Source organism: Kitasatospora sp. NPDC041988, assembly GCF_055588525.1.
Genome location: NZ_JBVJCO010000037.1, coordinates 1 through 52827, shown reverse-complemented (window position 1 = coordinate 52827; position 52827 = coordinate 1). Strand labels below are relative to the sequence as shown.

Sequence of the window (52827 nt, the reverse complement as noted above, 5' to 3'; positions counted from 1 at the left end):
CCCTCCCAACCCCCTCCCGACCGAAAGTTGGGGGTGGAAAAGGGGGGGAAAGGGCCGACACCCGTTCTGGGGGGGGGGGCGGGAGCCCCCCCCCCCCCCCCCCCCACTCCCGGGCGGGAGGGTGGGGCAGATGGTCTCAAGTGGCACGGCGGGCCTCAAGCGCGTGGCCGGCCTCAGGGGGCGCGGCCGGCCTCGGCGGCACGCCAGCCCTCGGCGGCACGGCGGGCCCCACGCGCACGGCCCGCTCCGGCACGGGCGTATAGCGGTCTCGCCGCGGGTCGTACCGCCCCCGGGGGAGCCCGGGGGCTTTGGTGCCGTGCGACGGAGGCGGGCCGGTCCGGCCTCCGCCGCACGGCGGCTCGGGGGCCCGTGGCACGTCCGGTTCCGGGCGGACGGACCACGGGCGGTCCGACAGGGCGCCAGGATCGATGGCGCCCGCGCGCGGTGGGCTACTCCCCCATCACCGCGCGAGCGTCCACGAAGGCCGCGACGGCGCGCTCGACGTCCTCGGTGGAGTGCGCAGCGGAGAGCTGCACCCGGATCCGGGCCTGGCCGTGCGGCACCACCGGGAAGGAGAACCCGATCACGTACACGCCGCGCTCCAGCAGCAGCTCGGCGAGCCGGCCGGCCTTGGCCGCGTCGCCGATCATCACCGGGGCGATCGGGTGGTCGCCGGGCAGGATCTCGAAGCCGGCCTCGGTCATCTTCGACCGGAACAGCGCCGTGTTGGCGGCCAGCCGCTCGCGCAGCTCGGTCGACTGCTCGACCAGGTCGAGCACCTTCAGCGAGGCCGCGGCGATGACCGGGGCGAGCGAGTTGGAGAACAGGTACGGCCGCGAGCGCTGGCGCAGCAGGGCGACGATCTCGCGGCGGGCCGCGACGTAGCCGCCGGAGGCGCCACCGAGGGCCTTGCCGAGGGTGCCGGTGATGATGTCGACGCGGTCCATGACGCCGTGCAGTTCGGGGGTGCCGCGCCCGTTCGGGCCGACGAAGCCGACGGCGTGCGAGTCGTCGACCATGACCATCGCGTCGTAGCGGTCGGCGAGGTCGCAGATCTCGCGCAGCGGGGCGACGTAGCCGTCCATGGAGAAGACGCCGTCGGTGACGATGAGGCGGCGCCGGGCGTCCTGTGTCTCCTTGAGCTGCTGCTCGAGGTCGGCCAGGTCGCGGTTGGCGTAGCGGTGGCGGCGGGCCTTGCAGAGGCGGATGCCGTCGATGATGCTCGCGTGGTTGAGTGCGTCGGAGATGACCGCGTCGCGCTCGTCGAGCAGGGTCTCGAAGACGCCGCCGTTGGCGTCGAAGCAGGAGGAGTAGAGGATCGTGTCCTCCTGGCCGAGGAACGCGGAGAGGCGGTCCTCCAGCTCCTTGTGGACGTCCTGGGTGCCGCAGATGAAGCGGACCGAGGCCATGCCGTAGCCCCAGCGGTCGAGGGCGTCCTTGGCGGCGGTGAGCACCTCGGGGTGGTCGGCGAGGCCGAGGTAGTTGTTGGCGCAGAAGTTGAGCACCTCGCCGGGGCGTCCGCCGCCGGTGACGGTGACGGCGGCGCTCTGGGGGGTGCCGATCACCCGCTCGGGCTTGAAGAGGCCGGCCTCGCGGATCTCGTCGAGGGTGGCGGCGAGGTCGTCGCGCACGTTGTCGAACACAGCAGACTCCTAGTCAGCGGGGAGGCTCGGGCGGGCTCAGGCGGTCCAGTCAAGAATGATCTTGCCGCAGCGGCCGCTGGCCGCGTCGTCGAAGGCGGCCTCGAAGTCGGCGGCGGCGTAGCGGCCGGTGATGACGGGGCTGAGGTCGAGGCCGCCCTCCAGCAGGACGGACATCGCGTACCAGGTCTCGAACATCTCGCGGCCGTAGATGCCCTTGATGGTGATCATCGAGGTGACGACGGAGGCCCAGTCGATCGGGAACTGCTCGGCGGGCAGGCCGAGCATGGCGATCTTCCCGCCGTGCGTCATGTTGGCGATCATCGACTGGAGTGCCTCGGGGCGGCCGGACATCTCCAGGCCGACGTCGAAGCCCTCGCGCAGGCCGAGCTTCTGCTGGCCCTCCTCGATGGTGTGCTCGGCGACGTTCAGGGCGAGCGTGACGCCGACCTCGCGGGCCAGGTCGAGCCGGTACGGGGAGACGTCGGTGATCATCACGTTGCGGGCGCCGGCGTGCTTGGCGACGGCGGCGGCCATGATGCCGATCGGGCCGGCGCCGGTGATCAGGACGTCCTCGCCGACCAGCGGGAAGGAGAGGGCGGTGTGCACGGCGTTGCCGAACGGGTCGAAGATCGCGGCGACGTCGAGGTCGACGGGGACGCGGTGGACCCAGACGTTGGAGGCGGGCAGCGCGACGTACTCGGCGAAGGCGCCGTCGCGCCCGACACCGAGGCCGACGGTGTTGCGGCAGAGGTGGCGGCGGCCGGCCAGGCAGTTGCGGCACTTGCCGCAGACCAGGTGGCCCTCGCCGCTGACCAGGTCGCCGACCGCGATGTCGGCGACGGCCGCGCCGATCTCGGCGACCTCGCCGACGAACTCGTGGCCGAGGACGAGCGGGGTCTTGATGGTCTGCTGCGCCCAGCCGTCCCACTTGCGGATGTGCAGGTCGGTGCCGCAGATGCCGGTGCGCAGCACCTTGATCAGCACCTCGCCGGGGCCGATGGCAGGCTTCGGGACGTCCATCAGCCAGAGTCCGGGCTCTGCCTTCTGCTTGACGAGTGCCTTCACTGCGGCGGCTCCTGACGCACGAGGGGGCGGCCTGGTGTGGGCAGGCCGGCGGGGCCCGGCGGGGTGGCGAGTCCTGCCTCCTCGCACCGGGCACGGAGCAATCTGCCTGGTGGGAGGGGGTGCGGTCCATCGAGGAATTCTTAAGGGCCGCCACAGCTGGGCTAAACGATCGTGCCCGAGCAGCGGCGGGCGGGCTTCACGGCGTGCCGGTGGCCACCCTTTCGGCGCAGCGCGCGGCGCGCGCGGAGCGTGCCGAGCGTGCGACAGCCTGCGGGCGGCCGGCCTGCCCGGCGTGAGGCTCCCCGGCGGAGCTGGTGCCTTCCGGGTTCAGCTCCTCCTGCTGCTGATCGCGTGGGCGAGCGCCGCCCCGGCCGCCAGGACTCCGGCGGCTACGACGAGCAGGCCTCCGGTGGACACCAGCAGGTCGGCCGAGCGCGGGGTGGTGGTGAGCCGGGAGAGCAGCAGGTTCACCGGGGGCAGGCCCTTGGCCACCATCAGCGTCAGCAGCAGCACCAGGGCGAGCAGCAGCGCGTAGCCCTGCCGCCGGAAGACCAGGCGGGAGCAGACCAGGCCGACGGCGATGCCGGTGAGGGCGCAGGTGAGCTGGGCCTCGGTGCCGAGCAGCAGGTCGGCGCCGGTCGGCCGGTGGGTGCCGGTCAGCAGGGGGATGGCGAGGCCGAGGGCGGTCAGCGGCAGGCACCAGAGGACGGCGGTGCAGACCGAGCCGAGCAGGACGCGGCGTGGGTCTCCGGCGTTGACGGCGACGACGGCGTGGTGGGCCCGGTCCTCCAGTGAGATCTGGGCGATGGTGAGCCAGGTGGAGCAGAGCAGCATGACGCCGGCCGCCGAGCCGTAGGTGGCGGTCAGCGGGCCGTTGTCGCTGCTGGTGAGCACGGTGAGGAGGCCGAGGAAGAGCAGCACCGGCGCGAGGTAGCGCTGGGAGAGCAGCATGGTGGTGAACAGGTACCGGACCAGGGCGGTCACCGGGCCGCCTTCCTCGACGCGCCGCCTTCGGCGTGGGTGGGGCCGGCGGCCGAGACAAGGCCGTCGACGGACCAGTGGTGTCGGAGTGCGGTCAGCAGGAGGGCGTCCGAGTGCCGCCGTTCGACCCGGATCACCAGGCACTCGCCGCGGCGGGCGGCGTCCAGCACGCCGGGGAGGGCGTACCAGTCCGGTCCGGTCGGGGTGGCACCGGTGCCGGTGGCGGGGGCGCTGAGGACGATCTCGGCGACGGCGCGCTCGTGCGCGGCGGGCTCTTGCGCGGTGGGCCGGCCGCCGTCGCGGCGGGTCACCCGGCCCTCGGTGATCGCGTAGGCGTCGGTGGCGTGGCTTCTGGTGATCGCCTCGCGGTGGTCGGTGAAGACGACGGCTCCGCCCTCGGCGGCCACCTCGTCGATGAGTTCGCCGAGGACGCCGTGGGCGGAGGCGTCCAGGCCGGACCAGGGTTCGTCGAGGACGAGCAGTCCGGGCCGGACGAGCAGGGCCTGGGCGAGGGCGACCTTCTGGGCGTTGCCCTTGGAGAGGGTGCGCAGCGGGGCGTCCGGTCCGCCAGCCAGGGCGAGCCGGTCGATCAGCTGGTCGGCCCGGTCGCGGGCGGCGGTGGTGGGCAGGCCGCGGATGCGGGCCATGTGGGTCAGGTAGGAGCGGGCGGAGATGCGGTCGTTGGCGGTGAAGCGGTCCGGCACGTAGCCGGTCTCCCGGGGGCGGCCGGTGATGCGGCCGGAGGTGGGGCGGGAGAGTCCGGCCAGCATTCTCAGCAGGGTGGACTTGCCCGAGCCGTTGCCGCCGAGGACGGCGAGGACGTCACCGGCGGTGATGTGCAGGTCGACGTCGTGGAGGATCCACCGCCCTGCGCCGTAGCGTTTGCTCACTGCCTCGCATCGCAACAAGTCGGCTCCCATTGACGTCCGTTCACCTTCCGCACCCTACTGCGCCGCGGTGGGGGCGGGGTGTCGCGGTGCCGGGCGGGGCGGTGGCGGGGGCTGCGTCCGTTCGGGCCAGCGGGGCGGCGGCCCGGCGCGCGGGCCGGGCACGGCGCGCATACGGTGGCGATCGCTCCCCCACGGCCTCGTGGAGCGCTGCTCCGGGGCCGTCCGCCGCAGAGAGGCGCCTCGACCATGAGCCCGACCATGACGAAGACCGGACGACGGACGTTACCCACGCTGCGCCGCCGTTCCCCCGTGCGGGCGGCCACGACGGCGCTGGCCCTGGCCGCGCTGCTGGCCGCCGCCGGCTGCTCGGGCAAGGCGGCGTCCGGCCCGTCGGCCGCCGGGGCGGTGACCGCCGTGCCGGCCGCGCTGAGCCCTTCGGCGAGCGGCCCCTCCTCGGCCGGCGGTTCGGCGAGCGCGTCGGGTTCGGTGGGCACGTCGGGTTCGGCGGGCACGTCGGGCGGCGCCGTGGTGCGGCTCACGCCGGACGTCACCGCCCGGCTGGACGCCGCGGTGCAGCGGGTGCTGAGCCAGACCTCCGTCCCGGGGGTGATGGTGGGCCTGACCACCCCCGACGACAGCTACCTCAAGGCCTTCGGCGTCTCCGACAAGATCGCCGGCACTCCGATGGTGACCGGCCTGAACATGCGGATTGGCAGCGAGACGAAGACCTTCACGGTCACCGGGCTGCTGCGGCTGGTCGACCAGGGCAGAGCCGGCCTGGACGACCCGATCACCAAGTACATCCCGGACGTGCCCGGTGGCGACGCGATCACCCTGCGCCAGCTGGCCGACATGCGCAGCGGCCTGTTCTCGTACACCGCGGACCCGGAGTTCGTGCAGGCCTTCCTCAATGACCCGAACCGGGTCTTCACGCCGCAGCAGCTGCTGGCGTACGCGTTCAAGCACCCCGCGGACTTCGCGCCGGGCACCCGGTTCGAGTACTCCAACACCAACACGGTGCTGCTCGGCCTGGTGATCGAGAAGATCAGCGGGCAGCCGCTCGGCAGCTTCCTGAAGCAGCAGGTGTTCGACCCGGCCGGGCTGGGGCGGACGGTCTTCCCGACCGACGCGTCGTTCCCGCAGCCGCACGCCCGCGGGTACACCAACCAGACGCCCAATGGCGCGATCGCGGACGCCACCGACTGGGACCCGTCCTGGGCCTGGGCGGCGGGCGCGGCCATCTCGGACCTGGCCGACCTGCAGAAGTGGGCGAAGGTGCTGGCCACCGGCACGCTGCTCAATCCGGTGACCCAGGCCGAGCGGCTGCAGACCCCGCCCACCGGGGTGCCGGACCTCGGCTACGGGCTGGGGTTGTTCATCAACCACGGGTGGATCGGGCACAACGGCTCGCTGCCGGGCTACCAGAGCGTGACGGTCTACCTGCCGTCGGCGCAGGCGACGCTGGTGGTACTGCTGAACACCGATGTCCCGTACCGGGGTTCGGAGCCGTCGACACTCTTCGCGCAGGCGATCACCGAGATCGTCTCGCCGGGGAACGTCTACTCCTTCCCGGCGGCTCCGGAGAGCAGCTCGCCCTCGCCCGCGGTGGCCTGAGCGCGCAGCTCGGGGCAGAGAGCCTCCTCAACGGCAGTTTTGACGCCCGTCGGATCCGGGGTCGGATCCCGGGTACCCGCCCGGGTCAGATCCCGAGCACCCGGGAAAGGTCGTAGGAGACCGGCTCCTCCAGCTGCGCGTAGGTGCAGCTCTCCGGGGTGCGGTCCGGGCGCCAGCGGCGGAACTGGGCGGTGTGCCGGAAGCGCGTCCCCTCCATGTGGTCGTACGCCACCTCGACCACTCGCTCGGGGCGCAGCGCCACCCAGGAGAGGTCCTTGCCGCCGGTCCAGCGGCTGACCGCGCCGGGCAGTCGGGCGTCGGCGTGCGCGGCCTCGTCGGCCCAGCCGCCCCACGGGTGGGCGGAGGTGTCGTCCATCAGCAACGGGGCCAGTTCCTCGGCGAGTTCGCGCCGGCGGGCCATCGAGAAGGCGGCGCAGACGCCGACGTGCTGGAGCCGGCCCTCGGCGTCGTTGATGCCGAGCAGCAGTGAGCCGACCACCGGGCCGCTCTTGTGCTCGCGGTAGCCGGCGACCACGCAGTCGGCGGTACGCTCGTGCTTGATCTTGAACATGGTCCGCTCCCCCGGCCGGTACGGCTGGTCCAGCGGTTTGGCCACCACGCCGTCGAGTCCGGCCCCCTCGTACTCGGCGAACCAGCTCTGGGCGAGGTCGCGGTCGGTGGAGGCGGGCGCGGTGAAGACGGGGTCGGCGGCGTCGGCGAGGGCCGTCTCCAGGGCGGGGCGGCGCACGGAGAGCGGTTGGTCCAGCAGCGAGGCGTCGCCGAGGGCGAGCAGGTCGAAGGCGACGAAGGAGGCGGGGGTGCGCGCGGCCAGCATGGTGACCCGGCTGGCGGCCGGGTGGATCCGTTCGAGGAGTTCCTCGAAGCGCAGCCGTCCGTCGCGGGCGATCACCACCTCGCCGTCCAGGACGCAGCGCGGTGGCAGCTCGCGTTTCAGCGCCTCGACCACTTCGGGGAAGTACCTGGTCAGCGGCTTGCCGGTGCGGCTGCCGAGTTCGACCTCGTCGCCGTCGCGGAAGACGACGGTGCGGAAGCCGTCCCATTTGGCCTCGTACTGCATCCCGGGCGGGATCTTGGCCACCGACTTGGCGAGCATCGGCGCCACCGGCGGCATCACGGGCAGGTCCATGGCTCCGATCCTCGCGCCAACCGTTCCGGGGCGCGCGCCGGGCGGGGCGCGCTTAGCGTGGGACGCATGGGCTCAGCCGTGGAACTGGATGTCGCCGGCCGCAGCGTCCGGCTGTCGAACCCGGACAAGGTGTACTACCCGGAGCGCGGGTTCACGAAGTTGGACGTCGCGCAGTACTACCTGGCGGTGGCGGACGGGGTGCTGCGCGGGCTGCGGGACCGGCCGACCACCCTGCAGCGTTTCCCGGACGGGGTGGAGGGCGAGTTCTTCTACCAGAAGCGGGCGCCGAAGGGCCTGCCGGAGTGGCTGCCGACGGCGCGGATCAGCTTCCCGAGCGGGCGGTCGGCGGACGAGATCTGCCCGAGCGAGCCGGCGGCGGTGCTCTGGGCGGCCAACCTGGGCTGTCTGACCTTCCACCCGTGGCCGGTGCGGCGCGGCGACACCGACCATCTGGACGAGCTGCGGATCGACCTCGACCCGCAGCCCGGTACGGACTTCCACGACGCGGTGCGGGCGGCGCACGAGTTGCGGGCGGTGCTGGAGGAGTTCGGGCTGCGCGGCTGGCCGAAGACCTCGGGCGGGCGCGGCCTGCACGTGTATGTGCCGCTGGAGCCGCGGTGGACGTTCACCGACGGGCGGCATGCGGTGATCGCGCTGGGCCGGGTGCTGGAGCAGCGGCTGCCGGGCCGGGTGACGACGGCCTGGTGGAAGGAGGAGCGCGGCGAGCGGATCTTCGTGGACTACAACCAGATGGCCCGGGACCGGACGATCGCCTCCGCGTACTCGCTGCGCGCCCGGCCGCGGGCGACGGCGTCGGCGCCGCTGCGCTGGGAGGAGCTGGACGACGCCGCGCCGGAGGACTTCGACCTGCGGACGCTGCCACCGCGGTTCGCCGAACTCGGCGACCTTCAGGCGGAGATGGACGACCAGGCGTTCCGGCTGGACGGGCTGCTGGAGTTGTACGAGCGACAGCTACGGGACGAGGGCATGGGTGAGCTGCCGTATCCGCCGGACCATCCGAAGGCGGCGGGCGAGCCGACCAGGGTGCAGCCGAGCCGGGCGAAGAAGACATGATCACGAGGCTGGAAGTGATCACGTAGGCTGGCGCCGTCGGGAGACGGCGGGCACGGGAGGGGTTTCGGGGTGGGCGAGCGCGGGTTGCGGGAGATCCTGGCGGACGCGGCGGGCGGGGTGTTCCCGCCGTCGGACGGGTCGGTGACGGTGGTGCCGCAGCCGTCGCCGCGCGAGGCCGGGGTGGTGTCGTTCTCCGCGCACGCGGTGGTGTTCACCGACGAGGACCCGGCCTGGGTGCACGCCGTGCTGGCCGCCGTGCCGAGCGACCCGCTGGCGGCGCCGCTCTGCCCGCCGTTCCTGACGGCGTTCGCCGAGCGGACGGGGCGGGTGGTCAACAACATCGACCTGCTGACGGTGGCCGGCCGGCTGCCGGGTGAGCCGCCGCTGGCGCTGGAGCCGGTCGAGGACCGGGAGCACCCCCGGGTGGTGCGCGCGCTGCGCTACCGGGAGGACGTCCGGGTGTTCACCGTGGACGGCGGGGTGCTGGTCCTCGGCCGCGGGGTCGCAGGGCGCTGGGAGTGCTCGGTCGAGGTGGATCCGCAGGCGCGCGGCCGCGGCCTGGGGCGGGAGCTGGCGGTGAGCGCTCGGCACGTGCTGCCGGAGGGCGAGTGGATCTGGTCGCAGCAGGCGCCGGGCAACGCGACCAGCGTGCGCGCCTTCCAGGCGGCCGGGTACCGGCCGGTCGGCGCGGAGACGCTGCTGGTGGTGGGGCGGCCGTGAGCGACCTCCTGGCGGTGCCGGCGGAGGCGCGGGCCCGGCTGGCGGTGCGGTTCGGGCCGTCGGCGCAGGAGTGGTGCGAGGGGCTGCCGTCGCTGGTGGCGGAGCTGGCCGGGCGCTGGGGGCTGACCGTGCGGGCGGCGGGCGGGGGCGGGACGGCCCGGGTGTTCCGCTGCTCGCGGGCCGGCGGTGACAGCGCGGGCGGCGAAAGTGTCTGGCTGAAGCTGACGCCCGACCGCGAGGTGGCCCGGCAGGAGGCGGTGGCGCTGCGAGCCTGGAGCGGGCCGGCGTCGGTGGTGGGGCTGCTGGCCTACGAGCCGGCCGCGCATGCCCTGCTCCTGGAGGACGTGCGCCCGGGCGGGACACTGCGGCAGCAGGGCTGGCGGCCGGCCGAGGTGGCACCGCTGCTCGGCGCGCTGCGGTCGGTGCCGGTGGACGGGCTCGCGCTCGGCCCGCTGGCGGAACGGGTGGAGTTCCTCCTCGACCTCACCGAGCGGCGGGCGCCCGGCGCCGTGCCGCCGGCCTCGCGGGCGTTCGCGCGGGAGCTGGCCGAGGGCGGCCCGGTGGCGCTGGTCCACGGCGACTTGCATCCGGGCAACGTGCTGGCCGGCCCTGCCGGGCCGGTGGCGATCGACCCGCGGCCGTCCCTCGGCGATCCCGACTTCGACCTGGTGGACTGGGCGGTCGACGGTGTCACCGACCTGCCCGCGCTGAAGGGGCGGATCTCCGCGCTGGCGGCGCTCGTTCCGGGCTCGGACCCGGAGCGGGTGCTCGCCTGGTGCCGGGCCACCGCCGTGATCGTCGCCGCCCCGCGTGTGGCGGCCGGGCGGCGGGACGCGGGGACGGCGTTCCTGGCGGAGCTGGCCGGGCTCTGAGGCCCGGCGCCCGGTGTGCCCGCGAGGGGCACGGCACGCCGCGAGGGCCCCGGTCGGGGGCCGGAGCCCGGTGGGGGCTCAGCGAGCCGCGAGGGCGCCGAGGAAGAAGGCGAACGCCCCGACCAGGAGGATGGCGGCGGTGACCCCGAGGGCGGTCACCAGCCACGCCCACGGGAGCAGCGGGCGCAGCAGCCGGGCGGCCAGGCAGGCGCCGACGGCGACCGCCGCCAGGGCGAGCTGGAGCATGCTGAGCCAGAACAGCGCTCCCGCCGTGCCCGCCAGGCGGCACACGCCGTCGTCGCAGGAGACGCGGACCCGGGTGTGGGTGTCCACCTTCCAGTCGATGCGGGCGTGCTCGTTGGGGACGCCGCCGTCGTCGGGGTAGAACGTGCCCCGGCAGTCGCCGCTCTCGGCCGGGACGGCTTCGGCGGTGTCGGTGCGCAGGCACCGGTCGGCGACCAGCACGCCGGGGGTGCCGGAGAGCCCGGCCGCGTACCCGAGCCCTTCCCCCGCCACGGCCGTACCCCAGCCGCCGGCCCCGAGCAGCGCCAGCACCGCGGCGGCGATCGTGAGCGCCTTGACGAGCGCGCGCCGAATGTCCGGCTCCATCCCACCCCTGTCCGTCGCTCCCATTGCTGGGACGCGCGCCCGGGCCGCCCGGTTCGCCCGGTTCGGTGCCGGGGGCAGGTACCGTCCTCACGATGGTGCCGCCGCCGCAGGGCGGCGGGCGGTCAAGGCGTGCCGTCCGCGCCCTTGCCGGAGACGAGGAGGCAGAGGGAGGCGGCGCAGCAGCACACCGATGGTGGCGCGCGGTTGCGGTCAGGTGGTGCGGGCGCCCTCCGGTGCGAGGGAGGCGATGATCCTTACCGCGTCGGTGATCTGAGTGTCGGTCAGGTCGCCGCGGGCGGTCAGCCGGAGGCGGGAGATGCCGTCCGGGACGGAGGGCGGGCGGAAGCAGCCGACGGCGAGGCCGGCCCGGCGGCAGTCGGCGGCCCAGGCGACGGCGGCTTCCGGGCCGGGCGCGCGCACCGAGACGACGGCCGCGTCCGGGGTGGAGGCGTGCAGGCCTGCCGCGGTGAGCCGGCCGGCGAGGGTGCGGGCCACCTCGCGGGCCCGCTCGGCGCGGTGCGGCTCGGCGCGCAGCAGGCGCAGCGCGCCGAGGGCGGCGCCGGCGGCGGCGGGGGCGAGGCCGGTGTCGAAGATGAAGGTGCGGGCGGTCTCGGTGAGGTGGCGGATCACCCGGCGCGGGCCGAGGACGGCGCCGCCCTGGGAGCCGAGCGACTTGGAGAGGGTGACGGTGGCGACGGTGTCGGGCTCGCCGGCGAGGCCGGCGGCGGCCAGGGCGCCGCTGCCGCCGGGGCCGAGGACGCCGAGCCCGTGTGCGTCGTCCACCAGCAGTGCGGCGCCGGATGCGCGGGCGGCGAGGGAGAGTTCGGGCAGCGGGGCGGCGTTGCCGTCGACCGAGAAGACGGAGTCGGTGACCACCAGGGCCCGGCGGTGGGTGCGCCCGGCGAGCGCGGTGCGGACGGCGTCCGGGTCGCTGTGCGGGGCACGGTGGACGTCGCCGCGGGCGAGCCGGCAGCCGTCGATCAGTGAGGCGTGGTTGTAGGCGTCGGAGACGATCAGGGTGTCCGGGTCGGTGAGCGCGGTCAGCGCGGCCAGGTTGGCGGTGTATCCGGAGGAGAACACCAGGGCCGCCTCGACGCCGCAGAACTCGGCCAGCTCGGCTTCGAGTTCGGTGTGCAGGGCGGTGGTGCCGGTGACCAGCCGGGAGCCAGTGGCGCCGCCGCCCCAGCGCAGTGCGGCGTCGGCGGCGGCCCGGGTGACGGCCGGGTGACGGGTGAGGCCGAGGTAGTCGTTGCCGGCGAGGTCGAGGACCGGGTCCTCGGCGGGGCGACTGCGCAGTGTCCGGGTGAGGCCGGCGCGGGCGCGCAACTCGGCTGTCTCGTCGAGCCAGTCGAAGACGGCGCCCGGCGCGGGGGCGCCGTCCGGGGCTGCGAGGACGGGCGGTTCGGACACTGTGCGATGGGCCATGGTCGGCACTCTGGCACGCCGGGCGCGGGGCGGGCAATGTGCGACGCGGCACACGGTCACCACGTCATTCATGTGTGGTTAACCTTGGATTCATCTACGAATTGCTTCTGATTCATTTCCATTGCCAGCATTTCGTAAAGAATCTAAAGCCTTTGTCAAGAATTTTCAGTCATCTGTTCGATCGGCTACGCTCCCCCAGCGATCTGACATGGGGGGATTACACAGATGGCAGACCTGGAATTCGAGCGCCGGATGAATCCCTGGCTGTTCGACAGCTCGGGAAACCTGACCGCGGACGCGAAGAAGCAGTTCCCGGACCTGGCCGCGGCGGCCGCCGGCACCACGGCCCCGGTCACCGTGCCGGCGAGCGGCGGCGGCCAGACCGTCACGACCAACCCCGGCATGATCCGGCAGGCCGGGAACAATGCCGCCGCCCTCCAGGGCTCCGTGCGCACCGAATGCGGCCAGCCCTGGGAACACGTCAACAGCGCGGTCACCTCGCTGATGGGATTCAGCCTCTGCGCCGGGCTGAACAACGCGTGGAGCGTCTGGCAGGGCCAGACCCACACCCTGGAGCAGGCCCTCGGCACGATCAGCCAGAACCTGCACACCACCGCGCAGAACTACGAGGCGACCGAGGCCTCGATCCAGAGCCAGTTCGCGCAGAAGCACGACTGAGGACCCGGGGGAAGACCAGACCACCATGGTGACGTTCAGCCAGCTCCAGCACCTCGACCTCGCCTCGCTCAACGCGGCGGCGGGCGACTTCGAGGCCATGGTCCGCAAGTGGGACCTCTCGACCAAGATGCAGAACGAGGTCATCGGCCCCGTCCAGCAGTCCAACTGGCACGGCCCCAGCGCCGAGCCCGCGCTCGCCTCGCTCACCCGCACCCGCGACCAGATCCACGCCGCCTTCGAGGAGGCCTCCGCCATCGCGCGCACCCTGCGCGAGGCGCACGACGAGTTCGCGGCCGCCAAGAAGGACCTCCAGACCGCCGTCCAACACGCCACCGACAAGGGCCTCACCGTCGACGCCGAGGGCAGCGTGCACTGGCCGCCGGCCACCAACCCGGCCGACAAGAAGGACGCCGACTACGCCAAGGGCCAGCAGGCCAACGCCCAGGCCGCGGCCGAGGAGATCGGCAAGGCCCTCGACCGCGCCAACGAGGCCGACACCGCGGCCACCGCCGCACTGGCCGGCGACACCGGCACCGACAGCGGCACCTTCAACAGCAACCCGGTCGGCAGCCTCGCCGAGGCCGAGGCCAAGCAGGCCTCGCAGATCCTCGGCCTCGGCTCCAAGGCCACCGACGCCCAGCTCGCCCAGCTCCAGACGCTGCTCCAGCACCACTCCGGCGACCCGCGGTTCGCCGCCGCGTTCTACGGCGGGCAGGACCCGGCCACCTTCCTCGCGTCCTACGGCGCGATGGCGCAGAGCGGCGACTTCAGCGACAGCCCGGCCCGCAAGGCCGCCGTCAAGGGCATCCAGGACGGCCTCGGCCTCACCCTGGCCACCGCCACCGACAGCCACAAGCAGCCGCACGTCTCCGACGACTGGGAGCAGCGCCTGCGCAAGGCCGGCGGCGAGCAGATCCCGCTGGACCCGAGGGCCAACCCGAAGGCCAGCCCGTACGGGTACCAGATCCTCGGCAACATCCTGCGGCACGGCGACTACGACGCCCACTTCATCAACCCGATCGCCGAGCACGTCACCCAGCTGACCAACGAGAACCCGGGCCGCTGGGACGCGGTGGCGGCGATGCACGGCTCGCCGTTCCAGGAGTTCCAGTTCACCGGCGTCACGGACGAGAAGGGCGACGTCCACGGCTTCAACCCGATGTCCTCCGTCCTGGAGGCCCTCGGCCACAGCCCCGAGGCGGCCACCAAGTTCTTCACCGACCCGCCGACCACGTACAACCCGGACGGCTCGGTGAAGAGCCACGGCGGCGAGAACAAGTACTTCGACATGCTCACCGACAGCGGCGAGCGCTCACTGCTGCGCGACATGCCCTACCCGCCGCGCCCCAACCCGGGCACCGCGCAGTCCTTCGAGGTGGGCGCCCTCGGCCACGCCCTGGAGGCGGCCGCCACCGGGCGGGCCTACGACGACGAGAAGGGCGAACTCCCTCCGCACACCAAGGAGATGGGCGCCGTCATGCAGCAGAGCGTCCACAAGTTCGGCGACAAGGACGCGGCCGGCCTGCTGTACGGGGACGACGCGCTGTTCGGCGAACTCAACGGCAGCCTCGCCCACATGACCGGTGCCTACATGGGCGACGTCCAGCACTCCCTCGACGGCTCGAGCGTCAAACTGCCCGTCTCCGGCGTCCCCACCGAACTCGGCAAGGACGACGTGCAGCGGCTCGTCGTCACACTCGGCCGCAACCCCGACGCCTACGCCTCGATCGCCACCGCGCAGCAGGCCTACACCACCGCCGTGATCGACGACGTGATCGCCCACCGCGCCGACCACGGCGACCTGACCGCGGCCATCCAGAACGTCTCCCGGCCGGGCGGGGAGATCACCGGTCTGCTCACCAGTGCGATGGTCGACGAGGTCTACAACAAGCACGCCGCCGAGGACGCCGAGTACAACGAGGCCGTCGCCACGAAGCGGGAGTGGGCGGGGACGATCTGGGAGATGACCGGCGGCAAGGCCCTGGAGGAGCGCGCACCCGTCGCCGGCCCCATGGTCAACGAGGTCGTCAACCAGATCATGGACGGCGTCGCCGACAGCTACCACGTGGACTCCCACAACCAGGCGACCAACGAGGCGCTGGAGGCGTACAACAAGGCCGTCACCGGCGCCCAGGGCTCCGTCGAGCAGGCCATTCGCGACGCGGCCGCCAGGGAGGGCCTGGACCCGAAGTACATCAACGACCTCGCCCCCAGCGCGGCGGGCAAGATCAAGGACGGCTACGGCAGTGGCCGCGACACCTACGAGGTGATCCAGCATGCCTGACCCGTCGCAGGAGGCCGCTCCCGCGGCCCGCCGCCGGCCCGCCCGGTGGCAGGCGGGCACGGCGGCCGCCGTCGCCCTGGTGCTGGCCGCTGCCGGGCTCTGGCAGTGGAAACCCTGGCAGTCGGTGGACCTGCCGGAGAGCGCCTGCTGGGGGCTGCTCACCCGGGACCAGGTCCGCCCCCTGGTCGGGGACGACGGGAAGGGCACCGAGTGGTCCCCCGGCGGTGACCTGTCCGGGAAGAGCCCCGACGTGACGTGCGCGATCGCCTGGCAGCCCAAGGGCGGCGTGGCCGCCGTACAGGTCGAGGTCCGGCAGGAGAACGAGAGCAGCCACCGCTCCGGCCTGGAGGACCTGGCCGGGAAGGCCGCCAACGGCGAGGCCGGGCAGCTCGCCTTCGGCGACGGAACCGACGCCTGGCTGCGCCTCGGCTTCTTCCCGACCGTCCTGCTGCGCTGCGACAGCCCGCGGCAGACCCGGCCCGATGCCGTCTACCGCCGCATCGACATCAGCGGCGACCTCACCCTGTCCGGGCTGTCGGACCGCAAGCGCGCGCAGGCCTTCGTCGACCTCGCGCACCGGACCGCCGAGGAGGTCGTCCGCCAGGAGGGCTGCACCGGCGTGCACCTCGCCGACCGGGCGCCCACGGTGCCGGAGCCGCGGAGCTGAACGGCGATCGGCCGCGCGCCCACCAGCTCCGCACGCCCGGTCCGGGGTCCCGGGCCGGGCGGCACCGGCGGCCCAGGGGCCGCGGGCCGGTGAGCGGAGACACGGGCCAGGCGAGCGGAGACACCCGGCCGGTGGGCGGAGACACCGGCCCGGTGGGCGCCCCGCCCGCCATTCCCGGCCGACGAGGGGTCGGCGGGGGACGGCGGGCTTTGCCCGGGGCGGACGCGAGCAGGCAAGATAGCCGGGTGACCCTCCTTGACCTGATGCCGAAGCCCGCCACTCCCGACGCCCTGTACGAGACGTTCGCCGCCTGGGCGGAGGAGCGCGGCATCACGCTGTACCCGGCGCAGGAGGAGGCGCTGATCGAGCTGGTGTCGGGGAACAACGTGATCCTGGCGACGCCGACCGGCTCCGGCAAGAGCCTGGTGGCGGCGGGCGCGCACTTCGCGGCGCTGGCGGAGGGCAAGCGGACGTTCTACACGGCCCCGATCAAGGCGCTGGTGTCGGAGAAGTTCTTCGACCTGTGCAAGATGTTCGGCACCGAGCAGGTCGGCATGATGACCGGCGACGCGAGCGTGAACCCGACCGCACCGATCATCTGCTGCACCGCCGAGGTGCTGGCGCAGATCGCGCTGCGGGACGGGGCCCGGGCCGACATCGGCCAGGTGGTGATGGACGAGTTCCACTTCTACGCGGAGCCCGACCGCGGCTGGGCCTGGCAGATCCCGCTGCTGGAGCTGCCGCAGGCGCAGTTCCTGCTGATGTCGGCGACGCTCGGCGACGTCCGCCGCTTCGAGGAGGACCTCACCCGGCGCACCGGCCGGCCGACCACCGTCGTCCGCTCCGCCACCCGGCCCGTGCCGCTGTTCTACGAGTACCGCCGCACCACCCTGCACGACACGCTGGAGGAGCTGCTGAAGACGGGTCAGGCGCCCGTCTACGTCGTGCACTTCACGCAGAAGGAGGCGGTGGAGCGGGCGCAGTCGCTGATGAGCATCAACATGTGCTCGAAGGCGGAGAAGGACGCCATCGCCGACCTCATCGGCGGCTTCCGCTTCACCACCAAGTTCGGCCGCAACCTGTCCCGGTTCGTGCGGCACGGCATCGGCGTGCACCACGCCGGCATGCTGCCCAAGTACCGCCGGCTGGTCGAACGCCTCGCCCAGGCGGGCCTGTTGAAGGTGATCTGCGGGACGGACACGCTCGGCGTGGGCGTCAACGTGCCGATCCGCACGGTGCTGTTCACCGCGCTGTCCAAGTACGACGGCGTGCGGGTGCGCGTCCTGCGGGCCCGGGAGTTCCACCAGATCGCGGGCCGCGCCGGCCGGGCCGGGTTCGACACCGTGGGGCAGGTCGTCGCCCAGGCGCCGGAGCACGTCATCGAGAACGACAAGGCCGTCGCCAAGGCGGGCGACGACCCGAAGAAGAAGCGCAAGATCGTCCGGAAGAAGGCGCCGGAGGGCTTCGTCGGCTGGTCCGAGGAGACCTTCGAGCGGCTGATCGCCGCCGACCCGGAGTCGCTGGTCTCGCGTTTCAAGGTGAGCCACGCGATGCTGCTGTCGGTGATCGGCCGGCCCGGCAACGCCTTCGAGGCGATGCGCAAGCTGCTCACCGACAACCACGAGGACCGCGCCGCCCAGCGCCGGCACATCCGCACCACCATCGCCATCTACCGCTCGCTGCTGGAGGGCGGCGTGGTGGAGCGGCTGCCGGAGCCGGACTCCGAGGGCCGGATCGTCCGCCTCACCCTGGACCTCCAGGAGAACTTCGCGCTCAACCAGCCGCTCTCCACCTTCGCGCTGGCCTCCTTCGAGCTGCTCGACCCGACCTCGCCGTCGTACGCGATGGACGTCGTCTCCGTGGTCGAGGCGACCCTCGACGACCCGCGCCAGATCCTCGCCTCGCAGCAGAACAAGGCCCGCGGCGAGGCCATCGGCGAGATGAAGCGCGACGGCATCGAGTACGAGGAGCGGATGGAGCGGCTCCAGGAGATCGGCTACCCGAAGCCGCTGGAGGAGCTGCTCACCCACGCCTACGAGGTGTACCGCCGGGCGCACCCGTGGATCGGCGACCACGAGCTGCGGCCGAAGTCCGTCGTCCGCGACCTGTACGAGCGGGCGATGACCTTCACGGACTACGTCGGCCACTACGAACTCGCCCGCACCGAGGGCATCGTGCTGCGCTACCTGGCGGGCGCGTTCAAGGCGCTGGAGCAGACCGTCCCCGAGGACGTCAAGACCGACGACCTCAAGGACGTCATCGCCTGGCTCGGCGAGCTGGTGCGCCAGGTCGACTCCAGCCTGCTGGACGAGTGGGAGCAGTTGGCCAACCCGACGGAGCCGCAGGCCGCCGAGGTCACCCTGGACGACAAGCCGGCGCCGGTGACGGCCAACGCGCGGGCGTTCCGGGTGCTGGTGCGCAACGAGATGTTCCGCCGGGTCGAGCTGGCGGCGCTGGAGCACTACGACGAACTGGGTGCGCTGGACGGCGAGTACGGCTGGGACGCGGACCGCTGGGCGGACGCCCTGGACGGGTACTGGGAGGAGTACGACGACCTCGGCACCGGCCCGGACGCGCGCGGCCCGAAGATGCTGCTGATCGAGGAGGAGGACTCCTCGTGGAAGGTCCGGCAGATCTTCGACGACCCGGCCGGCGACCACGACTGGGGCATCAGCGCCGAGGTCGACCTGTACGGGTCGGACGAGGAGGGCCGGGCGGTGCTGCGGGTCACCGCGGTGGACCGGCTGGGCGGCTGAGGCTTCGTCGGCCGACGAGGCCTGGAAAACCGGGGAAGCCGGGGAAGCCGGGGGCTCACCGTGCGGTGGGCCCCCGGCTTCGTCAGGTCCGGGCGTCGTGTCGGCGGGCGTCGCGTCGGCGGGCGCCGTGTCTGCAGGCGCCACGTAGACGGGCGTCGCGTCGGCGGGCGCCGTGTCTGCAGGCGCCACGTAGACGGGCGTCGCGCCGGCTCACATCCAGATGAACGGCGCGCCCGCCGAGTACGAGAGGGCCCGGGTGGCCTCGTCCAGCACCTGCTCCGGGCCGGCCGCCGGGGAGGGCGGGACGGCGAGCGGGGTGGCGACGGCGGGGGCGCCCGGGGCGCCCGGGGAGGCGGACGGCGAGCCGCCGTGGGCCTCGACCGGCCGCGAGCTGGTGACGGTCACGTGCCGGCCGACCACCTCGACGCGCTGCTCCGTGCCCGGCTTGGCGGCCCCGGCGGGCACGGCCGGGGCGGTGGAGGCGTCCTGGAGGATGAAGGCGACCGCGCCCGGCTTGGCGCGCAGCGCCTCGGCGGCCCGGGCGGCGGCGCCCTGGTCGGCGAACCGCAGCAGCGTGACGCTGCTGAGCACCGGCTTGTCCTGGCCGGCGAAGCTGACCGTCAGATAGCCCTGGCAGCCGCTCTCGCGGAACAGGTCCTGGGTGCGGTCCTGGAGGGCCTCGGCGCAGTTCTCGCCCTGGCGGACGCCGGAGCGCCTGCCCTTGTAGCCGCCGACCTCCACCAGCCGCTGGGCGGGGAAGAGCGTGTCGACGTTGAGGCCCTCGGGGTCGGCGCCGCTGCGCGGCGGCGGGCTGCCGACCACCGGCGGCGACTTGGTCGTGTCCTTGCTCGAGGGGCCGAGGCCGGGTATGAAGTCGCCGGGCGTCGGGCGGGTGATGATCCAGCCGCCGGCCGCCACCACGCCCACCACCACGACCCAGCCGACGGCGCGGCGGGCGCCGATTCTCCTGGCCGGCCGCGGGTACGCACCGCTCGGCTGGTCGGTCCCGTGGTCTCCCGGTGACGGGGTGCGCTCCCCCTGCGTGGTCATGGCGCAGATTCTAAGCAGTGCGCGGGTGGTGCAGATCACGGGGGAGGGCCGTTGACGATCACCCGCATTACCGGCCGGTAACCGCCGTGGGCGGGGACGTGACGTGTGCCACTACCGTGAGCTTCGACACTGTGACAACTCGCACATCCTCCCGGAGATCTTCTGGTGGGTTTCCTCTGGCGTCGCCCGTCGGCCACCAGGCAGGATCAGGCCCATGGATCTGCTCGATACCCTCACTGCCAAGGGCCTGCGCGGGGAAGCCCCGACCCGCGAGGAGGCGCTCGCCGTCCTCGCCACCACCGACGACGAGCTGCTGGACGTCGTCGCGGCCGCCGGACGGGTGCGCCGGCAGTGGTTCGGCCGCCGGGTCAAGCTCAACTACCTGGTGAACCTCAAGAGCGGGCTCTGCCCGGAGGACTGCTCGTACTGCTCGCAGCGGCTGGGCTCCAAGGCCGAGATCCTCAAGTACACCTGGCTGAAGCCGGACCAGGCCGCCGAGGCCGCCAAGGCCGGCGTCGCCGGCGGCGCCAAGCGGGTCTGCCTGGTGGCCAGCGGCCGCGGTCCGACGGACCGTGACATCGACCGGGTCGCCGACACCATCTCCGCCATCAAGGACGCCGACCCGGCCGTCGAGATCTGCGCCTGCCTGGGCCTGCTCTCCGACAACCAGGCCGAGCGGCTGAAGGCGGCCGGCGCCGACGCCTACAACCACAACCTCAACACCTCCGAGGGCACCTACGGCGACATCGCCACCACCCACACCTACGCCGACCGGGTGGACACCGTTCAGAAGGCGCACGGCGCCGGCCTGTCCGCCTGCTCCGGCCTGATCGCGGGCATGGGCGAGAGCGACGAGGACCTGGTGGACGTGGTCTTCGCGCTGCGTGAGCTGGGCTCGGACTCGGTTCCGGTCAACTTCCTCATCCCGTTCGAGGGCACCCCGCTGGCCAAGGAGTGGAACCTCACCCCGCAGCGCTGCCTGCGCATCCTGGCGATGGTGCGCTTCGTCAACCCGGACACCGAGGTGCGGATCGCGGGCGGCCGCGAGGTCCACCTGCGCACGCTCCAGCCGCTCGGCCTGCACATCGCCAACTCCATCTTCCTGGGCGACTACCTGACCAGCGAGGGCCAGGCCGGCCAGGCCGACCTCGACATGATCAAGGACGCGGGCTTCGAGGTCGAGGGCGCCGGCGAGGCGACCCTGCCCCGGCACCGGGCCGACGTCGCCGCCGCGGTGGCCGCGGGCGGTGCCTGCGGGACCGGCGGCGGCTGCGGGCCGTGCGGCGGGCACGGTGACGCGGGCGCTGACGCCGACGCGCACGGGTGCGGCCCCTGTGGCGGGCACGCCGCGGCGGCTTCCTCCGAGGCGCCCACCGAGAACCCCGCCGACGAGCTGCGCGGCGACCTGGTCCGTGTCCGGCGCCGCGGCGCCGGTACCGAGCTGGCGCCCAACGCCTGACCTCTGCAAGGGAATCCACCATCATCATGGCTCAGCTCGCCGGCACCCCCCTGCCCACCGACACCCTGCTCGCCCTCGACCGGGCGCACGTCTGGCACCCGTACGGGCCGATGCCCGGCACCGTCACCCCGTACGTGGTGGAGTCCGCGTCCGGGGTGCGGCTGCGGCTCGCCCAACCCGTCGCGGGCAGAGACGAGTTGGTCGACGGGATGTCGTCCTGGTGGGCGGCCGTCCACGGCTACGGGCACCCGGTGCTGGACGGGGCGGTGCGCGAGCAGCTGGGCCGGATGAGCCATGTCATGTTCGGCGGGCTCACCCACGAGCCCGCCGTCCGGCTGGCCGCCAAGCTGGTCGAGATCACCCCGGAGCCGTTGCAGCACGTCTTCCTGGCCGACTCGGGCTCGGTGGCCGTCGAGGTCGCGATGAAGATGTGCCTGCAGTACTGGCAGTCCACCGGCCGGCCGGAGAAGCACCGGCTGCTCACCTGGCGCGGCGGCTACCACGGGGACACCTTCCACCCGATGTCGGTCTGCGACCCGCAGGGCGGTATGCACCACCTGTGGGGCGGGGTGCTACCCGGCCAGCTCTTCGCACCGCAGCCGCCATCCGGCTTCGACGCGCCACTGGACGCCGAATACGCCACACAATTCGACGAGTTGATGGAGCGTCACGCCGGCGAGCTGGCCGCCGTGATCGTCGAGCCGGTGGTGCAGGGCGCCGGCGGGATGCAGTTCCACTCCCCCGCCTACCTGCGGATGCTGCGCGAACTCTGTGACCGGCACGGCGTGTTGCTGGTCTTCGACGAGATCGCCACCGGGTTCGGCCGCAGCGGCGCGCTGTTCGCGGCCGACCACGCGGGCGTCTCGCCGGACGTGATGTGCCTGGGCAAGTCGATGACCGGCGGCTACCTCACCATGGCCGCCACGCTCTGCACCAGCGAGATCGCGGACGGGATCAGCCGGGGCGAGATGCCGGTGCTGGCGCACGGCCCGACGTTCATGGGCAACCCGCTGGCCGCCGCCGTCGCCAACGCCTCGATCGACCTGCTGCTCGGACAGGACTGGCAGGTCGAGGTGAAGCGGATCGAGGCCGGTCTGCGGGACGGCCTGGCGGGCGCGGCCGGCGTGCCCGGCGTACGCGACGTCCGGGTCCAGGGCGCCATCGGCGTCGTCCAGTTGGACCACCCGGTCGACATGGCCTCCGCCACGGAGGCGGCCGCGCGGGAGGGCGTCTGGCTGCGCCCCTTCCGGGACCTCATCTACACCATGCCGCCGTACGTGACGGGGGACGAGGACGTGGCCCGGATCGCGGCCGCGGTGACCGCGGCGGCGGTGGCCGGATGATCACCCCTCCCGTTCTCTTCGTGACCGGCACCAACACCGAGGTCGGCAAGACCGTGACGACGGCCGCCATCGCGTCGGCGGCCGTCCAGGCCGGCCTGCGGGTCGCCGTGCTGAAGCCCGGGCAGACCGGGGTCGCCCCCGGCGAGCCGGGGGACGCCGAGGAGGTCGCCCGGCTGGTCGGCGCCCCGCTCGACGCCCGGCTCACGCTGCGCGAACTCGCCCGCTACCCCGAGCCGCTGGCGCCGGACACGGCCGCCCGCCGGTCCGGCCGGCCCTGCCTCACACCCGCCGAGACGGCCACCGCGGCCGCCGAACTCGCCCGCGACCACGACCTGGTGCTGGTCGAGGGCGCCGGCGGTCTACTGGTCCGCTACGACGACGAGGGCCGCACGCTCGCCGACCAGGCGCTCGCCGCCCGCGACCTCGGCCTGCCGGCCCAACTGCTGCTGGTCGCTTCGGCAGGCCTCGGCACGCTCAACATCGCCGCCCTCAGCGCGGAGGCCCTGGCCGCGCGCGGCCTGCCGCTGTTCGGCGTGGTCATCGGCGCCTGGCCCGGCTCCCCCGGCCTCGCCGACCGCTGCAACCTCGCCGACCTGCCCCGCTCGGCCGGCGCGCCCCTGCTCGGCGTCCTGCCCGAACGGGCGGCCGGCGCCGGGGACTTCGCCGCCCTCGCGCGCGCCGCACTCGCCCCGGCACTGCACGGCCACTGGGACGCGGCGGAGTTCACCGCGGCCAACGCGCCCGCGTAGGACGGCAGACCGCTGCCGGCGTGCCGGTGCCGGCGGCAGGGTTCCGGCCGGTTTCGCTCGAAGGAGTGAGATTTCCGACGAGTGCGGCGCGGGCCCGGTAGGGCTCAATACCGTTCTCGGCATGACAGATGGCCTGACGGTAGACGAGTCCCTCCGGGCCCTCGCCGCGCTCGAGGCGGCGTGGAAGGACGACGACGAGGCGCTGGCCGCACTGGCCGCCGGCGGCCCTGACGAGCAGCCGCTCCCGGCCCTGGTCGCGGCCTACGGCGAGCACGCCATCGACACCCTGATGGCGCTCGCCTTCGGCCTGCGCTCCAGCATGACCGACGAGGAGTTGGAGGAGCTGACCGACGCCGTCAGCTCCAACATCGGCGCCCGGATGGCCGCCCTGCTCGCCCGGACCCTCCGCGCCTGGGCCGCCACGGCCGCCGGCGGCGACCTCGGGGCCACCAAGGCGATCGCCCGCACCGTCATCGACGCGATGCGGTCGGTCACGGAGGAGCCGAGCAAGACGGACGTCCTGCCACTGCTCGCCACCTTCCGCACGTACGCGCTCAGCAACCCGTGAGCGGCCCGGTCCGATCGCGGCCTCGTACCGGAGCCCGAGGGTTGAGGCCTGGCTCCTGAGGGTTGCGGTCCTGGGGCTTGATGCCGGCTTGAGGTCAGGCGGATCGCGGACGGTCTCGGCACCTGCGGGCGGTCACGGCCCTGCGGACGGTCTCGGCACCTGCGGTCAGTCTCAGCCCTGCGGCGGGTCGAGCCGCCAGACCGTGGTGGTCTTGAGCGCGGCGTCCTCCAGGTCGGCGACCACCGGGACGTCGTACGCGGCCAGTGCGCTGAACCGTTCGCGCGGCAGGTAGGCCCGGCCCGGGTCCCCGACGATCACCACCGCGCCGCGGGCGCGCGCCCGTTCCAGGAAGGGGAGGAAGCGGGCGGCCATCGCCCGCTCGTAGAAGACGTCGCCGGCGAGCACCACCTCGGCCGGCGCGCCGTCCCCGTCCAGCAGGTCCTCCACCGCCGCGTCGACCCGGACGCCGTTCGTCTCCGCGTTGACGTCGATGGCGGCCACCGCGTAGGCGTCGATCTCCGCGGCCCGCACCGACCGCGCGCCCCGCAGTGCCGCGGCGATGCCCACCAGCCCGGACCCGGCTGCCAGGTCGAGTACCGTCCGCCCCGCGACCAGCTCCGGGTGGTCGAGCACGTACCGCGCGACACCGACCCCGCCGGCCCACGCGAACGCCCAGAACGGCGGGGCCAGGCCCACCTCGCCGCGCGCCGCCTCCGTGGTCTCCCACAGCGCGATGGCGTCCTGCGCCATGTGCAGGGTGACCTCCGGCACGAACGGCACGGGAGTCGGCCTGGTCTCCCTCCGCACAAAGCTCCGGTCCGACAGCACAGTTGCACCCGGACGAACGTCGCGCGTCTCGTTCAGCATGTCCGCAGCATAGAGGCTCTGCGGGGGTGTCCCGACCAGCTGGCGCAGCTCCGGGAGCAGCGGCGGGAGGGGGCCCGGGGGTGTCCGGTGGTGCCGTGGAAGGGCGGGGTACGCACGGCGACCCGGTGCGTACCATTTCGATACCGAAGCCTGGGTGAGCTGCGAAGATGCTCGCCCGCCGGGCCCGGGCCCGGGTAGCATCCGGCACATGCCCTCCGGGCCTGGCGCAGGCGGCCCAGCGCTGTCGTGCCCGCGGTCCGGTCGGCGGACTCTCGCGGGACACCCGGCGGTCGGCCTTCGGTGGTCGGCACTCGGTGGTCACCGCGCACTCGGCACCGCGCGCCAGGGCTGTCGCGCGAACGGCGAAGGGCAGCGTTTTGGCGGATCGGCTCACCGGAGGAGACTCCTCGCTGCTGCGGCGGATCAACGCGGCGGTCACGCTTCGGGCGCTGCGGGCCGGCCACTCGGTGACCCTCACTCAACTGGTCGGGGACACCGGACTGTCCCGGCCCACGGTGGAGGGCGTGATCGAGGGGCTGGTCGAGACCGGCCTGGTCGCCGAGGTGGACCAGCCGCAGAACGGCGGCCAGCCCGGCGGTGCGGGCCGCCGTGGGCGTCCGGCCCGCTGGTTCCGGTTCCGTGCCGAGGCCGGGCACATCCTCGGCGTCGAGATCGGCGTGCACGACATCCGGGTGATCCTCGCCGACCTCACCGGCGAGGTGGTGGGCAGTCACTTCCGGACCGTCGAGGAGAGCCTGGACGCCGAGGAACGGCTCACCGCCGTGCGCACCGTCGTCGCCGAGGTGCTGCGCAAGGCCGGCGTCTCCCGGGACAACCTCTGGGCGGTCGGCGTCGGCACCCCCGGCATCGTCGACCGGGACGGCACGGTGCAGCTCGGCACCGCCATGGCCGGCTGGACCGGCCTCGACCTGGGCGCCCGGCTGCGCCGCTCGTTCCGCTGCCCGGTGATGATCGAGAACGATGCCAACCTGGCCGCCATCGCCGAGCACTGGCAGGGCGCGGCGGTCGGCGCGGACGACGTGGTCTTCGTGATGGCCGGCCTCAGCCCCGGCGCCGGCTCGCTGATCAACGGCAAGCTGCACCGCGGTTTCGGCGGCGCTGCCGGCGAGATCGGCGCCCTCCACCTGCTCGGCCAGGAGGTCACCCCCGAGCGTCTGCTCTCCACCACCGGCAAGCCGCTCAACCCGCTGGACGAGGCCGCCGTCGCCCGGGTGCTGAAGCTGGCCCGCGAGGGCGACGAGGTGGCGAAGGTCGCGATGGACCGGTTCCTGACCCGTCTGGTGCAGGGCGTCGCCGCCCTGGTGCTGGCCATCGATCCGCAGCTGGTCGTGGTCGGGGGCTGGGCCGCCGGGCTCGACGGTGTCCTGGAGCCGCTGCGCGAGCGCCTCGCCCAGTTCACCCTGCGCGCGCCCGAGGTGGCGTTGGCCGCCCTCGGCTCGGAGGTCGTGGCGATGGGTGCGCTGCGGGTGGCGCTGGACCAGGTCGAGGAGCAGCTGTTCGCCGTCGACCCGCCGACGGGCGCCGGCGCCCGGGGGTGACCGCTCGGTCATGGGGCGGCGGGCCATGGGGCAGCGCCGTCCCATGGGCCGCCGCCCCATGACCTGCCGCCCGATGACCCACTGCCCGTGGCCCGCCGCGCCGGTGCCCCGGCCGCCCGCCGTCACAAAGGCCCAGGCCCGGGCGCCTGTGGGAGCGTCCGGGCCTGGGCCTGAGGGTGTTTCGGGAGGTGGTTCAGAGGCGGGGTGGTTCAGGAGGCGGGTGGTTCAGGAGGCGGTGCGCACCTCGGTGGTGGCACCGGCGGTGGCTCCGACCGGCGTGACCTCGACCAGGCCGGTCTCGCCGAAGGTGAGCTTGCAGGTGTCGGCGCGGTAGGTGGAGACGGCGAGGGCGACCAGGCGGCCGGCCGCGGCGTACTGGGTGGTCATCACCAGGACGGGCGAGCCGGGCGGGCGCTCCAGCAGGGCGGCCTCCTCGGCCTCGGCGACGCCCAGCTCGACGGCGCGGGACTCGCCGTCGACCTCCAGGCGCTCCAGCTGGCGCAGCACCGAACGGGCGTGGTCGCTCTCGGCGCGGAAGCCGGGCAGGTGCGGCAGCGCGGAGGCGGGCACGTGCAGCGACTCGGTGGCCATGTTCTGGCCCTGGACCATCCGCACCCGGCGGACGGTGTGCACGGTGGCGCCCTCGGCGATGCCCAGTGCCTTGGCGAGCCGCTCGGACGCCGGGGCGGTGGTGCAGTCGACGGTGCGCCAGGCCTGGCTGCGGGCGGTGCCGGGCCATCCCTCCTCGTGCCGGCTGACCGGGACGCCGACCCGGGGGGCCGCGATCAGGGTGCCGATGCCGCGGCGGCGCACCAGCCGGCCCTCCAGCTCCAGCTGGTCGAGCGCCTGGCGCAGGGTGGCCCGGGCCACGCCGAAGCGGGCGGAGAGCTCGCGCTCGTTGGGCAGGACCTGGCCGGTGGAGAACTCCGTGTCGATCGCGCGGAGCAGCACTGTGCGCAGGTGCCAGTACTTCGGCTCCGGTACCGCCGTGAGCTGTCCAGTCGTTCCCACCGTGGCCTCCACCCTGTTTTGTCCGCCCTGCCGAAAGGAGGGCGGACCCGGCCCGCTGTCCGCTGTTGCGGCAGGTGGGAGAGCGGGCTTTATCCGTCCTTCTTTATTAAAGGTCCTTGCAGTAAGTGACCCTAGGGGCTGCGTCCGGAGATGGTCAAGACCAATGGCGGCGGTTGGTGCGACTGTCGCGCGGATTCATGCCGCGTTCACGACATCCTGACATCCGGACGCGTCGCCCCTCCCGGACGGGCCTCTCCCGGACGTGCCGCCGCCGGGCCGGCCGGGGCGCTCGGTAGGCTTCCCGGGTGATTGTGGTGACGAGTGTCAACGTGAACGGGATCCGGGCGGCCGCCAAGAAGGGCTTCATCGAGTGGCTGGCGGCCACCGAGGCGGACGTGATCTGCCTGCAGGAGGTCCGCTCCGAGCCCGGGCAGCTCCCGGTGGAACTGCGCGACCTGGAGGGCTGGCACGCGGTCTGGGCACCGTCGGTCGCCAAGGGCCGCGCGGGCGTCGCGGTGCTGTCCCGGCAGAAGCCGGAGCGCACGGTGATCGGATTCGAGTCCGAGGAATTCGACAATTCGGGCAGGTATGTCGAAATCGATCTGCCTGGGCTGACCGTGGCCAGCCTCTACCTCCCTTCCGGAGAAGTCGGCACCGAACGCCAGGAGGAGAAGGAACGCTTCATGGCGGAATTCCTCGTCCACCTCGGCAAACTCCGCACCCGGGCCGCCGCCGACGGCCGCGAGGTCGTGGTCTGCGGCGACTGGAACATCGCCCACCGCCCGGAGGACCTCAAGAACTGGAAGGCCAACCAGAAGGCGGCCGGCTTCCTCCCCGAGGAACGCGCCTGGCTCACCCGCGTCCACGAGGAGGCCGGCTACGTCGACGTGGTCCGCCGCCTCCACCCCGACCGCACCGGCCCCTACACCTGGTGGTCCTACCGCGGCCGCGCCTTCGACAACGACTCGGGCTGGCGCATCGACCTCCAGGTCGCCACCCCCGGCCTCGCCGCCCGTGCCACCGACGCCCACGTGGAACGGGCCGCCACCCACGCCGAGCGGTGGTCCGACCACGCTCCTGTAACCGTGCACTACGACCACAAGTTCTGACCCAATGGCCCGGCGCCGCCAAGCGCCGGGCCTGTGGTGGGACCGCCCGTCCTCGGAGCTGGTGCCAGATAGGACCCGGACGTGCGAAGGATCGGGCATCCCGCACCGGGTCGGCTCAAGGTCCGGATCTCCTCGATGGACCTCGGCTGGTCGATGCCCCTGCTGCGGCCGGATTGTGATGTAGCCACGTGATGGGCCAAGGCGACGGGCCGTGCCCCTTGAGGCTGCTCGGCCCGGTGCCGCGTCATGGTCGGCAGCCGCGTAGCCGCTCACTGCGCAGCACAAACTGGCACCCTGAAGAACCGGCCGGGGAGCTGAAGGCGAGCTCCACTTCGATGTTCTGGGCGTGCGCTCGACTATGGAGAGCCTTCGCCAGGCTGTGACCGTGATCGCCCACGACCAGGCCGCCGGGCAGGTCGCGACGATCCACTACGCGGCCAAGAGCTGGAGCACGACGCCGACGTGGACGATCCCCGGCGGCAAGGTCGAGGCCGGCGAGCGCCGCGACGAGGCCGCCGCCCGCGAACTGCGACCGTGTCAGGCCTGCCCGATACCCACACCACCCAGGCCTCGGGGGTCGACCAACAACGGGTCGACCAACACACTTGACGGATGCTCACACAACCGACTCCTCCTCCCGGCGGCCTCGGCGCCGTCCTCCTCGACTCGGGCGGCGTCCTCATCCGCCCGATCGGCGGCCGCTGGAACCCGCGGGCGGACTTCGAGCAGACCGTCCTGGCCCGCGAACCGGCCATCACACCACGGCAGTTCACCGCCGCGATCGCCGCCGGCGACCGCTTCCTCGACACCACCCCCACCACCCCCGACCTCGACGACTACCACCGGGTGCTGCTCCACGCCCTCGGAGTGGACCCGGCCCCGCGCCTGATCGCCGACCTGCGCCGCGACGTCCCCGCAACCACCGTCCTGGAGACCTACCCCGAGGTCGCGCCCACCCTGGAGGAGCTACGCCGGCGCGGCGTGCGGATGGCGGTGGTGTCGGACGCCTGGCCCAACCTGCCCTTCCTGCACGAGGAACTGGGGATCGGACGGTTCTTCGAGGCGTACGCGATCTCGGCCGAGTTGGGCTGCAACAAGCCGGACCCGCGCATGTACCGCCACGCCAGCACCGCGCTGGGCCTCGCGCCCGCGCAGTGCCTGTTCGTCGACGACGATCCCCGCCTGGTCGCCGCCGCGATCGACCTCGGCTACGCAGGACGCGCGCTGCGCCGGGAACCGGACGCCACGGATGCGGCGGACGCGGCGGCCGGGGGTGTGCCGGTCGTCGCGTCGCTGACCGCGATCCTCGACCTGTTCTGAACCGCCCCGCCCGGCAGCTGTCCCCTCGGATCGCGGGCGGACCGCTGCCGGGGGTGGCGGACGCGGCAGACTTGCTCCGGCGCGAGTTCCTACCATCCCTTGACACTGAGCCACGGGCGGATGGTCAGCGCACCACCGCCCTCGGTGGCCGCTTGCGCACCCTGCGGAGCCGGTTCTCGGGCCCGGTTGCCCTGGCCGGATGAGCGAGATCCTGCCCCCGTGCCCGAAATGCTCAAGGGAGCACACCGGCGGGAGGAAGGCCCCGATGGTCTGGCCGGAGTGCGGCCGGCGAGGGCGCCCACCTCGAGTGTGGCCAGGAAGGCCTGAACCACGGCTCACGCGTCGATGCCGAGCCGTCGACCCGTGGATAGACTGACCAGGCGTTCCAGGAACGGACCCGGCGCGGGCGGCGGAGCGCTCAGGCGCCTCGTTGTCGCACGTGCAGGCCACTCTCCGTGACCGCACGGCGGCGGCAAGCCTGTCGCGGATGATCCGGCAGCGGGCCATCGATCGGACGGGAGCCCTGCCATGGCGAACACGTCCAGGTCTCCGGGCGGCTACGACCCCGAGATCATCCGCCCCGTGTCCGCCCGTGCCGCCTCGCCGTCGTCGGGCTCCCCCGGTGACACCGAGCCGACCGCGGCCAACGACCGGCTGGCGCTCAACGGCATGGGCAGCTTCGACTGGGACCTCGACAGGGGCACCTACCACCTCGACGATGTGGGCCTGGAAGTGTTCGACCTGCGGGCCGACGAGTTCGACGGGGTGCCCGCGTCACTCTCCGCCAGGGTACTGCCGACGGACAGTGAGCGCCTCGACGAGGCCGTGTCGCTCGCGCTACGGGAGGGACACCTGACCTTCGCGTCCTACTTCCGCCTGGTCTGCCGCGACGGAACGCTGCGCTGGGCCCACACGCAGGGGCGCATCCTGCGCGACCCGCAGGAGCACCCGTACCGCATCGTCGGCATCATCCGCAACGCCGAGGAAGAGCTGGCCCACGCCGAGGGGATGCGTACGCTCGCCGCTGACCGGCGCCGCCAGACCGACTCCGTGCGCGCCACCACCGAAGCCCTCGCCCGCGCCATCACCGTCCGCGACGTGACCAACGTGCTGACCGACAGCGAAGGGCTGCGACGCTTCGGGGCGGACGGGCTTGCCCTCGGACTGGTGGACGGGGGCGTTATGCGCCTCGTCGCCGTAACCGAGCAACCGTCGGCGGAGCTCAGGGCCAAGGACGACCTGTCGCTGACCTACCTGGGGGACGGGCTTCCGCTGTCCGAGGTCGTGCTCACCCGGCGCGCGCGATTCGTCAGCACCAGGGAGGAGCTCACCACCCGCTATCCCCGCCTTCTGCCCTACGCCGAGGAAATGGGGATTGAGGCGGCGGCCTTCCTGCCGCTGGCCGCCCAGGCCCGCTCCATCGGCGCGCTGGGCCTGTTCTACCGGGACAGGCACCACTTCAGCACCGAGGACCGGAACATCTGCATCGCGCTCAGCAGCGCTGTCGCGCAGTCCCTGCAACGCGCCATGCTCTTCGACCAGGAACGCGAATTCGCGACCACGCTCCAGACCACCATGCTGCCGCGCCGCATTCCCGAGATCAACGGCGGCGAGGTGGCCGTCCGCTACCGTGCCGGCCGCAGCGGACGCGAGGTGGGCGGGGACTGGTACGACGTCATCCCTCTGCCGGGTCGGCGGGTGGGTCTCGTGGTCGGCGACGTGGAGGGGCATGACAGCCACGCGGCCGCCATCATGGGTCAGTTGAGGATCGCTCTGCGGGCCTACGCCACCGAGGGGCACACTCCCGCCACGGTCATGGCCCGCGCGTCCAGGTTCCTCGCCGATCTCGACACCGAGCGGTCCGCGACCTGTATCTACGTCGACGCCGACCTGGAGACCGGAACACTGCGCATGGTGCGGGCCGGCCACCTCGAACCACTCGTGCGGCGCAGCACCGGCCGTACCGGCTGGGCCAGCGTCCGCGGTGGCCTGCCGCTCGGCGTGGCCACGGTCTTCGGCCAGGACGGCTACCCCGAGACCCGTCTCGACCTCAACCCCGCGGACACCCTGCTTCTGTGCACCGACGGCATGGTCGAACAGCCCGGTCGGGACATCGCGGACGGCATCGAAGCGCTCGCCGCCGCCATGCGCGCCGGCCCGCTCGGCACCGAGGCGCTCGCCGACCACCTCTGCGGCGGCCACCCGAGCCGCCTCGGCAGCAGCGACGACGTGGCGCTCCTGCTGCTGCACCGCGCAGCCGAACCCGGCACCTACGCCACCCGGCAGATGACCCAGCACGTCCACCAGGCAGATCCGGAAGGGCTGGTGGAGACCCGGGCCATGCTCCGACAGGCCCTGGCCGCGTGGGGTGCGGCCGACATCCTGTCCGACGTCGAACTCACTGCGGACGAACTGATCACCAACGCCCTGGTCCACACCGACGGGGGCGCACTGCTCACCATAGAACTACGGGCCGGGACCACCCCCTGCATCCGCCTGGAGATCCAGGACCGCTCCAGCGTCCTGCCGCGCCGCCGGGCCCCCGGCGAGACCGCCACCTCCGGCCGCGGCCTGCTGCTGGTGGATGCCCTCACCGGGAGCTGGGGCGTGGAGCCACTCGGCAGCGGCAAGAACGTCTGGTGCGAATTCCCGCTGGCGCGCTGACCATCTGATGGCAGTTCACATGTGCGGCCACTCGTCAATCCACATGGCCGCCAACGGCTCGACCCCGGCCGCTCAAGGCTTGATGCCTACCCCGGGCGCTTCAACTTGGCCGGTCTGTCCACGACTCTCTGCATCCCGACGACCTGGGTGCTCCGCTGCTCCAACTCCTGGGCGGAGGAGGGAATGCTGGACGCCACCGTGCAGTTCTTGCGGCCACGCGCCCGTCACCGGGGGCTGGATCGCCTTCCTGCCACGGGAGATCGGGCGAAGGGGCCACCCGGGCCTACGGCCTGCGGCCCACGACTCGGCCGCGACCCGCCTCGGCCCGGTAACCACCGGGGGCGGCCTCGCCGTCGAGCCGTTCGAGCGCAGAACGACGGCGCAGGCGCACACCCCGACCACGACGGAATCCAGCCGACGTCGCGGCATGGCGCGGACCGGACGGTAGTATCGGTTTCCGCGCTGACTGAATATCAAGTGCACGCTATTCATTGGACATTACTGTCGGGGGCGTCAGCCGACCCCTCAGGTGGCGGCGACGCGGGAAGTCGCGCCGAGCCGCGCCCCCCTGTGCCCACCCTCCGCACCGGAACCGACCACGGAAACCGGTAAGAACCCAGAAAGCGTCCATTGGTTACCATCGCACATTCCGAGCTCGACGTCTTTCCACTCTGCCTCGGCGGCAGCGTCTTCGGATGGACCGTCGACGAGCGGATATCCTTCCGCGTCCTCGATGCCTACGCCGCCGCGGGCGGGAACTTCATCGACACCGCCGACTCCTATTCCCAGTGGGCCCCCGGAAACACCGGTGGGGAGTCCGAGTCCATCCTCGGCAACTGGCTGGCCGCGCGCGGTCAGCGGGACCGTTTCGTCATCGCCACCAAGGTGGGCCGACTGAACGGACTGTCCGGGCTCACGGCGAAGGTCGTCCACCAGGCGGTAGAGGAATCCCTGCGCCGTCTGCGGACGGATCATATCGACCTCTACTACACGCACGCGGACGACCCGGAAACTCCCCTCGAAGAGACCCTCGCCGCACTCGACACGCTGATCGCGGCTGGGAAGGTGCGCCATATCGGCGCCTCGAACATCAGCGGCCCCAGGCTGGCCGAATCCCTTGAGGTCTCGAAGCGTTCGGGGCTCGCCTCGTACGTGGCGGTCCAGCCTCCCTACAACCTCATGGAACGCGAGCCCTTCGAGAGTGGGATCGCCCCGGTATGCGAGCGCGAGGGCGTCTCCTGCGTCCCGTACTTCGCCCTGGCGCAGGGGTTCCTGACGGGCAAGTACCGCGAAGGCGCACCCGCCGTTCCCAGCGTCCGCAGCGACGCGGCACGACCGTACGGCGAAACGCCCCGCGGCCGCGCGGTGCTCCGGACGCTGGACACGATCGCCGCCGAGCACGGCACCGCCCCCGCCGCGGTGGCCCTGGCCTGGCTGAGGGCGCAGCCCCATGTCGTCGCTCCGCTCGCCAGCAGCAGGACGCCCGAGCAGCTCGCCGAACTGATCCCGGGAGCGACCCTGGAACTCTCCCCGGCCGAGGTTCACTCGCTGGATCTCGCTTCACGGACCACCGCGGCGGACCACCATGCGCACGTCGGCTGAAGGAGGAGGAGCCGCCGTGGCCCTCACCCCCCACACCGCCCTGATCGGATTCGACGCCCTCAAGTCGTTCATCTCAGTAGCACGCGATGAATACGAGGCCTGTACCCCTCAGGAACCGCCCTCCTGTTTCGCCCTCCTGCTCGGCACCGTCGACGACGGTGTCGCGGCCATCACCTCGGTCCAGTTCGCGACCAACGTCCGTGCCACCGACCCGATGGCGCTCGAAGAGTTCTCGAGCGCCATAGAGCCGTGCTTCGGAAGCGCCTACCGAAACCCCCACCGGGGATTCTGGTGCAGCTCGCAGGATCTGCTTCGTATTCACCGGCAGGCGGACCGTGACGGGGTCGAGATCCTGGGCTCCATCCATCTGCATCCCGACTGGCACCGGATCGGCCCACCCGAAGAGCGAGGGCTGCGAATAAGCGAGGAGCCGACACCGATGGACCGCTACATGTTCGACAACAGTCGGTACCCGGTGAACATGATCTGCTATCTGGAATCCGGCCCGCAGGGGGTTTCCGCCGCACTCGCGGCATGGGGCCCTCCCCCTGAGGACGAGGTCGCGGCGCCATGCCCCCGCCTCCTTCTGAGGTTCAGCGCGTCCTGAGGAACGGCAGGCTCGCCCCTCGCCACCGGCGGGACTCCGCCCCGGTCACACTCGCGGATGTGACCGGGGCGGACTCGGGCGGCCCCTCGTGGTCGGCCGATGTGCCCTCGCGGGCGTTCGCCTGGTCGTTATGCCGACTTCCTTCGCATCGTCTGCCAGGTGACCGTGACCCCGGCCGCGATCGCCGCCAGCAGGGTGCCGATGACCGCCCAGGTGATGGTTCCGGTGCTCAGGTGCAGGCCGACGTCGGCGGAGGTGGCCTGCGCGAGGCCGGAGGCCATGCCCGCCAGCGGGGGCAGCGTCACCAGGACACCGAGGGCGGCGCCGACAATGACGACCATCGCGGCCTCGCCGACCGAGAGGAGCAGCAGCTGGCAAACGGTTCCGGCCACGCTCGTGCTCGCCCGGGGCCTTCATCTGCACGGGCATCAGCGGCATCGCGATCTGTCGTGCTGCTGCGCCTGACCTACCTCGCCCGGCGCGAGGCAGGGTGCGCGGGGACCGGCACGTGGCCGCACGTCATTGCGCTGCGGTGTCCCGGGGTGTTCCCGGTTGTCCGGGACGGTCCGGAACGCCCAGCTGAGCTGCGTGTTCGCCCCGGGACGGGGGTGGGGCGAATCCGCACCGTGCCGGTCCGCCAGGTCGGTTGCCCAGGCGTCCCGGAGTCGATGAACCTCGTTCCGGCCTGGCCCACGAAAGGGCCGGGCGAACCGGAGGAGAGGGGAATCCCCGTACTCAAGAAGCTCGAGGCCATCGGCGCCGGCCTGCTGGAGCGGCTCGTGCCCAGCATCGAGGCGTCCGCGGCCCAGTGCAGCTGCAAGTGGTTCAAGGCGTGCTGGCAGTGCCCGTGGAGATGGCGGGCGGACGGGGTGAGCGGTTCCTTCGGCCCGTCACCCCTTCAGCCCGTCACCCCTTCAGCACCCCGAGCGGGACCAGCCGGGCGACGATGCGGCTGAGCCCGTTGCGCTCACTGGCGGTGACGACGGCGTCGACGTCCTTGTAGGCCTCCGGGGCCTCCTCCGTCGCGCTGCGCCACGAGGTCGGGCGGGCCGACACGCCGGCCGCGACCAGTTCGGCGCGCAGGTGGCGGATCTCGATCTCGCGCCGGGCGCGGTGGCGGCTCCAGACCCGGCCCGCACCGTGGCAGGAGGAGTCGAACGCCTCGTTCCCCGGCAACCCCGCCAGGACGTAGGACGCCGTGCCCATGGTGCCGGGGACGAAGACCGGCTGCCCTGCCCCGGCGAGGTCGGCCGGCAGGTCCGGGTGGCCCGGCGGCAGGGCTCGGGTGGCACCCTTGCGGTGGACGCAGAGCAATCGGCTCTCTCCGTCCACCTCCTGGCGTTCCAGCTTGGCCAGGTTGTGCGACACGTCGTAGAGCAGGTCCAGCCCGTAACCGGTGTTCTCCCGGAACGCCGCTCGGGCGGCGTCGGCCAGCAGGTGGCGGTTGGCGCGGGCGTAGTTGGCCGCGGCGGCCATCGCCCCCAGGTAGTCCCGGGCCTCCGGGGAGTCCACCGGGGCACACGCCAGCTGCCGGTCGGGGACGGAGATCCCCCGGCGGTGCATCACGGGCTCCATCCGCCGGACGTGGTCGGTGCAGATCTGGTGACCCAGGCCGCGCGAGCCGCAGTGGATCATCACGCAGACCTGGTCGGTGCGCAGACCGAAAGCCTGGGCGCATGCTTCGTCGTAGACCCGGTCGACGGCCTGGACCTCCAGGAAGTGGTTGGCCGAGCCCAGGCTCCCGACCTGGCCCGCCCCGCGCTCCAGCGCGCGGTCGCCGACGTGCGTCACGTCCGCGTCGTCCACCGCCCCGCCGTCCTCGCAGCGGTCGAGGTCGCGCGGCACCCCGTGCCCCATGTCCACCAGGTAGCGGGCGCCGCCGCGCAGCAGGTCGGCCAGTTGCCGGCGCCCGGCCGGCCGCCACAGGCAGCCCCGCCCCAGGCCGCGTGGGATCAGCGGGTCCAGCCGGTCCATCAGCGCCGGCAGCACCTCGCGCACCGTGTCCCGGTCGAGCTCGCTGGTGAGCAGCCGGACCCCGCAGGAGATGTCGAATCCGACCCCGCCCGGCGACACCACGCCGCCGGCCCCGACCTCCGTGGCCGCCACCCCGCCGATCGGGAAGCCGTAGCCCCAGTGGATGTCCGGCATCGCGTACGAGGCCCGGACGATGCCCGGCAGTGAGGCGACGTTCGCGACCTGTTCGAGTGCGCGGTCGCCCTCGTCGAGCGGCAGCAGCTCGTGCGGGGCGAAGATCACCCCGGGCACCCTCATCACGCCGCTGCGCTCGATCCGGTAGCGCCAGGGGGTCTCCTCCACCAGTCGGACGTCCATGTCAGCCGATGCCTCCTCGGCCCTGCCACGCTCATGTGCCATGGTGGCGTGTGCCATGGTGGCGCTCATCCACCGCGGCGCCACTCATCCGTTGCGATACCAGGGGCGCCCGCCGGTCAGACGTCCAACGTCACGTGGCACCGCCAGCCCCCCGCCGCTTCTCTCGTCATCCTCAGACCGTGCAGGGACACCGCCTTCGGCACCGCGCCGACCTGCTCGACCAGGGCGCTGTCCACCATGGTCAGTCGTATCCACACGCCCGCCCCCGTGCGCCGGACCGACACCTCGGCCGGCAGCTCCCCGGCCGTCTCCGCCCGGAAGATCATCTCCTCCAGAGCCGAGACCAGCAGCCGCTCGTCGGTGTCGTCGGCCAGCTCGTACTCCCGCTCGGTGCGCACCGCCCCCGGCGGGATCTCCGCGAAGCCCCCGACCGCCCCGCGCACCGCCTCCGCGACGCACTCCTCCCGCTCCGGGGCCCATGCCTCGACAGCCAGATCCCCGGTGTGCGGCACGGTCCGGTGGCCGGTGCCGCCGGGCGCTGCGCCCGGTGCTCCACTCACACCACCAGTCTTCCCCCGAAACGGGCCCGGCGGCAGCCCGGGGACCCGGAATGTGCCGCCCGGCCGGTCCGCCACCCCACACGTACCAGGAGCGGGTGGCCCGGCCGCCCTCCCCGGTGGGAGGCTGGTAGCAGGGCCTGAGCGCCGACGACCGATCCGAGCACGTGATGCCCACGAGGATTCTGCTGGAGGGGCGCCCCGGCAGCGGGAAGACGACCGCGATCCGCCGGCTGGCGGCGCTGCTGCGCACCCGGGAGGTCGTCGGCTTCACCACGGAGGAGATCCGCGAGGGCGGCGCCCGGGTCGGTTTCGCGTTGGAGACGCTGGCGGGCCGGAGAGGTGTGCTCGCCCAGGTCGGGTTGCCGGGGCCTCCGCGGGTCGGGCGGTACGGCGTCGACATCGGAGTGATGGAACGGCTCGCGCTGCCCTCCCTCGCGACTCCCCTGGAGCCCGGCACGCTCGTACTCATCGACGAGCTCGGGCGGATGGAACTGGCGTACTCCCCGTTCCGGAACGCCGTCCGGGCCGTGTTCGCGGCCGACGTGGATGTGGTCGCCACCGTGCACGCACAGCACGGCCCCTTCACCGACGTCCTGAAGCGCCGCACCGACGTCGAGCTGGTCCAGCTGACCCGGGCGAACCGGGACGTCCTCCCGGAGCGGCTGGCGGCGCGACTGGAGGGACGGTGAGCGGCGCGGTGCCCCGCCGGGGCCGGGCGGGCGCCGCGATCGTCCGACGACGCGACGACTGGCGGGCCGGGCTCCTGGCCGCGTCCGACCGGTGGGCCGAGCGCGCCGACCGGTGCGCCGGTTGGACCGGCCGGGGCGTCGAGCGGTGCCGCCGGTGGGCGCGCGAGGGCTCGCAACGGCCCGGGGAGCTGGCACCGCCGTCGTGGTTCTTCCTCGCCCTGCCGTTCGGCATCACCTGGTACCGGGTGACGGGTGGCGCTGCGCGGGCCTGGTGCGGACTGGCCCGCCCGGTGTGCCGGGTCGTCGCCGGAGCCCTCTTCGGGGTGCTCACCGCGTTGGCCCTCGTCCTGTCACGGCCATGAGGAACCGGCCGGTCCGAGGTTCGTCCTCCCAGGTGTCCGGCCTGGCCGCTCGCACCCCGGCATGCGGGCGGACAGCCATCCTCATATCGTGGAATTGGAACGTCCACAGAGGAACCGCCCCCTGTCAGGGGATCGCGGTGAGACCCGGCACTGCGGCACGTCATCGCATCCCACGGCCCGGCCGGCCAACCCCGCGACGGGGAAGCGGAAGTGACCACGAGCTCGGACACCACAGCCGGGCAGGGCTTCGACCACGCCGCCGTGGGCGCGGACGGCGGACCGCCGACCGCCGACGGTCGACCTCACCTCCGCGGGCATTCGGGTGCTCCTGCTCGACGCGGGGGCGCCGAGGAGACCGGCGACGGCTCATGGCACGGCACCGCCACGCGCCGGTACTTCGAGCGGCTAGGAGCGCTGCACGTACCGGCCCGGGCCCGAGGATCCCCGGCAGTCCACCGAGCAAGGAGCAAGGAGCAACCACGATGAGCACGCGACGGCACACCGCACGGCGGACCGGCGGCGGATACCGCACGTCCCTTCCCTGGCGGATCGTCACCGGCACTGCCGAGTACGTCGACCGGCGCATCGGCTGGGACAAGCTGGCCGTCTTACCGGGCCTGCTGACCCTCCTCGGACTGCGGGTCAGACTGCGGCAGCGGAACCTCCACGACACCGGTCACCTGCCCTCCGTCGATCCGCCCGCGCCCGCGCCCCCGTCCGCGCGACACAAGGTCAACCGGACCGCCGACGGCAGCCACAACGATCTCGACGATCCGCGCATGGGCATGGCGGGCACCCGCTTCGCCCGCAACATCCCGCTGGACAGGATCGCCCCGGCCACCCCCGAGTCCGTGCTGTCCCGGCCGAACCCGCGCGAGGTCAGCCGAGCCCTGCTCACCCGTCACGAGCTCGTCCCGGCCGAGTCGGTGAACTCACTGGTCGCCGCCTGGCTGCAGTTCATGATCCGCGACTGGTTCAGCCACGGCACGAGCCCCGTGGACCGGCCCTGGGAAGTCCCCCTCGTGGACGGCGACCCGTGGCCCGAGCCGCCGATGCGGATCATGCGGACACCGGACGACCCGACCCGGGATCCCCGGGCGCCCGCCGGGACCCCCGACACCCGCATCAACGTCTCCTCGCACTGGTGGGACGCGTCCCAGATCTACGGGACGAACGAGGCGGAGCAGCGGCTGCTCCGCACCGGGGAGCTGGGCAAGCTGCACGTGTGGGACAACGGACAGGTCCCGTTCGCCTCGGATCCCTCCCGTGATCCTTCACGGACTCCCGGCTTCTGGCTGGGCCTGGCCATGATGCAGACCCTCTTCGCCCGGGAGCACAACGCGATCTGCGACCACCTGCACGGCGCCTACCCGTCCTGGGACGACGAGGAGTTGTTCCAACGGGCCCGGCTCGTCAATGCCGCACTCCTCGCCAAGATCCACACCGTGGAGTGGACGCCGGCCGTGATCAGCCACCCCACCACCGTCGCGGCCCTGCGGGCCAACTGGTGGGGACTCGCGGGTGAGCGCGTGCACCGTCTCTTCGGCCGGATCAGCGAGAGCGAGGTCGTCAGCGGCATCCCGGGAGGCGAGACGGACCACTACGGCATCCCGTACGCGCTCACCGAGGAGTTCGTGGCCGTCTACCGCATGCACCCGCTCGTCCGCGACGACTGGCACCTGCGCTCCGCCGAGGACGACGCCACCCTGCGGCAGTGCACCTTCCGCGACATCTCGGGGCCCGACGCGCTGAAGGTCCTGGGGGCCACGAGGACGGCCGACCTGCTGTACAGCTTCGGCACGCTCCACCCGGGCCTGGTCACCCTGCACAACTTCCCGAGGTTCCTGCAGGAGTACCGGCGTCCGGACGGGAACCTGCAGGACCTCGCCGCCACCGACATCCTGCGTAGCCGGGAGCTGGGTGTCCCTCGCTACAACGAGTTCCGGCGGTTGCTGCGGTTGAAGCCCGCCCAGGATTTCCAGGAGCTGACGGACAACGCGGCCTGGGCCGAGGAGATCGAGCGGCTCTACGAGGGCGACATCGAGAAGGTCGACCTGACGGTCGGGATGTACGCGGAGAAGCTTCCGGCCGGGTTCGCCTTCAGCGACACGGCGTTCCGCATCTTCGTCCTGATGGCGTCACGCCGTCTGAACAGCGACCGCTTCTTCACCGAGTACTACACCCCCGAGGTGTACTCGAAGGCCGGTCTGGCCTGGATCGACGACAACTCCATGGTCACGGTGCTGCTACGCCACCACCCGGAGCTGCGTACGGCCCTCGCCGGCCTGGCCAACGCCTTCGTGCCGTGGCACACCGCCCGCAGGACGGCGGAATGACCTGAGTGCCGGCAGCCGGAGCCCCGGCCGAACGCGAGCGCCGGAGCGACCGCGCGCCCGTCGCCGTGGTGTTCGACCTCGGGCGAGGTCAGCCTGTGGCCGCCGCCGTGCATCGGTCCCCGGCGGCGCGGAGCCACCGCTGGTACGCCGAGCTGCGCTCGGCCGCGACCCGGTGGGCCGCGCGCGCGTGCTCGACGAGCTCCGTGCCCAGGGCGGCGAGCTGACCGGCCCGGTGCCAGGCGATCAGGTGCCGGTACCAGAGCGGGTCGCCGGCGATGGGCCGTACGGCGATGCCCGGCACCTCCTCGAAGGTGGCCTGGCACAGGCTCACCGCGTGCCCGCTGCGGACCAGTTCGAGCAGCAGCCGCCCCTCCGCCTCGTGGACGGTGCGCATCCGGTGGCCGGTCGCGTGGAAGGTGGTGGACCAGTACTCGCGGACCCGGTCGTCGTCCGGGCGCGGTGAGACCCAGTCCTCGTCCTCCAGTTCACCCAGGTGGACCTCCGGCCGGGCGGCGAGGCGGTGGCCGGCCGGCAGGGCGACGAACACGGGCTCGGTGACCACCGGCCGCAGGACCACACCCGGCCGCGCGGGCAGCTCGTAGCCGGGGCAGTCGCCGACCACGGCGGCGTCGAGGCGCCCGTGCGCGAGGTCGTCGATCAGGGGAACGGACGAGCCCTGGGCGCGGGAGGCGATCCGCGCCTCGGGGCGGTGGGTGCGCAGCGCGGTTATCAGCCCGCCGAGCAGCGGGGCATTGACGGACCCGAGCCGGAAGCGGGGTGTCGGGCTGCCGGTGCGGGCGGCCAGGGTGGAGGCGTTCAGCAGCTCGTCGACGGTGGGGAGGACGGCGCGGGCGCGGGTGAGCACGGTCTCGCCGAAGGCGGTCGGGACGGCGCCGGTGGGTCGGCGGTCGAACAGCGGGCCGCCCAACATGCTCTCGATCCGACGCAGTTGGGCGCTGAGGCCCGGCTGGGTGAGCCGGAGCGAGGCGGCGGCCCGGGTGAGGCTGCCGGTCTCGGCGATGGCGCAGATCATCCGTAGATGCCGTATCTCAAGCTCCATAAGCGGATGTTATGGGCAGCTGAGAGCTGCCGAAAGGGGTCCGGGCGGCCCAATCTTGTCCCACATGTGAAATGTCATATCGCACAGAAGAGGGACAAATGAGGACACGAAGAGCCGCATGCGCCCTGACCGCGGCCCTCGGACTGCTGTCGGCGGCCGCCTGTGGTGGGCCGGACGGCAGCGGTGCGGCCACGGACGCCGCCCCGGCGCCGGGCGGGACCCTGCACGTCCTTTCCAGCATCGACCTGGAGCACCTGGACCCGGCCCGCGCCTACGTCACCTCCACCCAGGACGTGGGCCGGCTGGTCTACCGGACGCTCACCACGTTCGCCCCCGCCCCCGGGCAGGCCGGCGGGCAGATCGTCCCGGACCTGGCCACCGACACCGGGCGCCCCGCCGACGGCGCGCGGACCTGGACCTTCACCCTCAAGGAGGGCGTGAAGTTCGAGGACGGCCGGCCCGTCACCAGCAAGGACGTCAAGTACGGTGTCGAGCGCACCTTCGCCGCCGAGCTGCCCGAGGGCCCGCCGTACGGCCGGCTCTGGCTGGCGGGCGGCGAAACGTACAAGGGGCCGTACAAGGACCCGGCCGGGCTCGCGTCGATCGAGACCCCGGACGAGCGGACCATCGTCTTCCGGCTCAACCGTCCGGTGGCCGACTTCGGTTCCGCCGTGTCGCTGCCGATGTTCGCCCCGGTGCCGCAGGACAAGGACACCGGCGTGGGCTACGACAACCGCCCGTTCTCCTCCGGCCCGTACCGGATCGACTCCTTCGAGCCCAAGAAGCGGCTCACCCTGGTCCGCAACCCCGCGTGGGACCGGGCCACCGACAGCGTCCGCAAGGGCCTGCCGGACAAGGTCGTCATCGACCTCAACCTCGACCCGGCGGTGGTCGACCAGCGGCTGATCGCCGGTCAGGGCGAGGACGCCGACGCCGTCGCGCTGGAGCCGATCGGTCCGGCCTCGGTGGGACGGGTGATGAACGACCCGCAGCTAAAGAAGCGCCTGGTCACCGGCGAGTCCATCAACACCCGCTTCCTCAGCATCAACACCAGGCGCCAGCCGCTGGACGACGTCCGGGTGCGGCAGGCCATCGCGTACGCGCTCGACAAGGACGCCCTGCGCACCACCCGCGGCGGCCCGATCGCGGGAGACCTCGCCACCACTTTGCTGCCCCCCACCCTGCTCGGCGCCGCCCCCGAGGACCCGTACCCGAGCAAGGACGGCAAGGGCGACCCGGACAAGGCCAAGGCCCTGCTCGCCGAGGCCGGTCACGCCTCCGGACTGGAGCTCACCCTCGACACCCCGGCGACCGCCGGCGGCAAGGCACAGGGCGAGGCGGTGCAGGCCTCGCTCGCCCGGGCCGGCATCACCGTGAAGATCAACGAGATCAGCTCCTCGGCCTTCTACAGCACGGTCGGCAGCCCCGCCCGGCAGCACGACCTGGTGATCGACGGCTGGACCCCGGACTGGCCGGGCGCCTCCACCTACCTGCCGATCCTGTTCGACGGCCGGCTGATCACCCCCGAGGGCAACAACAACCGCGCCCAGTACGACTCCCCCGACGTCGACGCCCGGCTGGACGAGATCGCGGCCGTGGGCGACCCGGCCGCCGCGCAGAGCGCGTACGGCGAGCTCGCCAAGCGCATCATGCGGGACGCCCCCGTCGTCCCCTTCCTCTGGGACCGGGCCGCCGTCCTGGTCGGACCGAACGTGGCCGGCGCGTACGGGCACACCGCCTTCGTCGGCCGGCTCGACCTCGTCTCGCTGGGGCTGCGGAAGTGAGCGAGCGAACAATCGAGAGGTGCGCGTTGCGCGAAGCGACCACCGAGCGAAGCGAGGAGGGCGCATGAGCGTCCTGCGCAAGCTGCTGGCCCAGCGCTCGGCGGCGCTGGCGCTGACCGCGGTTGCCCTGCTGGTGCTCACCGCACTCGCCGCCCCGCTGATCAGCTGGCTGGCCGGCAGCTCCCCGACGGCCTTCCACGGCGAGGCGGTGGACCCGGCGCTCGGCGGACTGCCACGCGGGGCCGCGGGCGGGATCAGCACCGAGCACTGGCTGGGCGTGGAGCCCGTCAACGGCCGGGACGTGCTCGCCCGGGTGGTGTACGGCGCGCGGGTCTCCCTGCTGATCGCCGTCCTGGCCACCACCGTGTCCCTGGTCCTCGGCACCTCACTCGGCCTGCTCGCCGGCTTCCTCGGCGGTTGGACCGACACCGTCATCGGCCGGCTGATGGACCTGCTGATGTCCTTCCCCAGCCTGATCTTCATGATCGCGCTGATCTCGGCCGCGCCCGGTGCCGACCGCCGGCTGCTGCTGGTCGTGGTGCTCGGGTTCTTCGGCTGGCCGTACGTGGGGCGGATCGTGCGCGGGCAGGCGATGGTGCTCGCCCGCGGCGAGTTCGTGGCGGCGGCCCGGGTGCTCGGCGCGTCCCGGCGGACCCTGCTGCTGCGCGAGGTGCTGCCCAACCTGACCGGACCGGTGCTGGTGGTGGCGACGATGTCGATCCCGGCCTGCGTCGCCACCGAGGCCGGACTCTCCTTCCTCGGCGTGGGCGTACAAGCACCGACGCCCTCCTGGGGGCAGATGATCGCCACCGCCGTGCCCTGGTACGCCGCCGACCCGGCCTACTTCCTCATCCCCGGCGTCCTTCTGTTCGTCACCGTGCTCGCGTTCAACGTGCTGGGCGACGCCGTGCGCGACACGCTCGACCCCCGGAGCACACCACGATGATCCTCTACCTGCTGCGAAGACTGGCCGTCACCGCACTCGTCCTGCTGGTGATCTGCGCCATCACCTTCGCGATCTTCTACCTGATGCCCGCCGATCCGGCCCAGGGCGCCTGCGGCAAGGCCTGCAGCCCCGAACGGCTCGCCGGGATCCGCGCCACCCTCGGCCTGGACCGCTCCCCGCTCGCCCAGTTCGGGGACTACCTCGGCGGCATCGTCACCGGCCGCAGCTACGGCGACGGCGCGCAGGCCGTCCAGTGCCCGTTCCCCTGCCTGGGCTTCAGCTTCCAGACGAACCAGCCGGTCTGGCGGATGCTGACCAGCCGGCTGCCCGTCAGCGTTTCCATCGCCGTCGGCGCGGCCCTGCTGTGGCTGGCCGTCGGCGTGGCGGCGGGCGTGGTGTCCGCGCTGCGACGCGGCAGCCTCTGGGACCGCGCCGCGATGACGGCCGCCCTCGGCGGGGTCTCGCTGCCCGTCTACTTCACCGCGCTGGTGCTCCAGTACCTGCTGGTGGTGAAGCTGAACCTGCTGCCCTACCCGACGGCCGTCCCACTCACCGAGGACCCGGCCGGCTGGGCGCAGTCGATGGTGATGCCCTGGATCACCCTGGCCATGCTCTACGCCGGCGTGTACGCCCGGGTCACCCGCAGCGAGATGCTGGAGAGCCTCGGCCAGAACTACGTCCGCACGGCGCGTGCCAAGGGCCTGGCCGAGGTCACCGTGGTACGGCGCCATGCGCTGCGGCCCGCGCTGATGCCGATCGTGACGATCTTCGGCATGGACCTCGGCGCCCTGCTCGGCGGTGCGCTCATCACCGAGTCGGTGTTCGGCCTGCCCGGCGTCGGCAAGCTCGCCGCCGACGCCATCGCGGGCGCCGACCAGCCGGTGATCCTCGGCGTGACGCTGTTCGCCGCCGGATTCGTGGTGCTGGCCAACCTGATGGTCGACCTCGTCTACGCCGTGCTCGACCCGAGAGTGAGGGCCGTCGGATGACTCTCCTCACCGTACGAGACCTGACGGTCGACTTCGCCTCCGGTGTCCGTGCCGTCGACGGACTCGACCTCGACCTCGCCGCCGGGCAGGTGCTCGGCGTGGTCGGGGAGTCCGGCAGCGGCAAGTCCGTCACCAGCCTCGCCGTGCTCGGGCTGCTGCCCCGCGATGCCCGGGTCAACGCCGAAATCCACTTCGACGGACGCGAGTTGACGGGCATGGACCAGCGTTCCCTGCGCCGCCTGCGCGGCAACCGGATCGCCATGGTCTTCCAGGACCCGCTGTCCTGCCTCAACCCGTACTACCCTGTCGCCTTCCAGATCGCCGAGGCCTACCGGGCCCACCACCGGGCCGGGCGGAAGGCGGCCCACCGGGTCGCCGTCCGGATGCTGGAGCGCGTCGGCATCCCCGAGCCCGAACGGCGCGCCCGCTCCTACCCGCACGAGTTCTCCGGCGGGATGCGCCAGCGGGTGATGATCGCGATGGCGCTGTGCCTGGAGCCGGACCTGCTGATCGCCGACGAGCCGACCACCGCGCTCGACGTCACCGTCCAGGCCCAGATCCTCGACCTGCTGCGCGAACTGCGCCAGGAGGCCGGCACCGCGATCATGCTGATCACCCACGACATGGGCGTGGTCGCCGGACTCGCCGACCAGGTCGTCGTGATGCACGACGGCCGCGCGGTCGAACGCGGCACCGTCCACGACGTCTTCCACCGGCCGCAGGAGGCCTACACCCGGGGCCTGCTCGCCTGCGTGCCGCGCGTCGACGGGCCGCTGCCCCACCGGCTGCCCACCCTGGAGGCGAACTCATGAGCCACCCGCCGCAAACCCCCCTGCCGGACACCCCCTCGCACGAAACGCCCCTGCTCGAAACCCGCGGCCTCGTCAAGCGCTTCCCCGTCCGGCACGGCCTCACCCGGCGCCTCGCCGGACACGTCACCGCCGTCGACGACGTCTCGCTGCGGGTCGGCCCGGGCGAGACCCTCGGCCTGGTCGGCGAGTCCGGCTGCGGCAAGTCCACCGTGGCCCGCCTGCTCACCCGGCTGGAGCGGCCGACCTCCGGCACCATCCGATTCGCCGGGCAGGACCTCGCCGACCTCGACGAAAGCCGGCTGCGCCCGGTCCGCCGCGAACTCCAGATGGTCTTCCAGGACCCGCTCTCCTCGCTCAACCCCCGCCAGAGCGTCCGCCGGATCCTCGCCTCGCCCTTCGCCTACCAGGGGCTGGCACCCGACGAGCCGGTGGAGCGGCTGCTGGAACGGGTCGGGCTGAAGGCCGAACACGCCGACCGCCACCCGCACGAGTTCTCCGGCGGCCAGGCCCAACGCATCGGCATCGCCCGTGCGTTGGCCCTGCGGCCGAAGCTGGTGGTGTGCGACGAGCCGGTCTCCGCCCTCGACGTCTCGGTGCAGGCCCAGATCCTCAACCTGCTCAAGGACCTCCAGGACGAGTACGGTCTCGCCTACCTCTTCATCGCCCACGACCTCGGCGCCGTCCGGCAGATCAGCACCCGGATCGCCGTCATGTACCTCGGGTCCGTCGTCGAGACCGCCGACCGCGACACCCTGTTCGCCACGCCGGCCCACCCCTACACCCGCGCCCTGCTGTCCGCCGTACCGCTGCCCGACCCGGACGCCGAGCGCGGCCGCGAGCGCATCGTGCTCCGCGGCGACCTGCCCAGCCCGCTGAACCCGCCCAGCGGCTGCCGCTTCCGCACCCGCTGCCCGAAGGCCGACGACCGCTGCGCCGCCGAGCGACCCGCACTGCGGGAGATCGCGCCGGGCCACCAAGTCGCCTGTCACCACCCGGAGTCGCCACAGTGATCCTGACCAGACACCGCCTGCCCGGGCTCGCGGTGACCGACCACGCCTTCACCGTCCCCCTCGACCACGCCGACCCCGGCGGCGCAACCATCGAGGTCTTCGCCCGCGAGCTGGCCGACCCGGTTCGCGCCGGGGACCAACTGCCCTGGCTGCTCTACCTCCAGGGCGGGCCGGGAGGGAAGTCACCGCGCCCGGTGAACACCGGGGGCTGGCTCGACCACGCCCTGAAGACCCATCGGGTACTGCTGCTCGACCAGCGCGGCACCGGCCGCTCCACCCCCGTCACCGCCCGCGCGGCGACCGGCCTCGGCCCGGCCCGCCGCCTGGCCGATCACCTGGCGCTGCACCGGGCCGACTCGATCGTCGCCGACGCCGAACTGATCAGACGTCAACTGTGCGGCGACCAACCGTGGGAGACGCTCGGCCAGAGCTACGGCGGCTTCGTCACCCTCAGCTACCTCTCCTTCGCGCCCGCGGGCCTGCGCGCCTGCTACATCACGGGCGGCCTGCCGGGCCTCGACGCCACCGCCGACGACGTGTACGCCGCCACCTATCCCCGGGTTCGCGAGCGGCTCACCTCCCACTACCTCCGCCACCCCGGCGACCGCCCGCTGCTGCGACACCTCGCGGACCTGCTCGACCGCCACCCGGTCCACCTCCCGGACGGCGACCGGCTCACCGCACGCCGCCTGCGCACCCTCGGCCTCATGCTCGGCATGGGCGACGGCTCCGCCCGCCTGCACTGGCTGCTCGACGAAGCCCTCGGCGCCGACGGCGCCCCCACCGCCACCTTCCTCCAGCAGGTCATGCAGCTGACCTCCTTCACCGACAACCCGCTCTTCGCCGTCCTCCAGGAGTCCATCTACGGCCGCGGCGGCACCGTCACCGGCTGGGCCGCCGAACGCGCCCTGGCCGCCCACCCCGCTTTCGCCGAGGATGCCGACCCGCTCATGCTCACCGGCGAGATGATCTACCCCTGGATGTTCCGGGAGGTCGCCGGCCTGCGCCCGTTCGCCGAGGCCGCCGACCTGCTCGCCGCACGCACCGACTGGCCCGAGCTGTACGACCCGGCCCGGCTCGCCGCCAACCGGGTCCCGGTGGCCGCCGCCGTCTACCACGACGACATGTACGTGGACGCCGGCCTGTCCCTGCGCACCGCCCGCGCGGTCGGCGGCCTGCGCGCCTGGGTCACCAACGAGTGGGAGCACGACGGTGTGACCGCCTCCGGTGGGCGGGTCCTCGCGCGTCTGATGGACCTGGCCTCCGGCCGGGCCTGAGCAAACCCTCGATGGGAGAACCGTGTTGAACCCCCGCCTCCTCGCCGGTGCCCTGGCGCTGGCCCTCCCGCTGGTCGCCGCCGCGTCCCCCTCCCCCGGCGCGTCCGCCCCCACCGCGTCGGCCCCCACCGCTTCCGCCGCCGCCTGCGCCCTGCCCGGCCGAACCGGCTGGACCGACGAGGGCCACGACACCGACCGCACGCAGTTCCAGCAGCCGCTCGGAACCAAGCACGTGCTGATGCTCTTCGTCGACTTCCCCGACGCCCCGGCCACCGGCGAACTCGGCGACTACTACCGGCAACTCGCCCCGGCCGCCGACTGGATGGGGCAGGAATCCTACGGCCGCACCCGCCTCGCCATCACCCCGCTCAACCGCTGGCTCCACCTGCCGCAGGATTCCGGCTCCTACGGCTTCCAGCGCGGCATCAGCTTCGAACAGCACGAGGCGTACGTGCGCCAGGCCGTCGAGGCCGCCGGCCCGGACGTCGACTTCTCCCGGTACGACCTGCTCTACATCGTCCCGACCAGATCAGCCTCCGCCATCACCTTCTCCCCCACCTACCTGTACGACCCGGCCGCCCCCGGCATCGTGGCGGGCGGCAAGCGGATCAAATGGGCGGTCACCTTCGGCCAGGACATGTACCGCTGGGGCCCCAAGGTCGCCGCCCACGAGACCTCGCACACCTTCGGCCTGCCCGACCTGTACGCCTTCGACGGCACCGACGCCCACCGCTACGTCGGCGGCTGGGACGTGATGGGCCTCATCTCCGGTCCGGCACCGCAGCATCTCGGCTGGGAGCGCTGGAAGCTGGGGTGGATCGACGACCGCCAGGTCGCCTGCCTGCCCACCACCGGCAGCCGTACGGTCCACCTGCGGGCGATCGAACGCCCCGGCGGCACCAAGATCGCGGTGGTCCGCACCGGCGAGACCACCGCGTACGTCGCCGAGTCCCGCCGCGCCGTCGGCGGCGACGCGTCCGCGTGCTCGTCCGGCGTGCTGATCTACCGCGTCGACACCTCCGTCCGGACCGGCGACGGCCCGGTCCGGGTGATCAACGGCCACCCGGAGGCCACGCCGCCCCCGGGGTGCCGGCCGCTCGACATGGCGGCCTACCGGGCCGGCGAGTCCTTCACCGACCCCGCCACCGGCGTCCGGATCGAGGTCGGCCACCAGGACCCGCTCTCCGACACCGTGACGGTCACCCGGACCGGGCTGACCGCCCGCTCCTCCGACACACCCTGAGCCCGCGCCGTGCGGGCCGCCGTCCGGGTGCCCTACCACCCGCGTCCGCACAGTGCGACCCAGGTCCGACGGGGGCTCTCCGCTCCCCGGCCGGGCCCTCCCCCTCACCGTCCTCGCCCCCAGGAGGAACACCACTGTGCGAGCCCTCTTGAGATCCCCCTTGCGAGCCTCCACCAGGACGCTCCGCCCCCAGGCCGCTCTGCTCGCCGTCGTCGGCGCGCTCGTCCTGCTCGTCGCCCCCGCCCGCCCGGCCGTCGCCGCCACCCTCCCGGCCCCGGCCTCCGCCTGCGCCCTCGCCGGCACCACCGGCTGGACCGACGAGGGCCACGGCACCGACCGCGTCCGCTTCCAGCAGCCGCTCGGCACCAAGCGCGTGCTCACGCTCTTCGTCGACTTCCCCGACGCCCCCGCCGACGGCCCCACCCAGCCCTACACCGCCCAGCTCACCCCCGCCGCAGACTGGATGTGGCAGGCCTCCTACGGCCGCACCTGGCTGGCCATCAGCCCACTGGACCGCTGGCTGCGCATGCCGCAGCCCTCCACCTCGTACGGCTTCCAGCGCGGCATCGGCTTCGAGCAGCACGAGGCGTACGTGCGCGACGCCGTGCAGGCCGCCGCGCCGTACACCGACTTCTCCCGGTACGACCTGGTGTACGTCGTCCCGCCGAAGTCCGCCTCGGCGATCAGCTTCACGCCCACCTACGTCTACGACCCCTCCACCGCGGGAGTGACCGTGGGCGGCACCCGCATCAAGTGGGCGGTGACCTTCGGTCAGGACATGTGGTACTGGGGCCCGAAGATCGCCGACCACGAGACCGGCCACACCTTCGGCCTGCCCGACCTCTACGCCTTCACCGGCACCGACCAGCACGCCTACGTCGGCGGCTGGGACCTGATGGGCAAGGTCGGCGGCCGGGCACCGCAGTACCTGGGCTGGGAGCTGTGGAAGCTGGGCTGGATCGACGACAGCCAGATCGCCTGCCTCCCCGGCCCCGGCTGGACCAACGTCGATCTCACGGCGGTGGAGTACATCGGCGGCACCAAGATCGGGGTGATCCGCACCAGTGCCACCACCGCGTACGTCGTCGAGTCCCGCCGGGCCGCCTACAGCGACCCGGACCCCTGCTCGACCGGCGTGCTGATCTACCGCGTCGACACCTCCGTCCGGACCGGCGACGGCCCGGTCCGGGTGATCAACGGCAACCCGGGCGCCACGCCGCCACCGGGGTGCACCCCGCTCGACATGGCGGCCCACCGCCCGGGCCAGAGCTTCACCGACTGGTCCGCCCGCGTCCAGATCTCCGTCCGCCAGGGCGGCGACTACGGGGACACCGTCCAGATCAGCAGTTGGTGATCCCCCGCGCACCCGGGCAGGGCCTGCCGCGCGGGTCACGCCCGGTCGGGAAGGCCGTGCGGCCGGCTACCGCAGGACGGACTCGACCATGACGCCGCAGGGCGTCGAGTCGGCGGTGTCGCCGTCCGCGAGGGGCTTGCGCACCACGGACAGCTTCGACTCGCCCTCCTCCCCGAACGGGGTGATGTTGTTCCAGCCGCCGTTGCTGTTCCAACCCTCGTAGACCTTCTCCTCGATGCTCATCACGTGGTCCGTCAGTCGGACCCCCATCTCACCGGCACGCGGGCCCCTCAACTCGGCTTGGATCGACTACGCAGCGTCCCGAGTCCTTGATCCGCCGGCGGGGCCGCCGGATGACCTCGGCCAACCGGGCGGTGAAGTGGCGGCACGTCGGCTCGACCGCCTCGTCCACGTCCTCGCGCAGGTAGGCCTCGCGCAGTCCCTCGCGGGCCCGCGCGGCGAGCGAGCGCACGCCGCTCGGTGTCATCCCCATCCGTTCCGCGACGGCGGCCGCCGACTCCCCCTCCACGACGGTGAGCCACAGGAGCGCCTGCCACCGCTCGGGAAGGGAGCGGTAGGCCTTGGCGACCAGGGCGTTCTCCTCGGTGGCGAGCAGCGCGGCCTCGGTCTCCGCGTCCCCGGCGAGCTGTTCGACCCAGGTCTCGAAGTCCTCCGGCAGCAGCACGCGACGGGTGAGGTGCCGGCTCCACTCCATCGCGGTGCGGCGGACGCAGGCCATCAGGTAGGGGCGCCAGGCGTGGCGCGGTCCGTGGCCACGGGCCACCGACATGTACGTACGGGCGTAGGCCTCGGCGGCGAGGTCCTGTGCGGTCTGCGGGTCACGGCAGTAGCCGCGCGCGTAGGCCAGCACCGCGCCGTGGTGGCGGGTGAAGACCTCGGCCATCACTTCTCCGACACGGGAGGTGTCGGTGGCGGTCGCGGCGGGAAGGACCGCGGAGAGCTCGACGTCGCTCAAGGTGCTCAGACCCAGTCCGTGGTGTTCGGAACGCACGGTCAATGTGGCCTCCTCAGGTCTGGTTGCCCCGTGACGGGCAGGTCGCGCGAACCAGGGGTACGGCGGCTGCGCGGGGCCGGGGAAATCGGGCGTTGCTCGGTTGTCTGCGAAGCGGGGCAGGCGCGGCGCTGCACCTGGCGGCTCTTGGGTGGACGGGCGCGGGGGCGCCCGGTCGCGGGGGGCGTGACGTCTGTTGTTGCCCTCGGCCTGCCCGGGCTGGACGACACCGGTGACGCACGGCTGCCGTGCCGTCGGGAGGCGGTGGAGGGTGGTCCACAGCACACCAGCCGGACGGCGGTTCGGGCAATCGTCTCCAGGCCCGCCACCCGCCCGCCCATTCCCAAACCGAATAGCGAGCGGCGCCCGTCGGGCGGTACGCGCGGGCGCCGGTTCGCTCGGCGGCCCGCGTCTGCGCAGACCCCACTGTCCCGTCAGTCCCGGGCTCACGTCCGGCGCCGCGGGCGTAACAGAAATGCCGATTCGGGTTTGATATGTTCCGAATCGGTAGCGCGGCACAACCGATGACACCGTGACGGACGAGCGGCACTCGCCACCGGTACCCGTCGCACCGCCAGGAGGCGCTCCAGGAGGGCGTGTTCGGCACGCCGGTCGTCAACGCGACGGGTGCGGACACTCACGCTGTCGGACGGCCCCCTGTCGAACTGCGACGGCGGTGGCGACGCCACGGAGACTCCCGCGGGCATGGGCCCGCGGGAGTCTCCGTGG

The 52827-nt window shown here is 72.9% G+C and carries 45 protein-coding genes and 1 pseudogene; 30 read left to right on the top strand and 16 right to left on the bottom strand.

Annotated features, from left to right (window positions below; translation table 11 throughout):
* Window positions 1–449: 449 nt before the first annotated feature.
* The 4 genes from ACZ6NC_RS30380 to ACZ6NC_RS30365 all read right to left on the bottom strand — a co-directional run bounded on the left by ACZ6NC_RS30380 (window position 450) and on the right by ACZ6NC_RS30365 (window position 4594).
* Complete coding sequence (locus ACZ6NC_RS30380) at window positions 450–1643, bottom strand: glycine C-acetyltransferase (RefSeq protein WP_465737043.1); 1194 nt, start codon at window positions 1641–1643, stop codon at window positions 450–452.
* 36 nt (window positions 1644–1679) lie between these two features.
* A complete protein-coding gene (tdh, locus tag ACZ6NC_RS30375) occupies window positions 1680–2708 on the bottom strand; it encodes an L-threonine 3-dehydrogenase (protein ID WP_465737042.1) in 1029 nt (342 codons plus the stop codon).
* A gap of 327 nt (window positions 2709–3035) precedes the next feature.
* Window positions 3036–3692, bottom strand: a complete 657-nt coding sequence (locus tag ACZ6NC_RS30370; protein WP_465737041.1) for a hypothetical protein — start codon at window positions 3690–3692, stop codon at window positions 3036–3038.
* Window positions 3689–4594: an ABC transporter ATP-binding protein gene (locus ACZ6NC_RS30365; RefSeq protein WP_465737040.1), complete on the bottom strand. Its 906-nt coding sequence runs from the start codon at window positions 4592–4594 to the stop codon at window positions 3689–3691. Before ACZ6NC_RS30365 ends, ACZ6NC_RS30370 begins: the two co-directional genes overlap by 4 nt.
* A 243-nt stretch (window positions 4595–4837) precedes the next feature.
* On the opposite strand from ACZ6NC_RS30365, the gene ACZ6NC_RS30360 reads away from it, so the two are divergent.
* Window positions 4838–6193: a serine hydrolase domain-containing protein gene (locus tag ACZ6NC_RS30360; RefSeq protein ID WP_465737039.1), complete on the top strand. Its 1356-nt coding sequence runs from the start codon at window positions 4838–4840 to the stop codon at window positions 6191–6193.
* An 85-nt stretch (window positions 6194–6278) separates the two neighbouring features.
* Here ACZ6NC_RS30360 and ACZ6NC_RS30355 read toward each other — a convergent pair whose 3' ends face one another.
* Entirely contained in the window at window positions 6279–7340 is a 1062-nt protein-coding gene (locus tag ACZ6NC_RS30355) for an ATP-dependent DNA ligase (protein ID WP_465737038.1), read from the bottom strand.
* Window positions 7341–7406: 66 nt separating this feature from the next.
* On the opposite strand from ACZ6NC_RS30355, the gene ligD reads away from it, so the two are divergent.
* The 3 genes from ligD (at window position 7407) to ACZ6NC_RS30340 (ending at window position 10006) form a co-directional block, all read left to right on the top strand.
* A complete protein-coding gene (gene ligD / locus ACZ6NC_RS30350; protein ID WP_465737037.1) occupies window positions 7407–8414 on the top strand; it encodes a non-homologous end-joining DNA ligase in 1008 nt (335 codons plus the stop codon).
* Window positions 8415–8483: 69 nt separating this feature from the next.
* Complete coding sequence (locus tag ACZ6NC_RS30345) at window positions 8484–9134, top strand: GNAT family N-acetyltransferase (protein WP_465737036.1); 651 nt, start codon at window positions 8484–8486, stop codon at window positions 9132–9134.
* Entirely contained in the window at window positions 9131–10006 is an 876-nt protein-coding gene (locus ACZ6NC_RS30340) for an aminoglycoside phosphotransferase family protein (RefSeq protein WP_465737035.1), read from the top strand. The genes ACZ6NC_RS30345 and ACZ6NC_RS30340 overlap by 4 nt, the downstream gene beginning before the upstream one ends.
* 78 nt (window positions 10007–10084) lie before the next feature.
* Here the strand turns inward: ACZ6NC_RS30340 and ACZ6NC_RS30335 are convergent, their stop codons facing one another.
* On the bottom strand, window positions 10085–10615 hold the full coding sequence (locus ACZ6NC_RS30335) for a hypothetical protein (protein ID WP_465737034.1): 531 nt from the start codon (window positions 10613–10615) through the stop codon (window positions 10085–10087).
* A 210-nt stretch (window positions 10616–10825) separates the two neighbouring features.
* On the bottom strand, window positions 10826–12040 hold the full coding sequence (locus tag ACZ6NC_RS30330) for an 8-amino-7-oxononanoate synthase (RefSeq protein WP_465737033.1): 1215 nt from the start codon (window positions 12038–12040) through the stop codon (window positions 10826–10828).
* A 225-nt stretch (window positions 12041–12265) separates the two neighbouring features.
* On the opposite strand from ACZ6NC_RS30330, the gene ACZ6NC_RS30325 reads away from it, so the two are divergent.
* From ACZ6NC_RS30325 to ACZ6NC_RS30310, 4 genes are all read left to right on the top strand, one after another.
* A complete protein-coding gene (locus ACZ6NC_RS30325; RefSeq protein WP_465737032.1) occupies window positions 12266–12718 on the top strand; it encodes a WXG100 family type VII secretion target in 453 nt (150 codons plus the stop codon).
* A 25-nt stretch (window positions 12719–12743) separates the two neighbouring features.
* The gene (locus tag ACZ6NC_RS30320; protein WP_465737031.1) at window positions 12744–15002 is read left to right on the top strand and encodes a hypothetical protein; all 2259 of its coding nucleotides are present in this window, start codon (window positions 12744–12746) and stop codon (window positions 15000–15002) included.
* The gene (locus ACZ6NC_RS30315; RefSeq protein WP_465737030.1) at window positions 14995–15669 is read left to right on the top strand and encodes a hypothetical protein; all 675 of its coding nucleotides are present in this window, start codon (window positions 14995–14997) and stop codon (window positions 15667–15669) included. The genes ACZ6NC_RS30320 and ACZ6NC_RS30315 overlap by 8 nt, the downstream gene beginning before the upstream one ends.
* 263 nt (window positions 15670–15932) lie before the next feature.
* Entirely contained in the window at window positions 15933–18425 is a 2493-nt protein-coding gene (locus ACZ6NC_RS30310; protein WP_465737080.1) for a DEAD/DEAH box helicase, read from the top strand.
* 210 nt (window positions 18426–18635) lie between these two features.
* Here ACZ6NC_RS30310 and ACZ6NC_RS30305 read toward each other — a convergent pair whose 3' ends face one another.
* A complete protein-coding gene (locus tag ACZ6NC_RS30305; RefSeq protein WP_465737029.1) occupies window positions 18636–19475 on the bottom strand; it encodes a hypothetical protein in 840 nt (279 codons plus the stop codon).
* Between the two features lie 214 nt (window positions 19476–19689).
* Here ACZ6NC_RS30305 and bioB point away from each other — a divergent pair, with 214 nt between their 5' ends.
* The 4 genes from bioB to ACZ6NC_RS30285 all read left to right on the top strand — a co-directional run bounded on the left by bioB (window position 19690) and on the right by ACZ6NC_RS30285 (window position 23594).
* Complete coding sequence (gene bioB, locus ACZ6NC_RS30300; protein WP_465737028.1) at window positions 19690–20934, top strand: biotin synthase BioB; 1245 nt, start codon at window positions 19690–19692, stop codon at window positions 20932–20934.
* A gap of 26 nt (window positions 20935–20960) precedes the next feature.
* Entirely contained in the window at window positions 20961–22277 is a 1317-nt protein-coding gene (locus ACZ6NC_RS30295; RefSeq protein WP_465737027.1) for an adenosylmethionine--8-amino-7-oxononanoate transaminase, read from the top strand.
* Window positions 22274–23026 (top strand): dethiobiotin synthase, encoded by a 753-nt coding sequence (bioD, locus tag ACZ6NC_RS30290; RefSeq protein ID WP_465737026.1) that lies wholly within the window; start codon window positions 22274–22276, stop codon window positions 23024–23026. The genes ACZ6NC_RS30295 and bioD overlap by 4 nt, the downstream gene beginning before the upstream one ends.
* A 121-nt stretch (window positions 23027–23147) precedes the next feature.
* Window positions 23148–23594 carry a hypothetical protein gene (locus ACZ6NC_RS30285; RefSeq protein WP_465737025.1) on the top strand — a complete coding sequence of 149 codons (447 nt, stop codon included), beginning with the start codon at window positions 23148–23150 and terminating at the stop codon, window positions 23592–23594.
* Window positions 23595–23765: 171 nt separating this feature from the next.
* Here ACZ6NC_RS30285 and ACZ6NC_RS30280 read toward each other — a convergent pair whose 3' ends face one another.
* Entirely contained in the window at window positions 23766–24374 is a 609-nt protein-coding gene (locus ACZ6NC_RS30280; RefSeq protein ID WP_465737024.1) for a class I SAM-dependent methyltransferase, read from the bottom strand.
* A 464-nt stretch (window positions 24375–24838) separates the two neighbouring features.
* On the opposite strand from ACZ6NC_RS30280, the gene ACZ6NC_RS30275 reads away from it, so the two are divergent.
* Window positions 24839–26020, top strand: a complete 1182-nt coding sequence (locus ACZ6NC_RS30275) for an ROK family protein (protein ID WP_465737023.1) — start codon at window positions 24839–24841, stop codon at window positions 26018–26020.
* A 225-nt stretch (window positions 26021–26245) separates the two neighbouring features.
* Here the strand turns inward: ACZ6NC_RS30275 and ACZ6NC_RS30270 are convergent, their stop codons facing one another.
* On the bottom strand, window positions 26246–27031 hold the full coding sequence (locus tag ACZ6NC_RS30270) for a GntR family transcriptional regulator (RefSeq protein ID WP_465737022.1): 786 nt from the start codon (window positions 27029–27031) through the stop codon (window positions 26246–26248).
* A 305-nt stretch (window positions 27032–27336) separates the two neighbouring features.
* Between ACZ6NC_RS30270 and ACZ6NC_RS30265 the strand changes: the two genes are divergently transcribed.
* From ACZ6NC_RS30265 to ACZ6NC_RS30240, 6 genes and pseudogenes are all read left to right on the top strand, one after another.
* Complete coding sequence (locus ACZ6NC_RS30265; RefSeq protein ID WP_465737021.1) at window positions 27337–28140, top strand: exodeoxyribonuclease III; 804 nt, start codon at window positions 27337–27339, stop codon at window positions 28138–28140.
* 358 nt (window positions 28141–28498) lie between these two features.
* A pseudogene (locus tag ACZ6NC_RS30260) lies at window positions 28499–28660 on the top strand (NUDIX hydrolase); the annotation flags it as partial.
* 92 nt (window positions 28661–28752) lie between these two features.
* Window positions 28753–29460 carry an HAD family hydrolase gene (locus ACZ6NC_RS30255; RefSeq protein WP_465737020.1) on the top strand — a complete coding sequence of 236 codons (708 nt, stop codon included), beginning with the start codon at window positions 28753–28755 and terminating at the stop codon, window positions 29458–29460.
* Between the two features lie 528 nt (window positions 29461–29988).
* Window positions 29989–32124, top strand: coding sequence for a SpoIIE family protein phosphatase (locus tag ACZ6NC_RS30250; protein WP_465737019.1), 2136 nt, complete (start codon window positions 29989–29991; stop codon window positions 32122–32124).
* 630 nt (window positions 32125–32754) lie between these two features.
* Window positions 32755–33726, top strand: coding sequence for an aldo/keto reductase (locus tag ACZ6NC_RS30245; protein WP_465737018.1), 972 nt, complete (start codon window positions 32755–32757; stop codon window positions 33724–33726).
* 16 nt (window positions 33727–33742) lie between these two features.
* Window positions 33743–34333 (top strand): MPN domain-containing protein, encoded by a 591-nt coding sequence (locus ACZ6NC_RS30240; protein ID WP_465737017.1) that lies wholly within the window; start codon window positions 33743–33745, stop codon window positions 34331–34333.
* Window positions 34334–34461: 128 nt separating this feature from the next.
* Here the strand turns inward: ACZ6NC_RS30240 and ACZ6NC_RS30235 are convergent, their stop codons facing one another.
* From ACZ6NC_RS30235 to ACZ6NC_RS30225, 3 genes are all read right to left on the bottom strand, one after another.
* Window positions 34462–34725: a hypothetical protein gene (locus tag ACZ6NC_RS30235; RefSeq protein ID WP_465737016.1), complete on the bottom strand. Its 264-nt coding sequence runs from the start codon at window positions 34723–34725 to the stop codon at window positions 34462–34464.
* A 514-nt stretch (window positions 34726–35239) separates the two neighbouring features.
* Window positions 35240–36664, bottom strand: a complete 1425-nt coding sequence (locus tag ACZ6NC_RS30230) for an RtcB family protein (RefSeq protein ID WP_465737015.1) — start codon at window positions 36662–36664, stop codon at window positions 35240–35242.
* Between the two features lie 116 nt (window positions 36665–36780).
* The gene (locus ACZ6NC_RS30225; protein ID WP_465737014.1) at window positions 36781–37224 is read right to left on the bottom strand and encodes an archease; all 444 of its coding nucleotides are present in this window, start codon (window positions 37222–37224) and stop codon (window positions 36781–36783) included.
* 167 nt (window positions 37225–37391) lie between these two features.
* Here ACZ6NC_RS30225 and ACZ6NC_RS30220 point away from each other — a divergent pair, with 167 nt between their 5' ends.
* The 3 genes from ACZ6NC_RS30220 to ACZ6NC_RS30210 all read left to right on the top strand — a co-directional run bounded on the left by ACZ6NC_RS30220 (window position 37392) and on the right by ACZ6NC_RS30210 (window position 40611).
* Window positions 37392–37913, top strand: a complete 522-nt coding sequence (locus ACZ6NC_RS30220) for a nucleoside-triphosphatase (RefSeq protein WP_465737013.1) — start codon at window positions 37392–37394, stop codon at window positions 37911–37913.
* A complete protein-coding gene (locus ACZ6NC_RS30215; protein WP_465737012.1) occupies window positions 37910–38275 on the top strand; it encodes a hypothetical protein in 366 nt (121 codons plus the stop codon). Before ACZ6NC_RS30220 ends, ACZ6NC_RS30215 begins: the two co-directional genes overlap by 4 nt.
* A 482-nt stretch (window positions 38276–38757) precedes the next feature.
* Window positions 38758–40611: a peroxidase family protein gene (locus tag ACZ6NC_RS30210; RefSeq protein ID WP_465737011.1), complete on the top strand. Its 1854-nt coding sequence runs from the start codon at window positions 38758–38760 to the stop codon at window positions 40609–40611.
* Between the two features lie 88 nt (window positions 40612–40699).
* On the opposite strand, the gene ACZ6NC_RS30205 is transcribed toward ACZ6NC_RS30210, so the two are convergent.
* Window positions 40700–41671 (bottom strand): LysR family transcriptional regulator, encoded by a 972-nt coding sequence (locus ACZ6NC_RS30205; protein WP_465737010.1) that lies wholly within the window; start codon window positions 41669–41671, stop codon window positions 40700–40702.
* A gap of 98 nt (window positions 41672–41769) precedes the next feature.
* Here ACZ6NC_RS30205 and ACZ6NC_RS30200 point away from each other — a divergent pair, with 98 nt between their 5' ends.
* From ACZ6NC_RS30200 to ACZ6NC_RS30165, 8 genes are all read left to right on the top strand, one after another.
* Window positions 41770–43455 carry an ABC transporter substrate-binding protein gene (locus tag ACZ6NC_RS30200; RefSeq protein WP_465737009.1) on the top strand — a complete coding sequence of 562 codons (1686 nt, stop codon included), beginning with the start codon at window positions 41770–41772 and terminating at the stop codon, window positions 43453–43455.
* A gap of 64 nt (window positions 43456–43519) precedes the next feature.
* Window positions 43520–44401 carry an ABC transporter permease gene (locus ACZ6NC_RS30195; RefSeq protein ID WP_465737008.1) on the top strand — a complete coding sequence of 294 codons (882 nt, stop codon included), beginning with the start codon at window positions 43520–43522 and terminating at the stop codon, window positions 44399–44401.
* The gene (locus ACZ6NC_RS30190) at window positions 44398–45390 is read left to right on the top strand and encodes an ABC transporter permease (protein WP_465737007.1); all 993 of its coding nucleotides are present in this window, start codon (window positions 44398–44400) and stop codon (window positions 45388–45390) included. Before ACZ6NC_RS30195 ends, ACZ6NC_RS30190 begins: the two co-directional genes overlap by 4 nt.
* Complete coding sequence (locus ACZ6NC_RS30185) at window positions 45387–46202, top strand: ABC transporter ATP-binding protein (protein WP_465737006.1); 816 nt, start codon at window positions 45387–45389, stop codon at window positions 46200–46202. Before ACZ6NC_RS30190 ends, ACZ6NC_RS30185 begins: the two co-directional genes overlap by 4 nt.
* Window positions 46199–47212, top strand: coding sequence for an ABC transporter ATP-binding protein (locus tag ACZ6NC_RS30180; protein WP_465737005.1), 1014 nt, complete (start codon window positions 46199–46201; stop codon window positions 47210–47212). Before ACZ6NC_RS30185 ends, ACZ6NC_RS30180 begins: the two co-directional genes overlap by 4 nt.
* Before the next feature lie 2 nt (window positions 47213–47214).
* The gene (locus tag ACZ6NC_RS30175; RefSeq protein ID WP_465737079.1) at window positions 47215–48489 is read left to right on the top strand and encodes an alpha/beta fold hydrolase; all 1275 of its coding nucleotides are present in this window, start codon (window positions 47215–47217) and stop codon (window positions 48487–48489) included.
* A gap of 22 nt (window positions 48490–48511) precedes the next feature.
* Window positions 48512–49732, top strand: coding sequence for a M6 family metalloprotease domain-containing protein (locus ACZ6NC_RS30170; protein WP_465737004.1), 1221 nt, complete (start codon window positions 48512–48514; stop codon window positions 49730–49732).
* Between the two features lie 160 nt (window positions 49733–49892).
* Window positions 49893–51086, top strand: a complete 1194-nt coding sequence (locus ACZ6NC_RS30165; RefSeq protein ID WP_465737003.1) for a M6 family metalloprotease domain-containing protein — start codon at window positions 49893–49895, stop codon at window positions 51084–51086.
* A gap of 66 nt (window positions 51087–51152) precedes the next feature.
* On the opposite strand, the gene ACZ6NC_RS30160 is transcribed toward ACZ6NC_RS30165, so the two are convergent.
* Entirely contained in the window at window positions 51153–51329 is a 177-nt protein-coding gene (locus ACZ6NC_RS30160; protein WP_465737002.1) for a hypothetical protein, read from the bottom strand.
* Window positions 51330–51357: 28 nt separating this feature from the next.
* The gene (locus ACZ6NC_RS30155; protein WP_465737078.1) at window positions 51358–52098 is read right to left on the bottom strand and encodes an RNA polymerase sigma factor; all 741 of its coding nucleotides are present in this window, start codon (window positions 52096–52098) and stop codon (window positions 51358–51360) included.
* Window positions 52099–52827: the final 729 nt, after the last annotated feature.

Excerpts from the sequence above, each read along its gene's own strand:
- ACZ6NC_RS30210 (WP_465737011.1), top strand. The coding sequence starts at position 38,758 with ATGAGCACGCGACGGCACACCGCACGGCGGACCGGCGGCGGATACCGC.
- ACZ6NC_RS30220 (WP_465737013.1), top strand. The coding sequence starts at position 37,392 with ATGCCCACGAGGATTCTGCTGGAGGGGCGCCCCGGCAGCGGGAAGACG.
- ACZ6NC_RS30310 (WP_465737080.1), top strand. The coding sequence starts at position 15,933 with ATGCCGAAGCCCGCCACTCCCGACGCCCTGTACGAGACGTTCGCCGCC.
- ACZ6NC_RS30230 (WP_465737015.1), bottom strand. The coding sequence starts at position 36,664 with ATGGACGTCCGACTGGTGGAGGAGACCCCCTGGCGCTACCGGATCGAG.
- ACZ6NC_RS30325 (WP_465737032.1), top strand. The coding sequence starts at position 12,266 with ATGGCAGACCTGGAATTCGAGCGCCGGATGAATCCCTGGCTGTTCGAC.
- ACZ6NC_RS30330 (WP_465737033.1), bottom strand. The coding sequence starts at position 12,040 with ATGGCCCATCGCACAGTGTCCGAACCGCCCGTCCTCGCAGCCCCGGAC.
- ACZ6NC_RS30195 (WP_465737008.1), top strand. The coding sequence starts at position 43,520 with ATGAGCGTCCTGCGCAAGCTGCTGGCCCAGCGCTCGGCGGCGCTGGCG.
- ACZ6NC_RS30185 (WP_465737006.1), top strand. The coding sequence starts at position 45,387 with ATGACTCTCCTCACCGTACGAGACCTGACGGTCGACTTCGCCTCCGGT.
- ligD (WP_465737037.1), top strand. The coding sequence starts at position 7,407 with ATGGGCTCAGCCGTGGAACTGGATGTCGCCGGCCGCAGCGTCCGGCTG.
- ACZ6NC_RS30355 (WP_465737038.1), bottom strand. The coding sequence starts at position 7,340 with ATGGACCTGCCCGTGATGCCGCCGGTGGCGCCGATGCTCGCCAAGTCG.
- ACZ6NC_RS30190 (WP_465737007.1), top strand. The coding sequence starts at position 44,398 with ATGATCCTCTACCTGCTGCGAAGACTGGCCGTCACCGCACTCGTCCTG.
- ACZ6NC_RS30200 (WP_465737009.1), top strand. The coding sequence starts at position 41,770 with ATGAGGACACGAAGAGCCGCATGCGCCCTGACCGCGGCCCTCGGACTG.
- ACZ6NC_RS30160 (WP_465737002.1), bottom strand. The coding sequence starts at position 51,329 with ATGAGCATCGAGGAGAAGGTCTACGAGGGTTGGAACAGCAACGGCGGC.
- ACZ6NC_RS30305 (WP_465737029.1), bottom strand. The coding sequence starts at position 19,475 with ATGACCACGCAGGGGGAGCGCACCCCGTCACCGGGAGACCACGGGACC.
- ACZ6NC_RS30360 (WP_465737039.1), top strand. The coding sequence starts at position 4,838 with ATGACGAAGACCGGACGACGGACGTTACCCACGCTGCGCCGCCGTTCC.
- bioB (WP_465737028.1), top strand. The coding sequence starts at position 19,690 with ATGGATCTGCTCGATACCCTCACTGCCAAGGGCCTGCGCGGGGAAGCC.
- ACZ6NC_RS30250 (WP_465737019.1), top strand. The coding sequence starts at position 29,989 with ATGGCGAACACGTCCAGGTCTCCGGGCGGCTACGACCCCGAGATCATC.
- bioD (WP_465737026.1), top strand. The coding sequence starts at position 22,274 with ATGATCACCCCTCCCGTTCTCTTCGTGACCGGCACCAACACCGAGGTC.
- ACZ6NC_RS30205 (WP_465737010.1), bottom strand. The coding sequence starts at position 41,671 with ATGGAGCTTGAGATACGGCATCTACGGATGATCTGCGCCATCGCCGAG.
- ACZ6NC_RS30285 (WP_465737025.1), top strand. The coding sequence starts at position 23,148 with ATGACAGATGGCCTGACGGTAGACGAGTCCCTCCGGGCCCTCGCCGCG.
- ACZ6NC_RS30295 (WP_465737027.1), top strand. The coding sequence starts at position 20,961 with ATGGCTCAGCTCGCCGGCACCCCCCTGCCCACCGACACCCTGCTCGCC.
- ACZ6NC_RS30320 (WP_465737031.1), top strand. The coding sequence starts at position 12,744 with ATGGTGACGTTCAGCCAGCTCCAGCACCTCGACCTCGCCTCGCTCAAC.
- ACZ6NC_RS30180 (WP_465737005.1), top strand. The coding sequence starts at position 46,199 with ATGAGCCACCCGCCGCAAACCCCCCTGCCGGACACCCCCTCGCACGAA.
- ACZ6NC_RS30315 (WP_465737030.1), top strand. The coding sequence starts at position 14,995 with ATGCCTGACCCGTCGCAGGAGGCCGCTCCCGCGGCCCGCCGCCGGCCC.
- ACZ6NC_RS30335 (WP_465737034.1), bottom strand. The coding sequence starts at position 10,615 with ATGGAGCCGGACATTCGGCGCGCGCTCGTCAAGGCGCTCACGATCGCC.
- ACZ6NC_RS30255 (WP_465737020.1), top strand. The coding sequence starts at position 28,753 with ATGCTCACACAACCGACTCCTCCTCCCGGCGGCCTCGGCGCCGTCCTC.